Source organism: Arthrobacter sp. AK01, assembly GCF_021109375.1.
GTDB lineage: Bacteria > Actinomycetota > Actinomycetes > Actinomycetales > Micrococcaceae > Arthrobacter.
Genome location: NZ_JAJOHP010000047.1, coordinates 1 through 40,651, shown reverse-complemented (window position 1 = coordinate 40,651; position 40,651 = coordinate 1). Strand labels below are relative to the sequence as shown.

At 64.1% G+C, this 40,651-nt stretch carries 40 protein-coding genes and 1 pseudogene; 22 read left to right on the top strand and 19 right to left on the bottom strand.

The window, feature by feature from the left end:
- Window positions 1-147: 147 nt before the first annotated feature.
- Window positions 148-2,010: a dihydroxy-acid dehydratase gene (gene ilvD / locus LN996_RS16195; RefSeq protein WP_231341442.1), complete on the bottom strand. Its 1,863-nt coding sequence runs from the start codon at window positions 2,008-2,010 to the stop codon at window positions 148-150.
- 86 nt (window positions 2,011-2,096) lie between these two features.
- On the opposite strand from ilvD, the gene LN996_RS16190 reads away from it, so the two are divergent.
- Window positions 2,097-2,924, top strand: coding sequence for a helix-turn-helix transcriptional regulator (locus tag LN996_RS16190; protein WP_231341441.1), 828 nt, complete (start codon window positions 2,097-2,099; stop codon window positions 2,922-2,924).
- 22 nt (window positions 2,925-2,946) lie between these two features.
- On the opposite strand, the gene LN996_RS16185 is transcribed toward LN996_RS16190, so the two are convergent.
- The 3 genes from LN996_RS16185 to LN996_RS16175 form a co-directional block, all read right to left on the bottom strand.
- On the bottom strand, window positions 2,947-4,056 hold the full coding sequence (locus LN996_RS16185; RefSeq protein WP_231341440.1) for a DNA alkylation repair protein: 1,110 nt from the start codon (window positions 4,054-4,056) through the stop codon (window positions 2,947-2,949).
- A gap of 134 nt (window positions 4,057-4,190) precedes the next feature.
- Window positions 4,191-5,441, bottom strand: coding sequence for an FAD-dependent oxidoreductase (locus LN996_RS16180; RefSeq protein ID WP_231341439.1), 1,251 nt, complete (start codon window positions 5,439-5,441; stop codon window positions 4,191-4,193).
- Window positions 5,434-6,717 carry an aromatic acid/H+ symport family MFS transporter gene (locus LN996_RS16175; protein WP_231341438.1) on the bottom strand — a complete coding sequence of 428 codons (1,284 nt, stop codon included), beginning with the start codon at window positions 6,715-6,717 and terminating at the stop codon, window positions 5,434-5,436. Before LN996_RS16175 ends, LN996_RS16180 begins: the two co-directional genes overlap by 8 nt.
- A 48-nt stretch (window positions 6,718-6,765) precedes the next feature.
- On the opposite strand from LN996_RS16175, the gene LN996_RS23805 reads away from it, so the two are divergent.
- From LN996_RS23805 to LN996_RS16150, 5 genes and pseudogenes are all read left to right on the top strand, one after another.
- Window positions 6,766-7,605 carry an IclR family transcriptional regulator gene (locus tag LN996_RS23805; RefSeq protein WP_231341437.1) on the top strand — a complete coding sequence of 280 codons (840 nt, stop codon included), beginning with the start codon at window positions 6,766-6,768 and terminating at the stop codon, window positions 7,603-7,605.
- 99 nt (window positions 7,606-7,704) lie between these two features.
- Window positions 7,705-8,850, top strand: coding sequence for a cupin domain-containing protein (locus tag LN996_RS16165; protein WP_231341436.1), 1,146 nt, complete (start codon window positions 7,705-7,707; stop codon window positions 8,848-8,850).
- Window positions 8,851-9,675 (top strand): fumarylacetoacetate hydrolase family protein, encoded by an 825-nt coding sequence (locus LN996_RS16160; RefSeq protein WP_231341435.1) that lies wholly within the window; start codon window positions 8,851-8,853, stop codon window positions 9,673-9,675.
- A 132-nt stretch (window positions 9,676-9,807) separates the two neighbouring features.
- Window positions 9,808-10,512: pseudogene (locus LN996_RS16155) on the top strand (maleylpyruvate isomerase family mycothiol-dependent enzyme); the annotation flags it as partial.
- Window positions 10,513-10,559: 47 nt separating this feature from the next.
- Complete coding sequence (locus LN996_RS16150; protein WP_231341434.1) at window positions 10,560-11,444, top strand: GDSL-type esterase/lipase family protein; 885 nt, start codon at window positions 10,560-10,562, stop codon at window positions 11,442-11,444.
- Here the strand turns inward: LN996_RS16150 and LN996_RS16145 are convergent.
- Window positions 11,441-12,580 (bottom strand): EAL domain-containing protein, encoded by a 1,140-nt coding sequence (locus LN996_RS16145; protein WP_231341433.1) that lies wholly within the window; start codon window positions 12,578-12,580, stop codon window positions 11,441-11,443. The two genes, LN996_RS16150 and LN996_RS16145, sit on opposite strands and share 4 nt — an antisense overlap.
- 173 nt (window positions 12,581-12,753) lie before the next feature.
- On the opposite strand from LN996_RS16145, the gene LN996_RS16140 reads away from it, so the two are divergent.
- Window positions 12,754-13,572 carry a CPBP family intramembrane glutamic endopeptidase gene (locus LN996_RS16140; RefSeq protein WP_231341432.1) on the top strand — a complete coding sequence of 273 codons (819 nt, stop codon included), beginning with the start codon at window positions 12,754-12,756 and terminating at the stop codon, window positions 13,570-13,572.
- 19 nt (window positions 13,573-13,591) lie between these two features.
- On the opposite strand, the gene LN996_RS16135 is transcribed toward LN996_RS16140, so the two are convergent.
- Complete coding sequence (locus tag LN996_RS16135; RefSeq protein ID WP_231341431.1) at window positions 13,592-14,173, bottom strand: MarR family winged helix-turn-helix transcriptional regulator; 582 nt, start codon at window positions 14,171-14,173, stop codon at window positions 13,592-13,594.
- 104 nt (window positions 14,174-14,277) lie between these two features.
- On the opposite strand from LN996_RS16135, the gene idi reads away from it, so the two are divergent.
- From idi to LN996_RS16105, 6 genes are read left to right on the top strand one after another with little or no spacing between them, the layout of a single operon-like run.
- Window positions 14,278-14,832, top strand: a complete 555-nt coding sequence (idi, locus tag LN996_RS16130) for an isopentenyl-diphosphate Delta-isomerase (protein WP_231341430.1) — start codon at window positions 14,278-14,280, stop codon at window positions 14,830-14,832.
- A complete protein-coding gene (locus LN996_RS16125; protein ID WP_231341429.1) occupies window positions 14,829-15,923 on the top strand; it encodes a polyprenyl synthetase family protein in 1,095 nt (364 codons plus the stop codon). Before idi ends, LN996_RS16125 begins: the two co-directional genes overlap by 4 nt.
- Complete coding sequence (locus tag LN996_RS16120) at window positions 15,920-16,858, top strand: squalene/phytoene synthase family protein (RefSeq protein ID WP_231341428.1); 939 nt, start codon at window positions 15,920-15,922, stop codon at window positions 16,856-16,858. The genes LN996_RS16125 and LN996_RS16120 overlap by 4 nt, the downstream gene beginning before the upstream one ends.
- Window positions 16,855-18,507: a phytoene desaturase family protein gene (gene crtI / locus LN996_RS16115; RefSeq protein ID WP_231341427.1), complete on the top strand. Its 1,653-nt coding sequence runs from the start codon at window positions 16,855-16,857 to the stop codon at window positions 18,505-18,507. The genes LN996_RS16120 and crtI overlap by 4 nt, the downstream gene beginning before the upstream one ends.
- The gene (locus LN996_RS16110) at window positions 18,507-18,863 is read left to right on the top strand and encodes a lycopene cyclase domain-containing protein (RefSeq protein ID WP_231341426.1); all 357 of its coding nucleotides are present in this window, start codon (window positions 18,507-18,509) and stop codon (window positions 18,861-18,863) included. Before crtI ends, LN996_RS16110 begins: the two co-directional genes overlap by 1 nt.
- Window positions 18,860-20,071, top strand: coding sequence for a prenyltransferase (locus tag LN996_RS16105; protein WP_231341425.1), 1,212 nt, complete (start codon window positions 18,860-18,862; stop codon window positions 20,069-20,071). Before LN996_RS16110 ends, LN996_RS16105 begins: the two co-directional genes overlap by 4 nt.
- Here the strand turns inward: LN996_RS16105 and LN996_RS16100 are convergent.
- Window positions 20,066-20,587: a MarR family winged helix-turn-helix transcriptional regulator gene (locus LN996_RS16100; protein WP_231341424.1), complete on the bottom strand. Its 522-nt coding sequence runs from the start codon at window positions 20,585-20,587 to the stop codon at window positions 20,066-20,068. The genes LN996_RS16105 and LN996_RS16100 overlap by 6 nt on opposite strands.
- Window positions 20,588-20,711: 124 nt before the next feature.
- Here LN996_RS16100 and LN996_RS16095 point away from each other — a divergent pair, with 124 nt between their 5' ends.
- Window positions 20,712-21,503, top strand: coding sequence for a tryptophan-rich sensory protein (locus LN996_RS16095; protein WP_231341423.1), 792 nt, complete (start codon window positions 20,712-20,714; stop codon window positions 21,501-21,503).
- Window positions 21,504-21,630: 127 nt separating this feature from the next.
- Complete coding sequence (locus LN996_RS16090; protein ID WP_374202227.1) at window positions 21,631-23,154, top strand: HNH endonuclease; 1,524 nt, start codon at window positions 21,631-21,633, stop codon at window positions 23,152-23,154.
- Between the two features lie 49 nt (window positions 23,155-23,203).
- Here LN996_RS16090 and LN996_RS16085 read toward each other — a convergent pair whose 3' ends face one another.
- Entirely contained in the window at window positions 23,204-23,539 is a 336-nt protein-coding gene (locus tag LN996_RS16085; RefSeq protein WP_231341421.1) for a hypothetical protein, read from the bottom strand.
- Window positions 23,540-23,615: 76 nt separating this feature from the next.
- On the opposite strand from LN996_RS16085, the gene LN996_RS16080 reads away from it, so the two are divergent.
- Entirely contained in the window at window positions 23,616-24,011 is a 396-nt protein-coding gene (locus tag LN996_RS16080; RefSeq protein ID WP_231341420.1) for a hypothetical protein, read from the top strand.
- Between the two features lie 4 nt (window positions 24,012-24,015).
- Here LN996_RS16080 and LN996_RS16075 read toward each other — a convergent pair whose 3' ends face one another.
- The gene (locus LN996_RS16075) at window positions 24,016-24,774 is read right to left on the bottom strand and encodes a class I SAM-dependent methyltransferase (RefSeq protein WP_231341419.1); all 759 of its coding nucleotides are present in this window, start codon (window positions 24,772-24,774) and stop codon (window positions 24,016-24,018) included.
- 64 nt (window positions 24,775-24,838) lie between these two features.
- Here LN996_RS16075 and LN996_RS16070 point away from each other — a divergent pair, with 64 nt between their 5' ends.
- The 3 genes from LN996_RS16070 to LN996_RS16060 all read left to right on the top strand — a co-directional run bounded on the left by LN996_RS16070 (window position 24,839) and on the right by LN996_RS16060 (window position 27,523).
- On the top strand, window positions 24,839-25,330 hold the full coding sequence (locus tag LN996_RS16070; RefSeq protein WP_231341418.1) for a MarR family winged helix-turn-helix transcriptional regulator: 492 nt from the start codon (window positions 24,839-24,841) through the stop codon (window positions 25,328-25,330).
- Between the two features lie 89 nt (window positions 25,331-25,419).
- A complete protein-coding gene (locus LN996_RS16065; protein WP_231341417.1) occupies window positions 25,420-26,922 on the top strand; it encodes an MFS transporter in 1,503 nt (500 codons plus the stop codon).
- A gap of 193 nt (window positions 26,923-27,115) precedes the next feature.
- Window positions 27,116-27,523: a hypothetical protein gene (locus LN996_RS16060; RefSeq protein WP_231341416.1), complete on the top strand. Its 408-nt coding sequence runs from the start codon at window positions 27,116-27,118 to the stop codon at window positions 27,521-27,523.
- Here the strand turns inward: LN996_RS16060 and LN996_RS16055 are convergent.
- The 6 genes from LN996_RS16055 to LN996_RS16030 all read right to left on the bottom strand — a co-directional run bounded on the left by LN996_RS16055 (window position 27,494) and on the right by LN996_RS16030 (window position 32,841).
- Window positions 27,494-28,303, bottom strand: coding sequence for a sigma-70 family RNA polymerase sigma factor (locus LN996_RS16055; RefSeq protein WP_231341415.1), 810 nt, complete (start codon window positions 28,301-28,303; stop codon window positions 27,494-27,496). The two genes, LN996_RS16060 and LN996_RS16055, sit on opposite strands and share 30 nt — an antisense overlap.
- A 165-nt stretch (window positions 28,304-28,468) precedes the next feature.
- Window positions 28,469-28,849 carry a RidA family protein gene (locus LN996_RS16050; RefSeq protein ID WP_231341414.1) on the bottom strand — a complete coding sequence of 127 codons (381 nt, stop codon included), beginning with the start codon at window positions 28,847-28,849 and terminating at the stop codon, window positions 28,469-28,471.
- A 32-nt stretch (window positions 28,850-28,881) separates the two neighbouring features.
- Window positions 28,882-29,646, bottom strand: coding sequence for an amino acid ABC transporter ATP-binding protein (locus tag LN996_RS16045; RefSeq protein WP_269215773.1), 765 nt, complete (start codon window positions 29,644-29,646; stop codon window positions 28,882-28,884).
- Complete coding sequence (locus LN996_RS16040; RefSeq protein ID WP_231341413.1) at window positions 29,646-30,569, bottom strand: amino acid ABC transporter permease; 924 nt, start codon at window positions 30,567-30,569, stop codon at window positions 29,646-29,648. The genes LN996_RS16045 and LN996_RS16040 overlap by 1 nt, the downstream gene beginning before the upstream one ends.
- Before the next feature lie 44 nt (window positions 30,570-30,613).
- Window positions 30,614-31,543: an ABC transporter substrate-binding protein gene (locus tag LN996_RS16035; protein ID WP_231341412.1), complete on the bottom strand. Its 930-nt coding sequence runs from the start codon at window positions 31,541-31,543 to the stop codon at window positions 30,614-30,616.
- Window positions 31,543-32,841, bottom strand: coding sequence for an alpha-hydroxy acid oxidase (locus LN996_RS16030; RefSeq protein ID WP_231341411.1), 1,299 nt, complete (start codon window positions 32,839-32,841; stop codon window positions 31,543-31,545). The genes LN996_RS16035 and LN996_RS16030 overlap by 1 nt, the downstream gene beginning before the upstream one ends.
- 128 nt (window positions 32,842-32,969) lie before the next feature.
- On the opposite strand from LN996_RS16030, the gene LN996_RS16025 reads away from it, so the two are divergent.
- Entirely contained in the window at window positions 32,970-34,649 is a 1,680-nt protein-coding gene (locus LN996_RS16025) for a CdaR family transcriptional regulator (RefSeq protein WP_231341410.1), read from the top strand.
- Between the two features lie 28 nt (window positions 34,650-34,677).
- Here the strand turns inward: LN996_RS16025 and LN996_RS16020 are convergent, their stop codons facing one another.
- The 4 genes from LN996_RS16020 to LN996_RS16005 form a co-directional block, all read right to left on the bottom strand.
- Window positions 34,678-37,032 carry a glycoside hydrolase family 65 protein gene (locus LN996_RS16020; RefSeq protein ID WP_231341409.1) on the bottom strand — a complete coding sequence of 785 codons (2,355 nt, stop codon included), beginning with the start codon at window positions 37,030-37,032 and terminating at the stop codon, window positions 34,678-34,680.
- Window positions 37,033-37,062: 30 nt separating this feature from the next.
- Window positions 37,063-37,788 carry an HAD family phosphatase gene (locus LN996_RS16015; protein ID WP_231341408.1) on the bottom strand — a complete coding sequence of 242 codons (726 nt, stop codon included), beginning with the start codon at window positions 37,786-37,788 and terminating at the stop codon, window positions 37,063-37,065.
- 14 nt (window positions 37,789-37,802) lie between these two features.
- A complete protein-coding gene (locus LN996_RS16010) occupies window positions 37,803-38,804 on the bottom strand; it encodes a LacI family DNA-binding transcriptional regulator (RefSeq protein WP_231341407.1) in 1,002 nt (333 codons plus the stop codon).
- Between the two features lie 260 nt (window positions 38,805-39,064).
- Window positions 39,065-39,688, bottom strand: a complete 624-nt coding sequence (locus tag LN996_RS16005; protein ID WP_231341443.1) for an alpha/beta hydrolase — start codon at window positions 39,686-39,688, stop codon at window positions 39,065-39,067.
- 26 nt (window positions 39,689-39,714) lie between these two features.
- On the opposite strand from LN996_RS16005, the gene LN996_RS16000 reads away from it, so the two are divergent.
- Both LN996_RS16000 and LN996_RS15995 read left to right on the top strand, forming a co-directional pair.
- Window positions 39,715-40,176, top strand: coding sequence for a helix-turn-helix transcriptional regulator (locus tag LN996_RS16000; protein ID WP_231341406.1), 462 nt, complete (start codon window positions 39,715-39,717; stop codon window positions 40,174-40,176).
- Between the two features lie 10 nt (window positions 40,177-40,186).
- On the top strand, window positions 40,187-40,588 hold the full coding sequence (locus LN996_RS15995; protein ID WP_159704170.1) for a VOC family protein: 402 nt from the start codon (window positions 40,187-40,189) through the stop codon (window positions 40,586-40,588).
- Window positions 40,589-40,651: the final 63 nt, after the last annotated feature.

Sequence of the window (40,651 nt, the reverse complement as noted above, 5' to 3'; positions counted from 1 at the left end):
CCGGCGCCCCCCCCCCCCCCCCCCCCCCCCCCCCCCCCCCCGCCCCCCCCCCACCCCCCCCCCCCCACCCAAAACCCCCCCCCCCCCCCCCCCCCCCCCCCCCCCCCCCCCCCCCCCCCCCCCCCCACGTTCGCGTGCCGCGGTGCGTTACAGGTTTTCCACCAGCGAGACGTCGCGGACGGCGCCCTTGTCCGCGGACAGTGCCATGGCGGCGTAAGCGCGCAACGCGGGTGAGACGTGGCGTTCACGGTCCTTTGGCTTGTAGCCACCGTTGACTTCAAGTTTTTCGCGGCGTTCGGCGAGGATCTCGTCGGAGACCTGCAACTGGAGGGAGCGCTGCGTGATATCGATGCTGATGATATCGCCGTCCTCAACCAGGGCGATCGCGCCGCCGGAGGCAGCCTCCGGGGAGATGTGGCCGATCGACAGGCCCGAGGTGCCGCCGGAGAAGCGGCCGTCCGTGATGAGGGCGCACTTCTTGCCCAGGCCGCGGCCCTTGAGGAACGACGTCGGGTAGAGCATTTCCTGCATGCCCGGACCACCCCTGGGGCCTTCGTAGCGGATGACCACCACGTCGCCTTCCTTGATGGACTTGTTCAGGATCTTTTCCACGGCTTCGTCCTGTGACTCGCACACAACGGCCGGGCCTTCGAAGATCCAGATGGACTCATCCACGCCTGCGGTCTTCACCACGGCGCCGTCCACTGCGACATTGCCGCGCAGCACAGCCAGGCCGCCGTCCTTGGAGAAGGCGTGCTCCACGGAACGGATGCAGCCACCCTCGGCGTCGGTGTCCAGGGAGGTCCACTCGTTCGACTGCGAGAACGCGGTGGAGGAGCGGACGCCTCCGGGAGCCGCATGCCAGAGCGCTTGCGCCTCCTCGGTGGCCTTGCCGCCGCGGACGTCCCAGTCGTCCAGCCAGCCGTCCAGGTCGTTGGAGTGCACGGAATGAACATTCTTGTGCAGGAGGCCGCCACGGTTCAGTTCACCCAGCAGGGCGGGAATGCCACCGGCGCGGTGCACGTCCTCCATGTAATACGTCTTGTCCCCGGCAACATTCGGGGCCACCTTGGCCAGGCAAGGCACTTGGCGGGACTTGGCATCCATCTCGGCCAGGCCGTACTCCACGCCCGCCTCCTGCGCCGCGGCCAGCAGGTGCAGGATGGTGTTCGTGGAGCCGCCCATGGAGATGTCCAGGGCCATGGCGTTGTCGAAGGCCTCGGCGGTGGCGATGGAGCGCGGCAGGACGGAGTCGTCGTCGCCGTCGTAGTAGCGCTTCACGAGATCGACGACGGTGGCGCCGGCCTTCTCGTACAGCGCCTTGCGGGCGGTGTGGGTCGCGAGCACGGAGCCGTTGCCCGGCAGGGCCAGGCCGATGGCCTCGGCGAGGCAGTTCATGGAGTTGGCGGTGAACATGCCCGAGCAGGAACCGCAGGTGGGGCAGGCGTTCTCTTCGATGAGGTTGATGTCTTCATCGGAGATGGATTCGTCCACGGCGTCGGCAATCGCGTTGACCAGGTCCAGGGAGCGGACGGACCCATCCGTCAGGGTCACGCGGCCGGCCTCCATGGGACCGCCGGAAACGAACACTACGGGGATGTTCAGGCGGAGCGCCGCCATGAGCATGCCGGGGGTGATCTTGTCGCAGTTGGAGATACAGACCAGGGCGTCGGCGCAGTGTGCGTTGACCATGTACTCAACGGAGTCGGCGATCAGGTCGCGGGACGGCAGGGAGTAGAGCATGCCGGAGTGGCCCATGGCGATGCCGTCGTCCACGGCGATGGTGTTGAATTCGCGCGGAACAGCGCCGGCGGCGAGGATCGCGTCGGAGACGATCCGGCCCACGGGAGCCAGGTGGGTGTGGCCGGGGACGAACTCGGTGAAGGAGTTGGCGACGGCGATGATCGGCTTGCCGATGTCCGTGTTGGCGACGCCGGAGGCGCGCAGCAATGCGCGGGCGCCGGCCATGTTGCGGCCATGGGTAACTGTTCTTGAGCGTAGTGCAGGCATGAATACCATCCTGCTGTTCTTCCTTGGTCGGTGGAAGACGGTGTTGCTACTAGTAGTGAAAGTACCAGAGTAATAGTGTTGAAGGCGTGAAAGATGAGAGGCGCAAGGAGCTGGGGCTATACCTCAGGACACGCCGCACCCAGGCCCTGCGCTCGGACTACGGGCTGCCCCCGGTAGGGCGATCCCGCGAGCGCGGCCTCCGCCGGGAAGAGATCGCCTTCCTGTCCGGCGTGAGCGTCACCTGGTACACCTGGCTGGAGCAAGGCCGGGACATCAGTCCCTCGCGGCAGGTCCTTGAATCCATAGCGCGGGCGCTGCATCTCTCCGATACCGGGTTGAGCTACGTGCTTTCCTTGGGCGGCTATTCCTCCGCTCCGCCAAAGGGCCCGGTGGCCGCCGATGCGCCGGCCCATGTCCAACGCCTGCTCGATGCCTTGGACCCCAACCCCTCCTACGCACTGTCCCCTGATTGGGGCATCGCCGGTTGGAATCGGGCGTACGAGGCGCTGTACCCCAACATCGGAACGTTCGATGCCTCGGACAGGAACCTGCTGTGGCTTGTCTTCACCGACCCCTACATCCGCGACCTGCTCCCGGACTGGGACGTCACGAGCAAGCGCTTTTTGGCCGAGTTCAGGGCCGAAACCGGCCAACGGTTGGGTGATCCGGATGTGGAGTACCAGGTGGAACGGCTCAAAGCAGCCAGCCCGGAGTTCCAAGAGAGCTGGGACCGGTACGACATCCTGGGCTTCGAATCCCGCGAGCGGCAGTTCCACCACCCCGCGGTTGGCGTCCTCCACATGGAGCACCACCAGGTCTCCCCATCGGACCGGCCGGACCTCCACATCGTGGTCTATACACCTGCACCCGGGAGTGACGCCGGTGAGCAGATGCGGCGGTTGATGGGGAGCTGAAGCACGGTGCCGGGCACCCGGTTCAGCTGAGCTCCTGCTTGTCCAGGACGAAGTGCGCAGGAATCGACGCGACGCCGTTTGCCTGGACCACAACGTAGTGCTGCCCTGGGTAATAGGAGCGGGTTGTTATGGGGCGGAATGAGTGTGTTTTTGTGACTGTGACGGTCTCGCCGGGTGGAATGCGGCGGGATGTGAGCTTGAAGGTCTTTGCGCTGACCGTGCCGTTGGAACGCTGGAACCCGATGGAGTAGTCGATGGCTGCGTTGGCGGGCTGGGGGCCTTCGTTGACTACCTCGGCTGAAAATTCCACGGTTCCGTCCCAAGCGACTGCCGTGTGGCGCAGGTGAGGCTCCCTGACCACCAGCTGGCCGCCGGTGTAGCCCAGGAGGGCGAGCGCGTCCGGATTGCCTTGTTTAACCAGGGTCCTAAGTCCATGCCGTATCACCTTGGGTGTGGTGTCATCCGGCTTTCCAGACCAACGGCGGGCAGTAGCCAGCACCAGCTGCGGATCGATCCGGCTCAGGTCGTTAAGATGGTTCGCTGCGGAGCGTCGGACATAGTCGGTGGGATCCTGGTAGGTGGCATCAAGGATCTCCTGGGTTGCCGCTGGATTGGCTACCAACCACGGCACCCTTTTGGCCCACGGCAGGTAGGCGCGGGAGCCCTCCGTTGCGAGTCGGCGGACGTGTTCGTCGTTGTGATTCGTCCAGGTTTGCATCGTGGCAATGGCTCGTTCCGGTCGGGCAGCTATGAGGTCGCGGATGGCGAACTCTGCCGTGAGCCTCCCCGTCAGGCGGGACAGGACCGCGAGCGCAGCATCAAAATCGGTGAGCGATCCCGAGTGAAGTGCCCTTCCGGTCACCACTTCGGTGGCCGGCCAGACCATCCATCCCGTAAAGCGGGGGTCGTCGAGAGCATCGATCATGATCCTCTGAACATCGGAGGATCCCGCCGGTAAGTCCTGAAGGAGGGCATCCCTCACTACATCCACCCGCTGCCGGAGGCGTTGCCCGTCGAGGTCACCATGTGAGCGCTCCAGTGTTGGCAGCTCAATGCCCGGACTGGCGCCCATGAGTATGGAGCGCAGCTCGGTCACCACCGTGGAATTGATCAGCTCATCCATGGCGCCCATATACGTCCTCCTTCGCCGGTGCTGTCATCGTAGGCGATGGGAGTGACACCGAAAGCAGACACGCAAAGCCGCCCACCGCCGTCGTGCTGCTGTTAACAGGGCACGACGGCGGCAGGCGGCTTAAGCGCCATCCGTCAGGCAGGCAGCTGGTTGGCGACGCGGGGCGCCACGGGGGCAGGCACGCCCTCGCCCGCCTGGCCATACAACCAGTCGTTGTACTGGAAGTCGTTGTCCTTGCGGCTCTTGAAGAGCAGGTTTCGCAGCGTGCGCCCCAAGCCGGAGACGTGCCAGGACTCTCCCCACACGCGGGCCGTGCTTTGGACACGGGCGGTCCGGGCGGCGCGGGCGGAGTTGAACGCGACAATTGCCTCGTCCCACGCCGCCGGGTTGACGCCGTCGGTGGTGAAGACGGTGCCTGCGCTGACGTCCTGCAGCACGGCGGCGTCTTCGAGTGCCTGGCAGGCACCCTGGGCCAAGTACTGGAGCATGGGGTGGGCCGCGTCGCCCATCAGGACCATTCGGCCGGCAATCCAGTTCTCGATCGGATCGCGGTCGTACATGGGCCAGCGGATGCCCGTGCCGAGGTTCGCGAGGGCTGCCTGCACCGCGGGAATGCAGTCCTTGTAGGCGGCCTGGAGCTCGTCTACTCCCCCATACTGCTCTTCACCGCGCTCAAACGACGGCGATTTGAAGACGGCCACGGTGTTCAGCAGTTCACCCTTGCGCAGCGGGTACTGCACCAGGTGGCAGTCGGGGCCGAGGTAGACAACTACGTCCTCGAGGTCGGTCGCCGGAGTCTCAGAGGTAATGGGCACGGTGCCGCGGTAGGCAACGTAGGCAGAGGACACGGGCTCATCTGTTGCCACGAGCGGGCGAAGCGTGGACTTGAGACCGTCTGCGCCGATGATTACGTCTGCTTCATAGTCCACGCCGGCTGCCGTGTGCACTACGCCGCGTCCGTCCACGGTTTCCACGCTCTCAACCATGACGTCGTTGACCAGCTTCACGCCGGCAGCTTCACATCCTTCGAGGAGCACGCGGTGCAGGTCGCTGCGGTGGATCACTACGTACGGGGCGCCGTAGCGTTCCTCAAACTCCCCGCGCAGCGACTGACGGGTGAGCTCCTCACCGGTGGTCGCGTCGCGGAACACCAGATGCCTGGGCTGCACCCCGATCTCCAGCGCCTTCTCCAACAGGCCCCAACGCTTCAAAACCCGGGAGGCGTTCGGGGCCATCTGCAGGCCGGCACCGACCTCGCCAAATTCCGGTGCCCGTTCCACGAGCGTGACGTTGGCACCGTTTTCGCGGAGGGCCAGGGCTCCGGCCAAACCGGCCATGCCCCCTCCCACCACCAGGACATCGGTGGATGTGGTGTACTCAGGCATTGCGTGCTCCTTGGGAGATGGTGGATTTGATTTTGAGTCCGACGGCGGCCAACAGGACCGCTGCGATGGCGGCGGCTCCGGCGAACGCGAGGAAGTTGGAGTTGACGCCCAGCCCGGCTGCCAGCAGGAGGCCACCCACCTGCGGTGCGACGACGGCGCCAATGCGGCCGGTTCCGAGCGCCCAGCCGAGCGCGGTCCCCCGCAAATGGTCGGGATAGTGACTGGCGACTGCGGCGATGATGAGGCACTGCGTGCCGTGGGTTCCGACGCCGGCAAGCACCAGGGCGAGATAAACAACGGTGACGGGCGGGCTGGCCAGGAGGACGGAAAGCCCGACGGCGGCCACCGCGGCTGCCGCTATCGCCGTCGGAATCGGACCGAAGCGCGTGCCGGCCCAGGCGGTAATGACCGAACCGGCAACGGCGCCGAGATTCAGGGCCAGGGCGAAAGTGAGCGCCGATCCCAGGTTGTAGCCAGCCAGCTGCATGAGGTTAGGCAGCCACGTGCCCAGGCCGTACCAAGCGAAGAGCGTGGCAATCGTGGCCACTGCGAACAGTACGCTGACGCCCAGGTAGGGCGCCCGGAGCAGTGAACCGAAACCGGCGGAGCCCTTGGAGGCTTTGCTTTCGGATCCGGCGGGTGTCAGTGTCTCCGGAATGTACTTCAGCCCCAGCGGCACCACGATCACCAGTGCCAGCACGGCCACCAGGAACATGGCCTCCCAACCGAACGCGGGAATCAGCGGGATGCCCACCAGTGCGGCGATTGAGCCGCCGATCGGGACGCCGGACATCATCAGCGTGGCAATAGTGGACCGCCACTTGGTGGGAACCAGTTCGGCCACCAAGGCGTTGGCGGACGGCACCAAACCGCCGAGTCCGATGCCGGCGAGCAGCCGCAGAGCACCGAACACGGCCGCGTTGGGGGCGAACGCGCAGAGGATGGTGAAGATGGAGAAGACGATCGCGCAACCCAGGATGGTCTTGCGCCTGCCCCAGGAGTCGGCCATGCGTCCGGCGAAGATGGCTCCGATCATCATGCCCAGGAACGCCATGGAGCCAATGGTCCCTGCGGTTGCCTTGGTGAGGCCCCAGCCTGTTTCGGAGATCAGGGAGGACTGCACCGTTCCGTAAACGATGAGGTCATAGCCGTCGAAGACCACCAACAGCCAACAAACCAGGACGGCGAGTGCAGAGCCTTTGGAGAACCGCGGCGCACTGCCGGCAGCGTTGACGATTGACCCTTGCGACGCTGCAGCGGGAAGTGTGTGATTCATCCCACCACTGTCAGGTGAACGGCAAGCGAAGGGCCATACAATTCTGTTGTGCAGAACATCAACCCGGGTCAGGCCAGCCGGAAGCCAGCCCAAAACCGGAAACCCGTGCAGAAGCGGCCCACGTATTCCATCGACGCCGTGGACAACGCCCTTCAACTCCTCCAGCTGCTCCGCGACGGCGGCGCCCTCCGCCTCAAGGATGCCGCGGCGGAGTTGGCCGTAGCCCCGTCAACCGCCCATCGACTCCTGGCGATGCTGGTCTATCGCGGTTTCGCGGTCCAGGATGAAAACCGCCGCTACGTGCCCGGGCCCGCAATGGGTGTTGGCCCGGCGGGCCTAAGCTGGACCAGGCTCCTTCGAAACCTCGCCCAGCCCCACATGGAGCTCCTGTCCTCGCGGCTCGACGAGACCGTAAACCTGATGGTCCGCGTCGGCACCAAGGTCCGCTTCCTCAGCACAGTTGAAGGCGGCAACGTCCTGAGGATCGGAGACCGCCAGGGTACCGTGATGCCTGCCGACAAGACGTCCGGTGGCAAGGTGATGTTGGCCGAACTGGACCCGGCCATGATCGAGCAACTGTTCCGGAGCCAGAACGCCGAAATCGGCGGGGACACCATTCCGGAGGCCGAGTACCAGGCCTTCCTGCGCGAACTCGACAGCATCCGCGCCAACGGCTTCGCGGCCAACTTCGAGGGCACCGAGGAAGGCGTCAGCGCCTTGGGCATGGCTCTGCATAACCGGCACGGCCAGGTAGTTGGGGCGCTCAGCGTCGCCACGCCTGCCACACGGTTCCGAAAGGTGTTCGACGCCGGATTGGTCGCCGCCCTGCGCGAAACCTGCCGGCAGTTGGAGATCGACATCGCTGCAAACCCGGCTGATCCCGAATAAGAATAATTCTGTACAGCAGAATTGACTCGAGGTCGCAGCCTGGCATCCCTAGGGTCGAACTACGCCAAAAACTGTTCGGACCCTATCGAGGAGGCCTACGTGTCCATCAGCGCCGAGAACACGACCCATGAATCCGTGGCCGCCAGCCACGCCTTGCCGGAGCCGACTCCGGAGGAAGCTGCCCAGTTGGAGCAGCTGTACAAGGATTTCGCTGCGGGGAACATGGTGCCTTTGTGGACGGAGATCGGTGATTTGATGCCGATGGTCCCTACTCCGAAGGCTGTTCCGCATGTGTGGCGCTGGAATGACTTGTACCCGTTGGCCGCCCGTGCCGGGGATCTGGTTCCGGTAGGCCGGGGTGGTGAGCGGCGGGCCATAGCCCTCGCGAACCCCGGCCTTGCTGGCACCCCGTATGCGACTCCGACGTTGTGGGCGGCGATCCAGTACCTGGGCGCCCACGAGGTGGCCCCGGAACACCGTCATTCGCAGAACGCGTTCCGGTTTGTGGTCGAGGGTGAAGGCGTGTGGACTGTGGTGAACGGGGATCCGGTGGCGATGCGCCGCGGTGATTTCCTATTGACTCCGGGGTGGAACTTCCACGGCCACCACAATGACACCGACCAGCCGATGGCCTGGATCGACGGCCTCGACATCCCGTTCGTGCACTACGCCGATGCCGGGTTCTTCGAGTTCGGCACCGAACGCGTCACCGACGAAGCTACCCCGGATATTTCCCGTTCCGAACGGCTCTGGGCACACCCCGGCCTCCGCCCCCTCTCCGGGCTCGATGACACCACCAACTCCCCCATCGCCGCGTACCGCTGGGAACACACCGACGCCGCCCTCCGTGAACAGCTCCTGTTGGAGGATGAGGGCCACCCGGCCACCGTGTCCCAGGGCCACGCCGCCGTCCGGTACTCGAACCCGACCACCGGCGGGGACGTCATGCCCACCATCCGGGCCGAGTTCCACCGCTTCCGTCCCGGCGCCTCCACCGAGCCGTTGCGCGAGGTTGGGTCCAGTGTCTGGCAGGTCTTCGAGGGCACCGGCACCGTGATCTTGAACGGCGAAACCAAGCAGCTGGCCAGGGGCGACCTGTTCGTGGTCCCGTCCTGGCAGGAATGGTCCCTGACCGCCGACACGGACGCTGTTAATCAAACAGGGTTTGATCTGTTCCGCTTCAGCGACGCCCCCATCTTCGAACGACTGAACTTCAACCGCAGCTACACCGAAGGACGCAAGTAAATGAGACTCCTCACCCTCCGCACCGAAACCGGAACCAAGGCCGTCCGTCAGGACGGCGACACCCTCACCGAAATCCCCGGCTTCGCCGATGTCGGCGCGCTGCTGGCAGACCCCGCCTGGGAAACCACAGCGAAGGCGGCCAACGGCGCAACGCACGCGCTCGACGGCGCCGACCTCGCCGCCGTCGTGCCGTCACCGGGCAAGATCATCTGCGTGGGCCACAACTACCGCAACCACATCAAGGAAATGGGACGCGAGATCCCCGAACACCCCACCTTGTTCGCGAAGTACACCGAATCGCTGATCGGCCCGAATGATGACCTTGCCCTGCCGCAGGAATCGGACACCGTGGACTGGGAAGCCGAACTCGCCGTCATCATCGGCAAAAAGGGCCGCCGCATCGCCGAAGCCCACGCTGCCGAGCATATTGCCGGGTACGCGGTCCTGAACGACGTGTCCATGCGCGACTACCAGTTCCGCACCATCCAGTGGCTGCAGGGCAAGACGTGGGAGAACTCCACCCCGTTCGGCCCGGCCCTGGTCACCCGCGACGAATTCACCGCCGGCCCGCTCATGACCTCCGCCGTGGACGGCGAAATCCAGCAGTCCACCCCCACCGGCGACCTCGTCTTCACCCCCGAATTCCTGGTCTCCTACATCTCCACCATCATCACCCTGAACCCCGGTGACGTGATCGCGACCGGCACGCCCGGCGGCGTGGGCCACGCCCAGGACCCCAAAAGGTACCTGCAGGAAGGCCAACTCCTGGTCACCACCATCGAGGGCCTGGGCCAACTGAACAACCGCGTGGTCAAGGAAGCCTGATGGCAGCCCGCCACGATCTCGCCACCGATCCGCGGCGGCCGGGGGAAGAGCCAGCGCCCCGGGGGGGGGCCCCGCGGCGGGGGGCCCACCACCAACAGCGACCCCACGACCCGCCCCCCCCCCCCCCCCCCCCGGCGGGGCACCGCGTTCTTCGCCCGCAAACTCAACGAACTCACCGATGCCCAGCTCGACGGCGGCACCCGCCTTCCGGACTGGACCCGCCGCCACGTCGTGGCACACGTCGGCTACAACGCCCGTGCAATCGCACGCCTGATCGAATGGGCTGCCACCGGCGTCGAAACGCCCATGTATCCCTCCCCCGAGGCGCGGAACCACGAAATCAACTTCGGAGCCACGCTGTCTCCGATTGCGCTGAGGAACCTCTTCGACCACTCCGCGGTGCACCTGTCCGTCGAATGGCGCGACCTGCCCGACGCGAACTGGGCCAACGAAGTCCGCACCGCCCAAGGCCGCACAGTCCCCGCCTCGGAAACCGTGTGGATGCGCACCCGCGAAGTCTGGATCCACGCCATTGACCTGGACAACGGAGCCACGTTCAACGACATCCCAGCCCTCGTCCTCGAACGTCTGCTCAAAGACATCACCGGCGCCTGGAAAACCCGCGGCACAGACACCGGACTCGTCATCAAGGCCACCAACACTGCCGGGAACGGCACCGACCTCACGTTCGGCGACACCACCGCCACGGACCCGACGATCATCACCGGCTCCCTTCCCGCCGTCGTCGAATGGGCCACCGGCCGCGGAACTACGGGCGTCACAGCAACCGGACCCAACAACAACAGCATCACACCGGCAGCGCCACAGTGGATCTAGCCACTCCACCCATGGCGCAGCGGGTCGACTAAGCGCACTATGGGGGGATGAACGCCCAGAGTGCCAATGGATGGTCACAGGGCGGTTCCGGCAGCTTCGGGGCCGGCCTGCACCCGTGGAGCCGTTATGTGGCTTTGGGCGACTCGTTCACCGAAGGTTTAGGCGATCCGGAGCCGCGGAGCCCCGGCGGCCTCCGCGGGTGGGCGGACCGGGTGGCGGAAGAATTGAGCGCCGGTCACGATGATTTCGCCTATGCGAACCTGGCGATCAGCGGACGCCTGCTCCATCAGATCCTCGAAGAGCAAGTGGGCCCGGCACTGGACCTCAAGCCGGATCTGATCACCCTCAACGCCGGCGGCAATGACCTGCTCTTCCATAGGAGCGACCCCGACAAACTCGCGCTGGAACTGGACGCAGGCGTGGCAGAACTTGCCTCCACCGGCGCCGCCATCCTGCTGTTCACCGGGCCGGACTGGGGCGCTACCCCGGTGTTGGGCCTGGCCCGCGGCAAGGTTGCCATCTACAACGAGAACATCCGGGTAGTAGCTGCCCGCCATGACGCTGTGGTGGCGGATCTGTGGGCGCTGCGCCGACTCACCGATCCCCGGATGTGGGACCCGGATCGGCTGCATTTCTCGCCGCTGGGGCAGCACACCATCGCCACCATGGTGCTCGATACCCTGAATGTCCCACATTCCTTGGAGCCCCTAACGCCTAAACCCCTGCCCGAGCGCAACTGGCGCGAAGCACGGGCGGGCGACATCGTCTGGGCGCGCGAACACCTCTTTCCGTGGGTGGTGCGCCGCCTGACGCAGCGGAATGCCGACGACGGCCGTCACCCCAAGCGACCGGACCCGGGCCCTGTCTTTGGCGCCGGGATGCCTCCCGGAACGTTCGTTGGCAACGATCCCCGGAACATCGCGGACACCTAGCCTGCAGGCTGGGCTTCCGCTTGCGCGCGGATGCTCCAAGCCGACCAGTCCAGGGGGTGAACCGAAGGGCGTCCCAAGAGGTAGCCCTGGGCTGCGGTGATCTTGAGCGCGGTGACTTCCTGGAGTTCTTCCGCGGTTTCGACGCCGACTGCAATGACTTCGGCACCGATCTCCCTGGCAAGCTCAACGATGGCCCGGGCCCGGATCCGTTGCCCCTCGCTGCCTTCGATGCCCTCAATCAGGTGCCGGTCCAGTTTGATGATGTCGGGGCGCAGTTGTTCCACCCGCTCCAAGGAGACCAAAGCTGCGCCGGATGCGCTGATGGCTACCCGCAGGCCGAGTGTGCGCAGCGGCCCCAGTCCGTCGTTGCCGGTTTGGGCCTCAACATCCGCCAGGCTGCCGGTCAGTTCAACAATGATCCGGTCCGGGGCGAGGGACGCGGCGGCCAGCAGGTTCCGCACCCTCGGGTCACTGGAAGTTGCCGGAGTGAGGTTCAGTGCAACAGACATGTTGTCCGGGACGTCGTGCGCCGCCGTCAGCGCGCAGTGCAGCGCAGCAATCTCCAACTCGGTCCCCAGCCCAGCGGCAGCAGCCTCGTTGAACCAGACGTCGGCGCCGGCACCATCTTCTCCGACGAACCTTGTCAATGCTTCCACGCCAACCACATCGCCGGTTGGGAGTGCATGGACAGGTTGGAAGGCCGTCAGGAGGAGCTTGTCCGCGAGGATCGCCTGGATGCCTTCGCGCACCTCGTGGCTGACGGGGACTGAAACGGTCCGGGCGGCGCCAACGGACTCAAGGTGGACGCTGGAGGATTCAAGTTGAACGGGGACGGCGGCTGCCGATGAAGGCTCCTTGCGCGTTTCCAGCAGGTGCTCCAGCAGGGCCCCCGCAGGATCGTCCGGATTTGCCTCCACCAACTCGCGGAGCTTGATTCTGGCGCCTTCGCTGCGCGGTTCAGAATCGGCAAGGATGGACTCGATAATGTCCTTCACCTGCTCGCGCATGGTCGCTGCGGCAGACGCGGTCGTTTCAGCAGATACGGTCGCTTCAGCGGGCGGTGACGCGTCAACGCCGTTCGGGCGTGCGGAGTCCGCACCGCCGTCCGGTGAGAGAGAGCCCTCTTCTTGAGCCATCGGCTATTCCTTTATGTGTATCCCCCGCTGGCTGAGCCAGACAACTACCCGACCGACCCATCTGTGGGCCCTGTCACGAATAATACAGAAGAACCCTCCGACGTTGTGGCGGTGCGCTTTTCCAGACGCGCAAAACCGTGTCGCAGCGCCACAAGCCCTGAGATGCTTAGGGGGTGACGTCCATCTCAAAGGAAGCATCCCGCACCGCGCTCACCTGGAAACTGTTGCCCGCAGCGTTGCTTTCCTTATCCGGTGTACCGCTCTTCGCCTTTGGCAACGAGCTTCTCGGGTACGGCCTGCTGCTCGCGGGTGTCGTCACGGCCGCTTTCATCGACTACCGGTTGATGCGTCACCTCGCGTTGATAGCTGCGGGCATGTTCATCTTCAGCCAGGTCCCCCTCAACGCGGACCTCAGCACCGAACACATGGCCCTCATGGGTGGTGCGCTGGCGCTGGCTGTCGTGGTGCCCTGGCTGGTGTCCCGCTTCGTGTATCGCGAAGACATCATCAAGTTCCCCGTCAACACCGGCCGTAAGTGGCCGTTGGCCGCAAAGTTGTACCTGGTTGGCGTAGTGGCACTGGGCTACTTCATTCTTCCCGTCTACCTGATCAGCACCGGCGTGTACCAAAACTGGCCCGATGCTTCCGATCCCGACGTCTTCTGGCGGCTCTTCGTTGGCGTCAATGCCGTGGGGATCTGGGACGAGTTATTCTTCATCTGCACCACGTTCACCCTGCTCCGCCAGCACTTCCCGGATTGGCTGGCCAACCTCCTGCAGGCTGTGGTGTTCTCCTCATTCCTGTGGGAGATCGGCTACCAATCCTGGGGTCCCTTGCTGACGTTCCCCTTCGCACTGCTGCAGGGCTACACGTTCAAGCTGACCAAGTCGTTCACCTACGTGGTGTCGGTGCACCTGCTTTTTGACTTCGTGTTGTTCCTGGCGCTGGTGCACGCCCACAACCGGGAGTGGCTGCCGATCTTCCTGTACTAGCCCTCGCTGCAGTAGCTGGCTATGTCCCCGCCCATGCCTCTTCGGCCACCTCGATTTCCTGTGCCATGTCATCCAGGAATCGCTTCACAGTTCTTCGTTCCTTGGGCGTCAGTCGGGCCGCAGCCAGAAAACGCTTGGCCTGCTGCCGCCCGACTGTCCGCATAGCAGCGTCGTGCGTTGCGGGCGTGATGGCGATGGCAAGCGCGCGGCGGTCGGAGGGGTGGGCGTGTCGCGTGACGTGGCCCGCGCGTTCCAGCCGATCAAGCAGCTTGGTGGTGGACGCCGTCGAAATGTGAAGCTGGGCGGCTATTGCGCCAGGGGTGGCAATCACGCCATGGTTGGCGCAGATGATCAGGTAATGCAGTGCGCGCATGTCTGATTGGTTGAGTTTCATGTACCGCAGTGAGGCGTCGGAGAGTCGCTGTTCGGCCTCTCGCAGTCTTCCCAGTGCAGCCATGAGGTCACTGATCTGCTCAACATCAGATTCGGACAGACCTGAGCGATCCACCAGTTCGTGGTTCGGATCATTGGCGTCCAAATGGTAAATCCCGAAGGAAACCGGGGTCCCGGTTTCTTCAGGAATCTGTTCTGGACTGGACATGTTGAGTATGTTACACCTAACTTCCTACATGGTAGCCTTTCTTCTAGCTTGTCTAGCAATATCCGGATTTAGATGAGAGCACAGGCTTTGGAGGAAGGCGCAAGATGAACGCGACAGAGATGGTGGTCCTCCTTGATGACGCCGGAGCTCCCATCGGGGAGTCCCCGAAGAGCAGTGTGCACACACTGGAAACACCACTCCATCTGGCCTTTTCCTGCTACCTGCTCAACGAAGCCGGCGAAATTCTCCTGACCCGCCGTTCACCTGAGAAGAAGACCTGGCCGGGAGTCTGGACCAACAGCTTCTGCGGACACCCTGGACCGGGCGAAGACTTCGAAGACGCCGTGCTGCGGCGTGCGCAGTTCGAACTCGGAGTGGACGCCAACCGGATCGAACTCGTCCTCCCCGATTTCCGCTACCGGGCGGTGGACCCCACGGGCATCGTGGAGAACGAAGTGTGCCCCGTCTTTGTGGCCCGGATCAGCGGCGCACTGCACCCGAATCCCGCCGAGGTCGCTGACTGGGCCTGGATATCGCCCTCGCTGCTCGCTGACGCTTTGGAGCACACGCCGTCCGCTTTCAGCCCCTGGCTCGGGCTGCAGTTCCCGCAGCTCCTCAAAGCGCGCGCGTTGCCCCTCCAAGCTGGGGCCGACGCATGACCGTCACCTCCGGCGCCATTCGAAGCCGTACCGATCTCTGCGCCGCCATCGAAAACGAACTGGGCGGACTTATCGGCAAGAGGGCCAGCGCGGCAGCGGCCTATGGCCCCAACTTCGCACGGCTATGGGCGCTGGCAGGCCGGAATGTGCTCGGCGGCAAGTTCGTCCGGCCCTTGCTGCTCATGGAAATGTTCGACGCCCTGGAACAGGCCGGCTCCAAACAGCGCGAAACCGCCATCAACATCGCCGCCGCCGTCGAACTCCTCCACTATGCCTTCCTCCTCCACGATGACGTGATCGACGGCGACCTCGTCCGCCGCGGGCACCCGAACCTGATTGGTTCCCTCCTCGCGGAGGCCGGCGAACTCCCGGACAACACCCATGGCGCACGCAGCGGAAGCGGACTGCACTGGGCACAAACCGGCGGGATCCTGATGGGTGACATGCTGCTCGCCGCCACGCACCAAGCCTTTGCGCGTGCCGATCTACCCCGGGAACCGCGTCTGCGCCTGCTGGACCTCCTGGAACACACCATCAACGAGACCGTTGCCGGTGAGCAACTGGATGTCGGCCTGGGCGACGGCATCATTGCCCCGGACCTCGAGACCATCCTGGTCATGTGCGGCTACAAGACCGCCACCTATACTTTCGAACTCCCGCTGCGGGCGGCCGCAACCCTGGCCGGCGCCGACTTCGCCGTCGAGACTGCCCTGGCAACTGCAGGCCGGCATCTGGGGCTCGCGTTCCAACTCCAGGACGACCTCCTGTCCACGTTCGGAGATCCCCGCCGCCACGGCAAAGATCCTTTTTCGGACCTCCGGGAAGGCAAGGAAACCGCCATCATCGCCCATGCCCGCACCACCAGCACGTGGCCGGACATCGAGCCCTACTTCGGCAGGCCCGGGCTCAATGGCAACGAAGGCGAGCATGTTCGCCGGCACCTCAGCGACTGCGGGGCGGAAGCCTTTGTCCAGGGCCTCATCGAAGACCAGGTACGGGCCTTCAACACACTGCTGACAAGCACAATTCCGCCGCGCGCACGCAATGTACTGCTTGACCTTGCGGGGCAGCTGGAAGGACGGCAATCATGAGCGTCGCCACCGAAACCTCGTTCATCCATTTCACCCGGACAGCCGAGCGCGCGGCCAACCAGGTCATCGCCGCCTACTCCACGTCCTTCGGCCTGGCATGCAGGCTGCTGGGACCAAGGCACCGCCAACACGTCCGCAATATTTATGCGCTGGTGCGGGTGGCGGACGAACTCGTCGATGGCGTCACTGCCGAAGCCGGCCTCAGCTACCAGGAACAGTGCGACGCCTTGGCCCACTTCATTGATGAGACCCACCGCGCCGTCAAACTCGGCTACAGCAGCGACCTCATCGTCCATGCATTTGCCCAGACGGCCCGGACTGCGGGCATCGATGACACGCTCATCGATCCGTTCTTTGACTCCATGCGCATGGACCTCGGCGAGCGCACTGACTCTCTCAAGGGCACCGGCTCACGCGCGTCTTCGCAACAACCGGCACCCCTCCGCTTCGATGCCGATGCCCACGACGGCTATGTCCACGGCTCCGCCGAGGTGGTGGGGCTGATGTGCCTGCGCGTCTTCATGCGGGATGAGAACATCGACGACGGCGACGCAGCGGCTTTGCAGCATGGCGCCAGCAGGTTGGGCGCTGCTTTCCAAAACATCAACTTCCTGCGGGACCTCGCCGACGACACCACCCGCTTGGGCCGCAGCTACCTCGGCACCTCGGACCACCTTGAGGACCGCGATCGCATGGAATGGGTCAGCACCATCCGGTCCCAATTGGCCGATGCCAACGCCGTCATTCCGCTGTTGCCGCGCGACGCCCGGGCGGCAGTCCGCAGCGCCCTGGCCCTGTTCTCCGCACTGACGGACCGGATTGAACAGACAACCGTGGACGAGCTGTACCGCCACCGGGTGCGGGTTCCGGACGCCGTGAAGGCCGGCCTCGCCGCCCGCGCGGTCGCCTCTACCTGGATGGAGTTGCACCGATGACCCGGACAGTGGTGATCGGCGGTGGCATCGCGGGGCTTGCCACGGCCGCACTCCTCGCCCATGAAGGACACGAGGTCCAGCTCCTCGAGCAGCGCGACCGGGTTGGCGGGCGCGCGGGCAGCCTTGAACGGAACGGCTTCCGGTGGGACACCGGCCCTTCCTGGTACCTGATGCCGGGAGTCTTCGACCACTTCTTCCGGTTGCTCGGCACCAGCGCTGCCGAACAGTTGGACCTTCACACCCTCAGTCCCGCGTACCGCGTCTTCAGCGAACCAAACCACGACGGCGTGCGGCCGGACCCCCTGACGGTCCCCTTGGGCAGCGATCAGGTCTTGGAGACTTTCGAGGGAGTTGAGCCTGGCAGCGCGAAGGAGCTCACCTCCTACCTCGCCTCCGCCAGGCACACGACGGAGATGGCGGAACGCTTTTTCCTCTATAACCCGTTCACCAAATTGCAGGCACTGCTCCATCCAGAGGTGGTGCGGAGTTTGCCCAAGCTCGCGCAACTGCTCCTGACGCCCCTCGATAAGTACGTGTCCCAGCGGTTCCAGCACCCTGTTCTGCGTCAGGTCCTCGGATACCCGGCGGTTTTCCTTGGCACCAACCCCGCAGCTGCTCCCGCCATGTACCACTTGATGAGTGCCTTGGACCTGGGCGACGGCGTGCAGTATCCGATGGGCGGGTTCCACGAGCTCGTGGGCCGGCTTGAGGCGCTGGCAGTGGACGCCGGCGTCAGGATCCACACCGGAGCGGAAGCCCAAAAGATCACCACGCGCGAGGCCTCCCGGACCAAGAAGCTGGGCCGCTTCGATGGCGTCAGGCTCCCTGCTCCTCTTTCCGGGAAGGACTGCCGCGAGGTCACCGGGGTAAAGTGGCGCGACCACGCCGGTGCGGAGCATTACAGCGTTGCGGACCTCGTGGTCTCCGGCGCCGACCTGCACCACACCGAAACCCAACTGCTGGGTGTCAGGGACCGGAGCTACAACAGCAAGTACTGGCAGAGCCGCACCAGCGGTCCCGGCGCAGTCCTGGTCATGCTTGGCGTGAAGGGTTCGCTGCCGGAACTTCCCCACCACTCACTGTTCTTCACGCGGGACTGGGAGGCGAACTTCGCCGCGATCTTCGGGGAGGAGACCAGCATCCCCGAACCCGCCTCCATCTACGTCTGCAAACCCAGCGCCACCGACTCCGGCGTCGCCCCGCAGGGCCACGAAAACCTCTTCGTCCTGGTTCCCGTCCCGGCCGATCCGCAGCTTGGCGCCGGTGGTCCCGACGGTAGCGGCGATGCCCTCATCGAGCGGACCGCCGACGCCGCCATCGACCAGATCGCCCGTTGGGCCAACATCCCGGACCTCCGCGAGAGGATCGTTGTCCGGCACACCACGGGCCCCGCTGACTTCGTCCACGAGTACAACTCATGGCGCGGCGGCATGCTGGGACCGGCACACACGCTAAGGCAGAGCGCAATGTTCAGGGCCCAGAACGCCTCCAAGCGTGTGCGTGGCCTCTACTACGCCGGCGCCACCACTGCCCCCGGCGTGGGGGTACCGATGTGCCTCATCAGTGCAGAGCTGGTACTGAAGCGGATCCGCGGCGACCACAGTCCCGGCCCCACCACGGTGAGGCCCGTAGCCAGCAGGATTGGCTGATGGGTGTCCTCTATTTGCTCTCGCTGCTGCTCGGGATCGGCTGCATGCTCCTGCTGGACCACCGCTTCCGCCTGTTTTTCTGGCGCGATGCCAAAGCAGCGGCGATCGTCACCGCCGTCGGGGTCTTGTTCCTTCTCTTCTGGGACCTGGCCGGAATCGGCTTGGGGATCTTCCTGCGCGGTGAAGGTACCATCGCGACAGGTCTGTTGATCGCCCCCGAGCTGCCCATCGAGGAGCCAGTCTTCCTGCTTTTCCTGGTGCTGTGCACGATGGTTTTGTACACAGGCTCCCGGCGGCTGCTTGACCGGATCCCGTCCACCCGCAGCGGGAAGCAGCGGGAGCGGGAGAACGTATGACGTACTTGTGGCTCGCGCTCGGCTTCATCGCGGCGGCAGTGGTGGCCGGCGTGGTTTTTGCCCGCCACGGCGCGTTTCCCGGCGAGGCAGGCAGGCATTGGAAAGCGGTAGGCCTCGCGTTCGCGGCCTTGGTTGTCCTGACCGCTGTGTTCGACTCCGTCATGATCGGCATGGAGCTCTTCCACTACGACGCATCGCACATCCTTGGCGTCAAGGTAGGACTCGCGCCGATCGAGGATTTCGCCTATCCGCTGGCCGGCGTCGTGGCACTTCCAGGACTGTGGATGTGGTTGACGCGCAAGCACAAGCAACCCAGCGAGGGCGGCGCGGAACCGGGGCTCAAGGGCCTTGTCCCCCAAGCATTGCTCGCATCCCGCCCGGTCAGCTGGATCAACACTGCCTACCCATTCGCCGCGGCCATGCTCCTGACCACCCGCGAGATCGATTGGGTGCTGGTTGTCGGCACGTTCTATTTCCTGATCCCCTACAACCTGGCCATGTACGGGATCAACGATGTCTTCGATTACGAGTCGGACCTGAAGAATCCGCGCAAGGGTGGGATCGAGGGTGCGCTGCTCCAGCCCCGGTTGCACCGGCCCATGCTGTGGCTCGCGGCGATCACCAATGTGCCGTTCCTGCTGGTGCTCGCTGTTGCCGGAGGACCAGCCGCCTGGCTGAGCCTGGCCGTCAGCGCTTTCGCCGTTGTGGCCTACTCCGTGGCCGGCCTGCGCTTCAAGGAACGCCCGGTCCTGGACTCGCTGACGTCCAGCACGCACTTCGTGAGTCCCGCCGTCGTCGGCCTTGCCTTGGCCGACGCCAATGTGACACCGGGCTTGATCGTCGTGCTGGCGGCGTTCTTCCTGTGGGGCATGGCCGCGCACGCCTTCGGCGCCGTCCAGGACATCGAGCCCGACCGGCAGGCCGGCATCGGCTCCATAGCGACAGTCATCGGTGCCCGACGAACGGTGAGGCTCGCCGTCGTGCTCTGGTTTGTTGCCGGTCTGGCAATGTTGGCCACGCCGTGGCCCGGCCCCCTGGCGGCGATCATCGCCGTCCCGTACATCGTTAACTGCGCGCCTTACTGGAACGTTACGGATACGACGGCGGCACGCACCAATGTGGCCTGGCGGCGGTTCATCTGGCTCAACTACGGTTCAGGGTTTTTGGTGACCCTGATACTGATCCTGCAGTGGAGCCTCACATCATGAACGGGGCTGGTCCCCGGGCTCTTCGTCAAGGGTGTCCAGGGCCTCGCGCATGTGCTGGAGGAAATTCACCACGATCTGGGATTCGTCCGGGCTCAACGCGCACGCCGCATCCAGCATCCGGCGGTGCATTCCGCCCAGGGTGTGCCGCACTTCCTGGTCTGAACCGGGAGTGGCCTTCAGGATCAAGGCCCGCCGGTCAGTGGGGTGGGGTTCGCGGCGAATATGGCCGGATTCCACCAAACGGTCGATCAGGGTGGTCATGGACGCCGACGTTATCCCCAGCTTGTCGCCCAAGTCCTTCGGCTTCATCACCTTGCCGGCAGCCTCTGCCTCGAACAAATAACGCAGGGCCAGCAGGTCCTTCTCACCCATTCCCATGGACGTACGCGTCCTCCGGCGCATCGCCTGCTCGGAGGCGCGGTAATCGCGCAGGGCGTTCAGTACGTCAATGGCAATGGCCTTCTGACCTGGGTCTTTGCCGTACCAGTAGCCCTTTGAGTGGCCTTCCGAGTCCATCCGATGTTCCTTCGATAAGCGTAAAGCTTGATTCACTAGCATTTTGATACTAGGTCACGGACCCCATGAATGCATGACACCGTCCATCCCACACCCACGCAGCACCAGGAAAGAGGCACTGCACATGGCAACAGCAAGCTCCGACCTCGCCCGGCAAATCACGGTCACCGTGAGCTTGGCGGTCTGCATCATCGGCTCGATGATCGGCGTGGGGGTGTTCGGCGGCACCCCGATTGCGCAGGCAGCGGGCGGGGCTTTGTCCGCCGACTCCACTCTGCTGGCTCCGGCCACCCCCGCGTTCTCCATCTGGTCCGTGGTGTACACCGGCCTTGTTGCCTACACGGTGTGGCAGTGGCTGCCGTCCCAGCGGGCCAATCCGCGGCAGCGCTCCCTCGGCTGGATCGTGGCCGTGTCCATGGTCCTGAACGCCGCGTGGATCCTGTCCGTGCAGGCTGGGTGGCTCTTCGTCAGTGTTCTGGTGATCCTGGCGCTGCTGGTGTCCCTCGTCCTGGCGTTCCTTCGCTACAGCCAGAGCCGCGCTGCTTCGTGGGTTGAGGCAGTTGTGGTGGACGGGACTTTGGGGCTCTACCTGGGCTGGACCAGCGTGGCCGTGTGCGCCAACATCGCAGCAGCTTTGAAAGCGTTTGGTTTTCTGGGCTTCGGACTGCGTCCTGAGATCTGGTCCGTCGCTGTGCTCGTGGTGGTGGCGGTCGTCGGTGTCGCCTTGGCTATCAAAGGACACGGGCGCCTCGCCCTGGCAGCCGCCATCGCGTGGGGGCTCGTGTGGATCACGGTCGGCCGCAGCGCCGATTCACCCGAATCATTCCCGACGGCGATCGCGGCGGCTGTTGCTGCTGCGCTGGTTCTCGGGGCGGCCATCACGGTGCGGGCCCGGACTGTGTTGGCAGGCCGCTAGATCCAACCACGTTTCCCCGACAGCTCCGGCATGGCATCAGTAGCTCGTTGGACGTAGACGTCATCGCTTTTCCACATAGGGAGCTTTCGACCTTATGGCGCCCAATGCCTGCTGGAAGAGTTGAGGCATGGAGCAGATTCGGGGCATGCAGACACCGCCAGACGCGGCGCTTGTTCCTGTCTCGAGGCATTGGACCGACGAGACCACGCCTCGGGTTTCTGATCTCATCACGCTCCTGGGCGCCATCCCCCTCGGCACCGCGAGCCGGGAGCTTATCGACCAGATCCGCGGGTTGGAAGACCTGAAGTCCGCCATCGTGGGGTTGCAGGCCCGGGCCGCGGTGGCCTTTGACTTCGCCCAACGGCAGGAGCAGGCCGCGGTGGGTGTGCCCGCGTCCGAACGGGGCCACGGTGTTGGGGCGCAGATCGCGTTGGTCCGGCGGGAATCCCCGAACCGGGGCTCGCGACTCCTGGGCATGGCGAAGGCGCTGGTGACGGAGATGCCGCACACCATGGCGGCGCTGGAATCGGGCCAGTTGAATGAATGGCGGGCCACGCTGCTGGTCAAGGAAACAGCATGCCTGTCGGCGGAGGACCGCTGCGCCGTGGATGAGGAACTCTCCGCAGATACCGGCACGTTCGAGGGGAAGGGCGACCGGGCGGTCATCGCCGCGGCGAAGGCTGCCGCCTACCGGCGTGATCCGCGTTCCGTTGTCCAACGCGCCGCCCACGCTGCCACCGAACGGACCGTGACCCTGCGGCCTGCGCCGGACGCCATGACCTACCTGACCGCCCTCCTTCCGGTCGCGAAGGGTGTGGCGGCGTACGCCGCTCTGACCCGGGTTGCTGACTCTGCCCGTTCGGCCGGGGACCCCCGGATCCGGGGCCAGGTCATGGCAGACACCCTCGTCGAGCGCATCACCGGCAGGCACGGCGGGATCAGCGGAATCGACCTGCAGCTCGTCATGACCGATCGAACCCTCTTTCAGGGCGACAGCGAACCTGCCCGGCTCGAAGGCTACGGAATCGTCCCCGCTGAATGGGCCAGGAAGCTACTTCGCGCCGGAAGCGGGGCCCTGTCCGAGCAAGACCCCGCACCAAGGCAGGAGCCGGCGCCAACGCGGGACGACGAGCTAACCGTGTGGCTCCGCCGGCTCTACACCGCGCCGGCCACAGGCGAACTCCTGAGCATGGACTCCAAAGCGAGGCTCTTCCCGCCACGACTCAGGCGCTTCATCGAAACCCGTGATGACACCTGCCGCACCCCCTATTGCGACGCGCCCATCCGTCACATCGATCACGTGGTCCCCTGGCACGCCGGCGGCACCACCACCCTGGCCAACGGGGCCGGACTCTGCGAAGCCTGCAACCACACCAAAGAAAACCCCGGCTGGACGGCGAAAACCCTCCCCGAAGGTGTCCACACTCTCGAAATCCGCACACCCACCGGTCACAGTTATCAATCGAAGGCCCAGCCTCTGCCCGGGCATAACTACGCGCACGTGGCGGCGGCTCCACCGGCAACCAGCGTTCCCACGCTTGAACAGCAACAACAGTCACACCAACGGCAGTCCCAGCACAACCGACGCAGTCACATCAAGCGCGCGAAGGCAGGCAAGTTTCACCGGAGAAAGAAGCGGGTCCCAGCCTAGAAACCGGCCGGGCAGCAGCAACGCCGCGCAGCCCCAGCGCAGCCGCGCCCTATGCCGGGCAGGCGTCCTTCAATGCCTGAACGGACTCAGCTGGCACTTGGTCGCCGGCCTCCGCGATCTGGTTCAACGGCGTCGTGATGTCCGAGGGAACTCCAGCAGCATTGGCTGCCGACACCAAACCGGACAGCAGCTGCTTGTCCTGAACGCTGACCAAGCCGTCCTGGACCACTGCGCAAATCTGCTTGGTTACTTCATCGGCAGCGGCAGTGGCTACCTTTGAGGCGGCCTCGCTGGCGGCATTTCCGGCAGCTTCCTCTACTGCTCCGCAGCCGACAAGCAGCAGCAAAAGAGGGACGGCGGACAGGGCTGCAAGGCGACGGGTCATGAGTCCAGCCTAGCAATCCGGCAGCATGGCCCATGTTTGCCTAGTCCGTGGTTGCTTGGATTGATACGCTCGCGGAATGCGGATCCGGCCGATCGATCTTGTGGATGTACTCGTCTACTTGGTCGTGTTGGGCGTGTTTATCCAGCTGTTCCCCGCCGTCATTTCAGAGTCCTTCCTGCTGGCCCTTCTCACGGCGATCCTGCTGAAAGCAGTGCTCGAGATCGTGATGTTCGCCAAGAAGAAGATCGTCGGACGCATCAGGGATGGAAAGACCGTGGCAGCCCGGATTGTCAGCGTTGTCGCACTGCTGTTTGTCATGCCGGGAAGCAAGTTCGTGGTGCTGGAGTTGGTCGATTTCGTGTTCGGCGACGCCGTACAACTCGGCGGGTTCTTCGCAGTGACAGCCCTCATCATCGTGCTGATGCTGGCGCGTGGTGGGATGCGACGCCTATTCGCCAGGTCAGGGCAGTGATTGGCTAGGGGCGTTCTATGAGCCGGTACACCGATACGTGGCTGCGGGACTCAGCGGTGAATTCGCTGCGGTCCCAGTCGGCCCACCTGGATTCCAGTTCAAAACCTGCTATCCGTGCCATGAGGTCGAGCTCGCTCGGCCAGATATAGCGGTGTGGCGTCCGGCCAATCAGGGCCTCACGCCCATCGGATAGCTCAGAGCCGAACCGCACATGGTGCGAGACAACGTGCTGGCGGAGCACATCGTAAGTGTCCACCAACAAGTAGCCGGGCTCGCTCACTTCCACCGTTCCCCCATGTCCCGGGGGCAGTGAACGCAGTTGTGGGACCCAGAGTTCAATGACAAACCGACCGCCGGGGGCGAGATGGCCGGAAGCGTTCTCGAAGCACCGGACTTGCTGGTCCTGTGTCAGAAGATTCGCGATGGTGTTGAACACCAGGAAGGCCAGGGTGAAATTCCCGCCTATTGAAGCCTCGGACATGTCGCCCTGAACCACGGGAATCTGGTCTTCGCCCACCTTTTCGCGCAAGCGCGCGATCATGGCGTGGGACAGCTCAATGCCGCTGACCGGCACGCCGGCTTCCAGGAGCGGGATGGCCACGCGCCCGGTTCCGATCGCAAACTCGACGGCGGGACCTCCCGACGCGAGTTCCGACAACACCTCCACGGTGGGGCCAAGTACGTCAGGGGAGAACATCCCCTGACCGGGAGTGTCGTACTGCTGCGCGGCATCGTCGTCCCAGAGTTGTTGCTGGTTGATCATCCTGCCACTATTGCAGCCGACCGCCGGCGAGTTGAAGAGGCATGGCCCCACCTATGCTTGAGGGATGGGAGAAGAGACTGTGGACCACAAGGCCCTGGCCGTCTGCATGATTGATATCTCGTCCGACATTCGCCGCAAGTCACTGAACGAGACCGGCCTCCGCCCCATCTCGAATGGTCTGCTGGAAATCCTTCGCGTTGTTGAAAGCCATCCTGGTGTCACCGTTGCCGAGGTGGCGGCCAGACTTGGGCGGCAGTTGAGCAACATCAGTTCCCAGTTGCGCGAGCTCGTAGCTTCCGGCTTGGTCACGCGGGTCAAGGATGCCTCAGACAAGCGCTACGTTTCCCTCCACCCCACGGACGAATCCAGACGGATCAAGGCGCTCCTGGAGAATGGGTGGGCCGACGCCATCATCGCGGCGAGCGCCCGCCTGCTTCCCGAAGAGCGCGAGCAGATCGCGGCCAGCCTTCCGGCGCTGCAGCGGTTGGCTTCGTTCCTTTCAGAACCTGAGATGGACCCGGCACACCCCAAGCTTCCGCACCCCAGGAACACGTAAGGCACGTCACCCTGATCCGGGCTTACACCCGCCACCATAAGTACTTATACTTTTATAAGTATTACTACTTTCAAGAATGGGTGACGCGCGTGGCATCGCAACTACTGGAGACATCGGGCGGACAAGCCCAAGCAAACACACCAGCCCCACCGGGCGGTAAAGGCAACATCGGCTGGCGGGCCCTACCCTTCCTGGCCCTCGCCCAGTTCATGGTGGTCCTGGATGGCACCATCGTGAACCTGGCACTCCCCCGCCTCCAGCTGGAAATGGGCATCAGCGATTCCACCCGCTCCTGGGTGGTCACTGCGTACGCCCTCGTCTTCGGCGCCTTCCTCCTCTTGGGCGGACGGATCTCCGATTTCTGGGGACGGAAGCGGACCTTCATTACGGCCTCGGCAGGCTTCGCGGTGGCATCACTCATCGGCGGATTGGCCCAGCAGCCCTGGGAACTCATCGGGGCCCGCGCACTTCAGGGCATCTTCGCTGCCCTCCTCGCGCCGGCGGCCCTGGCACTCCTGACGGTAGCCTTCCCCGGTGGCAAGGACCGCGGCACAGCCTTCGCCATCTTCGGCTCCATCAGCGGCGTCGGCGCAGCGGTCGGAGTTCTGCTGGGCGGCTTCCTCACCGAATTTGTCTCGTGGCGGTGGTGCTTCTTCGTCAACGTACCTATCGCGGTCATCGCGCTGATCGGCGTGTGGACCTTGGTGGGCGAAAGCAAAGCGGGAGGCTCCACCAAATACGACTGGCCCGGCGTCGTCCTTGCCGCCTTAGGCCTGGGCTCATTGGTCTACGGCTTCGCCAACGCCGAACACGGCTGGGGTGCGGTGGAATCGTGGGGCTTCATTGCGGCAGGTGCGCTGTTGCTGGTACTTTTCGTCGCCGTCGAACGCAAGGTCAAGAACCCGCTGCTTCCGTTGCGCGTCGCCACCGAGCGTAACCGCGCCGCTGCATTCCTGGCGTCCTTCCTTGCCGGGGCAGTGCTGATCGGCGGCATCCTGTTCATCAACTTCTACCTCCAGATCGTTCTGGGCTTCGCCCCATTCGCGGCCGGAATCGCATCCCTGCCCATGACGGTGGTGCTGATCATCACGGCGGGCGTTGCGGCGAAGAACCTGCCCCGACTGGGCGCCAAGGTCCCCAGCGCAGTGGGTCCGGTCTTCATGGCCGCGGCCATGCTGTGGCTCACTCAGGTCACGCCGGATGGGACGTACGCGGTGAACATGCTGCCTGCGTTGATCCTCATGGGCATCGGATTGGGCCTGGTCTTCGTCCCCATGCAGAACCTGGCCCTCTTCGGTGTGGACAAGGACGACGCCGGGGTGGCCAGCGCCCTGGTCAACGCTTCGCAGCAGATCGGCGGATCGCTGGGCATCGCACTCTTCAGCGCCATAGCGGCTGCTACCACCGCGGCAGCGACCACTACGGCAGCTGGCGGCATGCCCCTTGCGGCGCTGACCTCGGGCTATTCAATGGTGTTCCTTTGGGCGGCCGGAGTGGCGGTTTTGATAACCCCACTCGCACTCCTCCTGATCAGGATCGACCGCAGGAGCTTCAGCGGAACAAGCGATACCCCGCACGTTCACCTGGGCTGAACAATCGGCGTGGGGGGGGGGGGCGGGCGGCGCGGGCGGCCCCGCGCCCCGCGGGGGGGGGGCGCGGCGCCCGCATCTTTAGTACGGCTCGGCGGATATCTCGCGTTAATATTGACATGACATAAGTCACATTCTGTAAGCTAATTTCAAAGTCAGGCATACGGCTTCCTTCGCCCTACCCGGGGAGGTCCCCATGGCCCCGAATTCACTCAAGGCCGAGAATCTCATGGCCCATGGCGTCGCGCTCTCGGCGGCCACCATCGCCAGGCGACGGGCAGCCGCTCAGCACGGCAACCATGGCGTGGCAAACAAGCCCGATGCCCTCCTCGGAGCGATTGCAGTCCGCCAGCTTTTCCACCGCTGGCCCTTAGTGCCATCCCGTGAACTGGAACGCATCCGCCACGTACTGATCCATTGCGACCAACTCGGTTCACCCGACACGCATCACTTATCCGAACCAGCGCAGGCGCTGCTGGACCTCATCAACTGCGAGTTGGAGCGTCGACATGTGGCGGGAAATCAGGCGTCCGGAACGGCACCGGTCGGAGACGCAGTGGTGGCAGGACAGGCATCAGTCGCCCCGGACAAGGACGCCTCCTGAGGCTGGCTGGCCTTTGGCGTTGGCCCCCATGGAAACCTGAAGCTCCTGGAGTTCAGCCAGGACTGCTGAACAGTGGTGACAGTGATCCGCGTGCTGCCTGATTCTGGCCTGCGCATTTCCGCTCAAGCCGTTGCGGACGTACCTGCCGAAATGCTTCAGATATTGTGCGCAGGACTGGATGGTGGGCTCGCCCACATGCTTCTGCAGGTACCTTTGCAGGAGCCCCTCGCGTGCACGCAGGGCCAACGCGGACACGGCGTTCGGGGTCAGCCCCAGCAACGGGCCGGCTTGTGCCGGCTTGAGACCCTCAACGTCCACATACCAGAGCACATCTTGCCAGCGCCGGGGAAGATCACGGAAGGCCTGCACCAAAATGATGGTCTCGTGGGTCCCCAGGACGTGATCGTCACCGGCAAAGGCCAGGGCATCCATCGCGCTGGAGTCAGTGAGAACCAGCCGGGCGGACGTCTGGTTCTTTCGGTGGGCCATCCTGCGGATGGTGGTCAGGAGGTAGGGCCGGAACGACTCCACAGGACCCTTGCCCTCAATGGTCGCTTGGAAGACGGCGGCAAAAGCTTCACCCACTACGTCTGCGGCGTCACTGGGGTTGTCTGATTCCGCACGGGCCACGAAACTTCCCACCCGCCGGTACCGGATGAACAGTTCCCCGAAGGCTGCAACATCGCCTCCCCGCACCAACGCCAACAGCTGTTGGTCGCTCAGTGGTTCTGCGGAAGGCGGGTCACCGCCGTTTGGGCAGGGCATCGTTTGGACTGCCATAACGGGCCTTTCAAGGGATGGAGAAGCCTGGACGGAGCTGCCGGGATTGAGGTGATGCGGCAGTGTCGTGGGCGCAGTCAAGGAAGGCCCCGCCCAAATACGCTGTGACATGCATCGGACGGGGCCGCGTGAAGGTGTTGGGACGTTCCTGCGGGGTCGCGGTTGTTACGGGATGGCCGCCACGACGTCGATCTCCACCAGGAAGTCACCCAGGAACGAACCAACGGTGGTCCGCGCCGGGTAAGGAGCCACGACGTACTTTTCATAGATGGCGTTGAAGCCCTCGAAGTCGCGCCCCGGGTGGTGCAGGTGCACGGTCGCCTTAACCACGTGGGAGAAGTCCAGACCGTGGGCACCCAGGACCTCACCCAGGTTCTTCATGGCCTGGATGGTTTGTTCCTCGATGGTGATCCCGACGCGTTCGTCCGTCATGGGGTCGTGCGGGGTCTGGCCTGCGGTGAAAAGGAATCCGTTGGCCACGATGGCCTGGGAGTAGGGACCGGCCGGGCTGGGTGCGAGGTCCGTGGTGACTTGGTGACGGGTCATGATGGTGATGCCTTTCGCGGTGCTTGGAGAACTTACAAAACCTTGGAGAGGAACGCCTTGGTGCGTTCGTGCTGCGGATCGCCCAGGACCTGCTCGGGCGGGCCGCTTTCCACGACCACCCCGCCGTCCATGAACACCACCTGATCGGCCACCTGCCGGGCGAAACCGAGTTCGTGCGTGACCACAACCATGGTCATTCCTGCTTCAGCCAGCGACTTCATCACGTCCAGGACTTCGCCCACCAGTTCGGGGTCAAGAGCGGAGGTGGGCTCGTCGAAGAGCATCAGCTTGGGCTTCATGGCCAAGGCCCTGGCGATCGCAATGCGCTGCTGCTGCCCGCCGGAGAGCTCCTGGGGGTAGGAGTGCCCGCGGTTACCCAGGCCCACCCGGTCCAGCAGGGCCTGGGCTTCGACAACAACTTCACGCCGGGGCCGGCCAAGAACGTGCACGGGTGCCTCGATGATGTTCTCCAGCACGGTCATGTGCGGGAAGAGGTTGAAGCGTTGGAACACCATGCCGGCATTGAGCCGTGAGCGGGCCGTTTGGCGTTCCTTCATTTCGTAGAGCTTCCCGTTGCGCTCTGCGTAGCCCACCAGGTGCTCGTCCACGTAGAGCCGGCCGGCGTCAACCTTTTCGAGGTGGTTGATGCAGCGAAGGAACGTGGTCTTGCCGGAACCGGACGGACCGATCAGGCAGGTCACCGATCCCTTTTCAACCCTGAGGTCGATGCCTTTCAGGATTTCGATAACGCCGAAGTTCTTCCGGACTCCCCGGGCTTCCACCATGGCGGTAGTCATCATGCTGTCCTTGTCTTAGGCTTGCGGATCCGTCGGGGTGCTGAGTCGAAGCCACGTCCGTAACGGCGTTCAAGTTTGTTTTGGAAGAAGCTCAGGACAGTGGTCATGAGCAGGTACCAGAGGCTGGCCACAATGAGCAGCGGGATGGTCTGGTAGTTGTTCGCGTAGATGATCTGGGCCGAGTACAGCAGGTCCGAAATCGCCAGGACACTCACCAGGGACGTGCCCTTCAGCATCGAGATGACCTGGTTGCCGGTGGGCGGAAGGACCACCCGCATGGCCTGGGGCAGGATGACCCGGTTCATCAGCTTGCCACCGCTCATTCCCAAGGCACGGGCTGCATCGTACTGGCCCTTATCCACGGAGCCGATGCCGCCGCGGATAATCTCGGCCATGTACGCGGCCTCGTTCAGGGACAATCCCAGGAGCGCAGCCCCCAGCGGTGAGATCAGCACGTTGGCCGAGCCCAGGACCATGGACGGTCCCCCGAACGGAAGACCGAAGGCGATCACCGGGTAAAGGGCTGCAATGTTGTACCAAAAGATCAGCTGGACCAGCAGCGGCGTACCGCGGAAGAACCAGATGTAGGCACGGCTGATGGTGCTCAGGATCGGGTTGTCGGAAAGCCGCATGATGGCCAGCAGCGTACCCAGGGCTATGCCGACGGTCATGGACACCACTGTCAGCACGATTGTCAGTCCGGCGCCGGCAAGGATCTGCGGGGCGAACAGGTAGGACACCACGACGTCCCAGCGGTAACGTTCGTTCACCGCCACATCCCAGGCGGCGCTCAGCGCAACAAGGATGAGGACGATGGCCAGGGCCAAGCGGACCGGGTGCTTCAGGGGCACTACGGGAATCGAATCTCCGGAAGCCGCTGTCGCCGGCTCCTTCGTGTCAGGGACTGGGGGTTGATTGTGCATTGCCGTCACCTCTTTGCTGGTGGAATTCATTACTGTGTATTCCGCTACTGGGCGAAGTTGACGCGGGCGTCGGTGATGGCGCTGGTCTCCAGGCCGTACTTACCGAGGACCTTGATGTAGGACTCGCTCTTGATCACGACGTCCAGGGCGGCGGAAACGGACTTCACCAAGCCGGATTCCTTAGGCATCCCCACCCCTACGGGAGCGAACTCGTACGTACGGGCAACCTCGATCTGCGGGTTCTGGGTAGCTGCGTAATTGAGGATGGGCGAGTCAGCCAATACCGTATCCAGCCGTCCGCTGGTCAGTGCGGAGATTGCCTGCCGGGTGTCCTGGAATTCGCTCTTCTGGATGGCTTCCTTGCCGGCCGCGACGCACGCTTCGTCGTATGAAGGAACGTTGACGGTCAGCTGGTACGAGCCCGTGAGGAGGCCCACTTTCTTTCCACACAGTGCGTTCTCGTCCTTGATGCCTGCCGGGTTGCCCTTGGGAACAGCGATCGCGTTACCGATTTGCATGTAGTCAACGAAGTCCAGGACTTCCATGCGCTTTTCAGTGGGGGTCATGGAGGAGACCGTCATGTCGTAGCGGTCGGCTGCAAGGCCGGGAATGATGGAGTCGAAGTTTGCCACCTGAATGTCCACTTTGACACCCAATGCCTCGCCGATGAGACGGGCCACATCCGGATTGGTTCCGGTCATTTCCTGCGTGCCTTCGCGGTAGAACTGCGTTGGCGGTTCGTTGGTGGGGATGGCTACGCGCAGGACCTTGGAAGCCTTGATGGACTCCGGAAGAAGGTCGACGGCGGCTTGGTTGACTTCCAGCGCGGGGACGCCGGTCCCCGCTGCGGCTGCGTCGCCGGACGGGTTCGACGCCGATGCGTTGCCGGTGGGGCTGCATGCCGTCACTGCCAGCATGAGCGCTGCCGTGACGACGACGGTGGGTAAGCCGAGTTTGGCAGGCAAGTTCTTCATCAGGGGGTCCTCATTTCTTCGAGGCCCGAAGGGGCCCCAGGGATTAGGTTGGGTTGGGTGCGGGTGAACGCTTCGTTGCGGTGCCAGATCAAATCCCGGCCTTCGGTACGCAGTTCCTTGATGGTGGATACTCCGAGGAGCATCATGGTGCGGGTCATTTCGGCCCGGAACATTTTTAGGACGTGGGCCACGCCCGCTTCACTGGCCGCAGCCAGCCCGTAAAGGTAGGGGCGGCCGATGGAGCAGGCATCGGCGCCCAGTGCCAACGCCTTGACCACGTCCGAACCCCGGCGGATTCCGCCGTCGACAATGATCTCCATCCGGCCGGCGGTCCTCTCAACGATGTCCGCGAGGACATCCAGTGGAGCAGCCATGTGGTCCAGCTGCCGTCCGCCGTGGTTACTGACCTGGATGGCGTCGATTCCCATGGCAGCTGCCAGCGCGGCGTCGTTCGCGTTCACAACGCCCTTCAGCACGATGGGACCGTTCCAGCGATCCCGCAGGTCCCTGATATCGTCCCAATCGGTGGGCTCATAGGAACCGGCAAGCAGCGTGCGCCACATGTCCGGCGAGCTGGCCAGTGGGCCCTCAGGCACCTCGGCGTCCAGGTTGGGGAAGGCGATCGCGTCATTGGCCAGGAATCCCAGCGCCCACGCGGGGTGCAACATTCCCTCCACAACCGTCTTCGGCTTGATGGACGGCGGGGCGGTAAATCCGTTGCGGTAATCGCGCTCGCGGTGTCCTATGGCCCGGCAATCGACATTGACCAGCAGAGCTTCGTAGCCGGCGTTGGATACCCGGTCCAGGGCGGCCTGCAGGAGGCCCTTGTCCGAGGTGGGTTCCAGGTTGAACCATCGGCGAAGTCCCGGTGCCGCCGCGCTGACGTCTTCCATGGTGGTGGTGCTCAGGTGGGCCAGGCCGTACGGAATACCTTCGGCGAGCGCTGCACGGGCGACGGCGGACTCGCCCTGCGGGTGGAACAGCCGGGTACCGCCTGTGGGTGAGAGGGTCACCGGCATCGAAACGGGTCCGCCCAGGAGGGTTGAGCTGAGGTCCAGGTTCTCCACGGAGCCCCATTTGGGGAGGAAGGACCAATCGTCGAACGATGCGCTGTTGCGGCGCAGCGACACCTCGTCCTCGCCGCCACCTTCGATGTATTCGAAGATGCTCTTGGGCAGGCGCTTGGCCGCCAGCTTCCGCATGTCCTCCACGCTGTAGCACTTACGCGACAGGCGCTCCGAGACGGATCGGGCCGGTCCCTGCACCGAGGCGAGCGCCTTGATGTCCTTGAGTTTCATGGTGTGTCCTCTGCGTTCCTGCTGGGGTTACCCTCCCAGCTCCTTTCCCAATAGTGACGCAGATCTCCATCTCTCTATATGTGAATTCCTCTACAAGATAAGAATCCCTCTTGTGATAACGTCCATTCATGGACCAAGCAGCGCCGCTTCCCGATCCTCAACAGGCCGAGCGTTCCCAGTCAGGGATGCAGCAATCCGTGGTGCGGTTGTCCGACTGCATCCAACTCATGCAGGCGGACCTGGTGCACGCCAATCCCACACCGGAGAACCTGGGGCACCCCGTTTCTGACGTGCTGATGTACGACCCCCTGGATAACTGGTCCAGTGTTGACGACCGCATCATCCTGGCGGTCGGATGCACCTTCGGGTCCCCGGATTTCGATCAACTCCTCCACAGGGCGGCGAACAGCAACGCGGCTGCAGTGATCGTCAAGGCACATGGCGCAAAGATGGAGCAGCTGCGTTCTGCTGCGGTTGGTTACAGCCTGTCCGTGCTCGTCGCCCCTGATACCGCGGACTGGACGCGGTTGGTGGCACTGGCCAGGGCATCGGTGATGGGTGCGGCAGCGGATTCAGTCTCAGGGGTACGGCTCGGTGACCTCTACGCCTTCGCCAACGCCGCGGCCTCCATCACCAACGGCGCCGCCAGCATAGTAGATCCGCTCGGCCGCATCCTTGGCTATTCCACCTTGCCGGGCCAGCCCATCGATGAGCTCCGGCGCATCACCACGCTCACCCTGCAGGAGACCACCCAACCGGCTTTCGACCAGGACTTCAAGATCGTCTACGCAGCCCCGGGAGCGGTGCTGGTGCCGGCGCCCGACGACGGCATGGCCCGCCTTGCGCTGGCCGTCCGGGCCGGCGGTGAGCTACTGGGTTCCGTCTGGATCATCGACCCTGGTGAGGAGAAACGCGCCACCGCGTTGAACGCACTGGACCGCATGGCGCCCTTGGCCGGGTTGCACATGCTCCACGCGCGCTCGGCCTCGGACTTTGGCGAGCGACGCAATGCCGACCTCATCCGGACCCTCATGGATGACACTCCGCACGCATCGTTTGCTGCTGCCCAACTGGGCCTGGACACAGCCAACGGCCTGGCCGTGGCGGCCTTTTCCATAGTCCGGCCGGAGACCGGAAGCCTTGAATCAGTGCGTGACATCCATCGCCTGCTGCACCTTGTAACCACTGTGTGCAATGTGCAGTTCGGCACCAGCCACAGCGCCTTGATCGGGTCTGTGGTCTACGCACTGCTCCCCTGCAACGGGACCTCGCCGCGAGCACTGCACGGACGGATCATCCAGGAAATTGAGGCGTACTCGCACACCATCAGCTCCTTCCCGGTCATCGCCACCGTGGGAGGCATCGCCGAAAGCATCGAGGGCCTTGCCCGATCCAGGTCCGAGGCCATGCAAACCCTGCACCACCTGCTGAACCTCCAGTCACGGGAGGACAAGGCACGCGGGATAAAAGCGCCGGGCATTGCACTTTTTGAAGACTTTCAAATACCGCTGGACCTGCTGAAAATCGGCGCGTTCATTGAGGACAACGGGCTGGGCGGCTCGGACGGGATCGCCAGGATCCAGGCCCGCGACGCCGAGCAGCAAACAGATTACCTCGAGACCCTCCGGGCCTATCTGGCGTCCAACGGCAACATCTCCGCTATGGCCACCCACCTCCATGTACACAACAACACCGTCCGCTACCGCGTGGCCCGCCTGGCCGAGGACTTCAACCTGGACCTGGCGGACCCGCAGAAACGACTGTGGTTGTGGCTGCGCCTGACCACCATGGACCTCGCGGCCAAGTAGCCGCCAAGTAGCCCCGCGAAGGCGGGACTTAACGGATGATCGGGAGGCCCGCCGTCGGGAAGACGCTGGGGAAGATCGACGGCGGCGGGACCGGTACGGTTTCCAGCGGCACCGTCACGGTGTCCGCGCCGACTGTAACGTGGTGGTCCCGCACGTTCAGGCGCAGCGGCTCGTCGCTGTAGTCCGGTCCGCCTGCGAGTGTGAGCGCGATGGAACCTTGCGAAAGATCCACGGCCAGCAAGCGCCCCTGGACCTTGAGCCGGAAGGACAAACCCTCCCACTCCACGGGCAGACGCGGATCGAAGCGCAGCACCTCGCCCTGGTCCCGCATGCCCGCGAAACCGCACACCAAGGAGCTCCAGATTCCGCCGGTGGAGGCGATGTGGACGCCGTCGATCGTGTTGCCGTGGGAATTGTCGAGGTCGATGAACAGGGCGTCGGTGAAGTGCTTCAAGGCAACGTCGCCATACCCGACCTCGGCCGCCATGATGCCTTGGACGCACGCAGACAGGGTGGAGTCGCCGGTGGTGATGGGATCGTAGAAGTCAAAGGCGCGCTGCTTTTCCTCCGCCGTGAAGTCCTGCCACTGGAGGAACATCGCCAACACGGTGTCGGCCTGCTTGAGGACCTGGTGCCGGTAGATCACCAAGGGGTGGAAGTTCAGCAGCAACGGGTACTTGGACTTGGGAGTGTTCCAGTCCCATGGCTCCAGGGTCATGAAGTCGTTGTCCTGGCTGAACACTTCAAGGTGGGGGTCGTAAGGCAGTGACATGCGCTCGGCAGCCTGGCGCCACACCATCCGCTCGGTGTCGGCGATTCCCTCATCCTCCAGGGCGGCAGCGGCACGCAGGTTGAAACGCGCCATGACGTTTGTGTACAGGTTGTCGTTGACCACGGCCGTGTATTCATCCGGGCCGGTGACGCCGTGGATGTGGAACATGCCGTCCTTGCCGAAGAACCCCAGGGAGGCCCACATGCGTGCTGTTTCAATCAGCAGGTCGGCCCCCAGTTCGCCGCTGAAGGTGTCGTCGCCGCTGGCCCACTGGTACCGGTTGGCCGCGAAAGCGATGGCCGCGGCGATGTGGAACTGGGCAGTCCCGGCAGCGTAGTAGGCACTGGCCTCAAGCCCGTTGATGGTGCGCCACGGGAACAGTGCGCCATCAACGCTGAGCTCCTTGGCCCGCACCCGGGCATCCGGCAGCATGGCATGGCGGGATTCGAGCACCTTCCGGGCACCGCAGGGGTTGGTGTACGTCAGGTACGGCAGGAGGTAGACCTCCTGGTCCCAGAAGTAGTGGCCCTCATAGCCGGACCCGCTGACGCCCTTTGCCGGAATACCGGCCACCCCGGCACGTGCAGTGGCCTGCGCCAGCTGGAAGAGTCCCCAGCGAACGGCCTGCTGCATCTCGGGTTGGCCGCCGATGGAGATGTCGGCCGTGGTCCAGTACTGCTCGTAGTGCGCTTTGCTTTGCGCCAGGACCTCGGCGAAGGAAACGAGGTTGGCTTCCGCATCTGCGGCCAGGCTCTCGCCGCGGTCCTCGGCGTCGCTGGAGCCGGCCACGACGTAACTGACCGACTTCTCGACGCGGAAAGTGTCGCCGTCGTGGATTGCCAGGACATAGCGCACGGACGATTCGTCCTCAGCCACCAACGTCTCGAACGGCTGGCCTTCGGCAGAGATCCAGTGATCCACGGCCATGGCAACACGCTGTCGCGATTCGGAGGTCTCCCACGCCAGGCGGAGGGAACCGTCGGCTCCCTGCAGGTGCAAGGGCAACAGGACGCGGCCGGCGTGCCGGCCGGAGCGGCGCGGATCGTGGACGGAGTGGTCCTCCACAGGCTGGTCCTGGCGGTTGACGACGCCGGAAGTGATGTCCGCGGACACGTCCCGGTCAGCTGTCAGCGACAGTTCCAAGCCCAGGCATCCGCGCGAATCGAACCCGACCGCACGGCGCTCCACCGTGGTGACCGTGGCACCTGAACGGCAGGCCCAGGTAATGCTTTCCTCGTAGACGCCTGTGGAGAAGTCCACGCTGCGGTGGTAGTCCACCACCGTGGACTCCGCCAGGCTCAGGGCCTCACCGTCAATGGACACCGTGAAATTGTTGGCGTCCGGCACGTAGACGATCCGCTGGCCCGTCCGGGCGAAGCCGTAAGCATTCTCGGCGTGCTTGATGTCCCAGATCTCATGGAAACCGTTGACGAACGTACCGGGAAGTTCGCTGTCCCCGGCCGTTGAATGCGAGCCACGGATACCAAGGTGGCCGTTGCCGAGCGCGAACAGCGTTTCCAGCGTTCCCTCGTCACCGGCGACGTGGATGTTTTCCACGAGCTTCCAGGGCTCGCAGGGGAAGCGCAGCCGATCGGAGCTGATGAGTGCCATGGGCTGTTGAAGTCCTTCGAAAAAGTAGGGTCAGAGAAGATCGTTGAGGTCGTCGACCACCAGCGTGGCGCCGGCGTCGAGCAAGGCCTGTCGGCCTGCTCCGCGGTCCACACCGATCACGGCGAAGAAGTTGGCACCGGCGCCGGCCTGCACGCCGGACACTGCGTCCTCCACCACGATGCATTCCTCCACGGGCACGCCCAGCAGGCTTGCTCCATAGACATACGTGGCCGGGTCCGGCTTACCGGGAAGTCCGACGGCGGCGGCCACCTGACCGTCGACGACAACCTCGAAGTGGTGGTCCAGGCCCGCGGCCTTCAGTACTGCGGGCGCGTTGCGGGAGGAGGACACCACAGCCACCTTGAGCCCCAACTCCACCGCCGCGTTGATGAATTTGACCGAGCCCTCGTACGGCTCGACGCCGCGGGAATTTACGATCTCATTGAAAATCGCGTTCTTCCGGTTGCCCAGGCCCTGCACCGTCTCGTTCTCGGGGTCGTCGTGGACCGGACCTTCGGGCAAGGTAATGCCACGGGAGGCCAGGAAATCCCGGACTCCGTCGAAGCGCGGCTTCCCGTCGATGTGATCGAAGTAGTCGCTCTCCTGGTAACCCTGCGGATGGCCCGCACCAGTCAGGTAGCCATCGAACAGCTCCTGCCATGCATGCTCGTGCACCACGGCAGTGGGCGTCAGCACGCCGTCGAGGTCGAACAGCAGCGCAGAGGCGCCCGTCCAGGCAGTACGAAGATCAGTCATGTGCAGTATTCCGTTCAGCGCTTGTGGCGCGTGGTTTTGCGTTCGATGAGCTTGGTATCGAGCAGGTGGTTGGTCGGTTGATGGGGAGTTTCGATATTCAGCAGGCGTTCACACAGGAGGTTTGCTGCGAAGGCGCCTTGGTCTGCGACGGGCTGCGCCACAGTGCTCAGGCCAAGGAACCCGCTCATGGGGTGGTCGTCCATACCGATCACGGACACGTTTTTGGGCACGGACAGGCCGTGTTCTCGCAGCGCAGTCAACACACCGAACGCGGCCTCATCACAGTGGGCAAACACTGCCGTGGGCCTTGCACCGCGGGCGACGAGTTCTGTCATTGCCCGCCGGCCGTCGTCGATGCTTGGCCCGGAACCCACCACAAAGTCCGGGTGGACGGTGAGGTGGTGTTCATCCAGCGCACGCCTGAAACCCCGGAACCGTGGGGTCTCAGTCACAACGGGGTGCTCATTGCTCGAGAGAACGGCCAAGTCCCAATGGCCCAGCCCCAGCAGGTGTTGGGTGGCCTGCCAGGCCGCGTGTTCGTCATCGATACCTACATTGTCCCACGGAACATTTCCCATACCCACGCTGGCCACTGCCAGCCCGGACGCTTGCAACGCTTCCACCTCTGCGGCCGCGAGGTCAATATTGAGCAGGAGAAGCCCGTCCACCCGCTGGGCGAGGTTCTCCAACTCCCCAAAGACCTGCTTCCTCACGCTGGGTTTGTTGCGCAGGCTGATCAGGACTGTGTCATAGCCGCTGTCGCCGAAGACTTCTTCTGCTGCTTCCACTGCTTGGGCGAAGAACCAGGCCGTGGCCGTCGGTGCAACGATGGCCACCGATCCCGTGGTGCCGCCTGCCAGCCGTGACGCGGCAGCCGAGGCTTTGTAGCCAAGTTTGCTGGCGGCCTCCGCCACCTGTCGCTGTGCCTTTTCAGAAACATTGGGGAGCTTCCTGAGTGCCCGCGACACCGTGCAAATGGACAATCCGGAGAGGACGGCTACGTCCTGGATCGTCACCCTGTGAGTCCTAACCATGCAACACGGCCTCAACCCTTTCCATGCTCGCCTGACGCCTGGGGCGTGAGACCCCGACCGGGTCACCAGCCAAAAGTGTAAGCGCTTACAATTTTGTCATTCAATAGAGTGCAGTCGAATGCGATATTGTGACGCGAATCTCACCAAGGGCTTGATTCCGGAGCCCTGATGCCTTCTAATCCGGGCATTCCTTCCACGGTCCGGCAGCGGTCAGGCACCGTTCAGGCACCGTTCAGGACAGGTCAGGCACCGTTCAGGACGTAGTACTTCAGGAATGCACTGACATCCACCAGCTCCGGCGCTTCGATCCTGTGCCCCATGCCCGGATAGCTTCGCGCGGTGAGGGCAACATTGGCCTCCAACCACTCTTCGGTGTGGGCGATCGCGTCCTCGTTGATCACGGGGTCAGCCTTGTCCCGGCCCCAGAAGAACGGCGGCGGGGAATCGAAGGACTCACTCAGGGCGAGGAGGTCGTTGTCCAGGACGAAACCGGACAGGCCGACGGTGGCTTTGAAGGCGTGCGGCCGCAAACGCAGGAGGGTGCTGGCCATGGCCATACCCTGCGAGTAGCCCAGCAGGCTGACACTGCTGTGGTTGTCCTTGACGGAGTTGATCCAGTTGAACACCGAGTTGGTGGACGCGATGACGTCGGCGAAGTCGTTGGTCAGGAAGTAGTCCAGCAGGAACCATCCGTAGTGGTCGCCGATCACTTTGGGACCCCGAAGTGCGGCACACGCGAACTCGCCGGGCAGGTGCGGGAAGAGGTCCACCATGCGCTGTTCGCTGGTTCCATAACCGTGCATCATCACCAGCAGAGGAGTGTCCTTGCGCTGGCTTTCGGGCTTCGACCACACCACTGAATCCATGGTCACGAGCCTAGTAGACTGGCGCCATGACTCCGCAGGAACTGGCCAACCTGGCCCATCTGCGGCGCGCACGCGACTTCATCGATCGCGAGTATGCGCGTCCATTGGATGTGCCCACCATGGCCGCCGGCGCGCTCATGTCTCCTGCGCATTTCTCCCGCCAGTTCAAAGCCGCATACGGCGAATCCCCCTACAACTACCTCATGACCAGGCGGATCGAGCGGGCCATGGCCCTGCTTCGTGCGGGCACCAGCGTCACCGACGCCTGCATGGAAGTGGGCTGTACGTCGTTGGGTTCCTTCAGCGCACGCTTCACCGAAATCGTGGGCATCAACCCCAGCGAATACCGCTCCCGTGAACATCACGCGGTGAAAGCCATGCCCAATTGCATCGCCAAGCAACAAACCCGCCCTGAAAGAACCAGGAACAGTGACAGCAACAAAAACCTGAGCAGGATTGAAGAAGCGCCCACGTCACAGCTGCAATAGCGTGTGATTCATGAACATTTCATTGAAGTACGCACACGTCACAGTCAACGATGTCGATGAGTCGCTCGCCTTCTACCGGGACGCCCTGGGCATGGAAGTAAGAAACGACGTCGGCTCCGACGGCCAGCGCTGGGTCACCTTGGGCAGCGATGCCCAGCCTGACCTTGAACTGGTCCTGTCCCCTCCGCACGCCGGCCGCTCCCAGGCCGACGGCGACGCCATCCAGGAACTGCTGACCAAGGGCGTCATGCCGATGCTCGTGTTCAACACGGACGATCTGGACGGCACCTTTGAGAAGCTCCGCGCGTCCGGCGCTGAAGTACTCCAGGAACCGATCGACCAGCCGTGGGGTCCGCGCGACTGCGCCTTCCGCGATCCCTCGGGCAATATGATCCGCATCAACCAAGGCTGATTCAGGCGACGCCGGCCTGGGGGGTGCGACGCCCGCCCCGGGGGGGCGCGTGACACGCGCCGG

Excerpts from the sequence above, each read along its gene's own strand:
- LN996_RS15995 (WP_159704170.1), top strand. The coding sequence starts at position 40,187 with ATGAACATTTCATTGAAGTACGCACACGTCACAGTCAACGATGTCGAT.
- LN996_RS16030 (WP_231341411.1), bottom strand. The coding sequence starts at position 32,841 with ATGAAACTCAAGGACATCAAGGCGCTCGCCTCGGTGCAGGGACCGGCC.
- LN996_RS16090 (WP_374202227.1), top strand. The coding sequence starts at position 21,631 with ATGGAGCAGATTCGGGGCATGCAGACACCGCCAGACGCGGCGCTTGTT.
- LN996_RS16105 (WP_231341425.1), top strand. The coding sequence starts at position 18,860 with ATGACGTACTTGTGGCTCGCGCTCGGCTTCATCGCGGCGGCAGTGGTG.
- LN996_RS16070 (WP_231341418.1), top strand. The coding sequence starts at position 24,839 with ATGGGAGAAGAGACTGTGGACCACAAGGCCCTGGCCGTCTGCATGATT.
- LN996_RS16095 (WP_231341423.1), top strand. The coding sequence starts at position 20,712 with ATGGCAACAGCAAGCTCCGACCTCGCCCGGCAAATCACGGTCACCGTG.
- LN996_RS16125 (WP_231341429.1), top strand. The coding sequence starts at position 14,829 with ATGACCGTCACCTCCGGCGCCATTCGAAGCCGTACCGATCTCTGCGCC.
- LN996_RS16150 (WP_231341434.1), top strand. The coding sequence starts at position 10,560 with ATGAACGCCCAGAGTGCCAATGGATGGTCACAGGGCGGTTCCGGCAGC.
- LN996_RS16055 (WP_231341415.1), bottom strand. The coding sequence starts at position 28,303 with ATGGCAGTCCAAACGATGCCCTGCCCAAACGGCGGTGACCCGCCTTCC.
- LN996_RS16060 (WP_231341416.1), top strand. The coding sequence starts at position 27,116 with ATGGCCCCGAATTCACTCAAGGCCGAGAATCTCATGGCCCATGGCGTC.
- LN996_RS16020 (WP_231341409.1), bottom strand. The coding sequence starts at position 37,032 with ATGGCACTCATCAGCTCCGATCGGCTGCGCTTCCCCTGCGAGCCCTGG.
- LN996_RS16040 (WP_231341413.1), bottom strand. The coding sequence starts at position 30,569 with ATGCACAATCAACCCCCAGTCCCTGACACGAAGGAGCCGGCGACAGCG.
- LN996_RS16120 (WP_231341428.1), top strand. The coding sequence starts at position 15,920 with ATGAGCGTCGCCACCGAAACCTCGTTCATCCATTTCACCCGGACAGCC.
- LN996_RS16075 (WP_231341419.1), bottom strand. The coding sequence starts at position 24,774 with ATGATCAACCAGCAACAACTCTGGGACGACGATGCCGCGCAGCAGTAC.
- LN996_RS16185 (WP_231341440.1), bottom strand. The coding sequence starts at position 4,056 with ATGGGCGCCATGGATGAGCTGATCAATTCCACGGTGGTGACCGAGCTG.
- LN996_RS16145 (WP_231341433.1), bottom strand. The coding sequence starts at position 12,580 with ATGGCTCAAGAAGAGGGCTCTCTCTCACCGGACGGCGGTGCGGACTCC.
- LN996_RS16100 (WP_231341424.1), bottom strand. The coding sequence starts at position 20,587 with ATGGACTCGGAAGGCCACTCAAAGGGCTACTGGTACGGCAAAGACCCA.
- LN996_RS16160 (WP_231341435.1), top strand. The coding sequence starts at position 8,851 with ATGAGACTCCTCACCCTCCGCACCGAAACCGGAACCAAGGCCGTCCGT.
- LN996_RS16045 (WP_269215773.1), bottom strand. The coding sequence starts at position 29,646 with ATGACTACCGCCATGGTGGAAGCCCGGGGAGTCCGGAAGAACTTCGGC.
- idi (WP_231341430.1), top strand. The coding sequence starts at position 14,278 with ATGAACGCGACAGAGATGGTGGTCCTCCTTGATGACGCCGGAGCTCCC.
- LN996_RS16015 (WP_231341408.1), bottom strand. The coding sequence starts at position 37,788 with ATGACTGATCTTCGTACTGCCTGGACGGGCGCCTCTGCGCTGCTGTTC.
- LN996_RS16000 (WP_231341406.1), top strand. The coding sequence starts at position 39,715 with ATGACTCCGCAGGAACTGGCCAACCTGGCCCATCTGCGGCGCGCACGC.
- LN996_RS16180 (WP_231341439.1), bottom strand. The coding sequence starts at position 5,441 with ATGCCTGAGTACACCACATCCACCGATGTCCTGGTGGTGGGAGGGGGC.
- LN996_RS16085 (WP_231341421.1), bottom strand. The coding sequence starts at position 23,539 with ATGACCCGTCGCCTTGCAGCCCTGTCCGCCGTCCCTCTTTTGCTGCTG.
- LN996_RS16080 (WP_231341420.1), top strand. The coding sequence starts at position 23,616 with ATGCGGATCCGGCCGATCGATCTTGTGGATGTACTCGTCTACTTGGTC.
- LN996_RS16050 (WP_231341414.1), bottom strand. The coding sequence starts at position 28,849 with ATGACCCGTCACCAAGTCACCACGGACCTCGCACCCAGCCCGGCCGGT.
- LN996_RS16135 (WP_231341431.1), bottom strand. The coding sequence starts at position 14,173 with ATGTCCAGTCCAGAACAGATTCCTGAAGAAACCGGGACCCCGGTTTCC.
- ilvD (WP_231341442.1), bottom strand. The coding sequence starts at position 2,010 with ATGCCTGCACTACGCTCAAGAACAGTTACCCATGGCCGCAACATGGCC.
- LN996_RS16175 (WP_231341438.1), bottom strand. The coding sequence starts at position 6,717 with ATGAATCACACACTTCCCGCTGCAGCGTCGCAAGGGTCAATCGTCAAC.
- crtI (WP_231341427.1), top strand. The coding sequence starts at position 16,855 with ATGACCCGGACAGTGGTGATCGGCGGTGGCATCGCGGGGCTTGCCACG.
- LN996_RS16005 (WP_231341443.1), bottom strand. The coding sequence starts at position 39,688 with ATGGATTCAGTGGTGTGGTCGAAGCCCGAAAGCCAGCGCAAGGACACT.
- LN996_RS16110 (WP_231341426.1), top strand. The coding sequence starts at position 18,507 with ATGGGTGTCCTCTATTTGCTCTCGCTGCTGCTCGGGATCGGCTGCATG.
- LN996_RS16035 (WP_231341412.1), bottom strand. The coding sequence starts at position 31,543 with ATGAAGAACTTGCCTGCCAAACTCGGCTTACCCACCGTCGTCGTCACG.
- LN996_RS16025 (WP_231341410.1), top strand. The coding sequence starts at position 32,970 with ATGGACCAAGCAGCGCCGCTTCCCGATCCTCAACAGGCCGAGCGTTCC.